At 70.3% G+C, this 56,818-nt stretch carries 50 protein-coding genes and 1 pseudogene (2 of these 51 only partly in view); 34 read left to right on the top strand and 17 right to left on the bottom strand.

All coding sequences use genetic code 11. The features are described from left to right. The 4 genes from ABZV40_RS23060 to ABZV40_RS23045 all read left to right on the top strand — a co-directional run. Positions 1–760: the 3' portion of an alpha/beta hydrolase gene (locus ABZV40_RS23060; protein WP_355444952.1), read on the top strand. 89 nt of this gene lie to the left of the window's left edge; the window shows 760 of its 849 coding nt (coding positions 90–849); its start codon lies off the left edge, out of view; the stop codon is at positions 758–760. After that, on the top strand, positions 753–1,610 hold the full coding sequence (locus tag ABZV40_RS23055; protein ID WP_355444949.1) for an SDR family NAD(P)-dependent oxidoreductase: 858 nt from the start codon (positions 753–755) through the stop codon (positions 1,608–1,610). Before ABZV40_RS23060 ends, ABZV40_RS23055 begins: the two co-directional genes overlap by 8 nt. 418 nt (positions 1,611–2,028) lie before the next feature. Next, entirely contained in the window at positions 2,029–3,243 is a 1,215-nt protein-coding gene (locus ABZV40_RS23050; protein WP_355444947.1) for a DUF1800 domain-containing protein, read from the top strand. Further along, complete coding sequence (locus tag ABZV40_RS23045; protein WP_355444944.1) at positions 3,240–4,448, top strand: DUF1501 domain-containing protein; 1,209 nt, start codon at positions 3,240–3,242, stop codon at positions 4,446–4,448. Before ABZV40_RS23050 ends, ABZV40_RS23045 begins: the two co-directional genes overlap by 4 nt. A 242-nt stretch (positions 4,449–4,690) precedes the next feature. Here ABZV40_RS23045 and ABZV40_RS23040 read toward each other — a convergent pair whose 3' ends face one another. The 6 genes from ABZV40_RS23040 to ABZV40_RS23015 are packed head-to-tail and all read right to left on the bottom strand — an operon-like array spanning position 4,691 to position 10,102. Beyond that, positions 4,691–5,179: a YbaK/EbsC family protein gene (locus tag ABZV40_RS23040; protein ID WP_355444941.1), complete on the bottom strand. Its 489-nt coding sequence runs from the start codon at positions 5,177–5,179 to the stop codon at positions 4,691–4,693. Further along, positions 5,169–5,534 (bottom strand): SCP2 sterol-binding domain-containing protein, encoded by a 366-nt coding sequence (locus tag ABZV40_RS23035; protein ID WP_355444938.1) that lies wholly within the window; start codon positions 5,532–5,534, stop codon positions 5,169–5,171. The genes ABZV40_RS23040 and ABZV40_RS23035 overlap by 11 nt, the downstream gene beginning before the upstream one ends. Before the next feature lie 7 nt (positions 5,535–5,541). After that, positions 5,542–6,912 (bottom strand): glycosyltransferase family 4 protein, encoded by a 1,371-nt coding sequence (locus tag ABZV40_RS23030; RefSeq protein ID WP_355444935.1) that lies wholly within the window; start codon positions 6,910–6,912, stop codon positions 5,542–5,544. Then, positions 6,909–7,946 (bottom strand): 2-oxo acid dehydrogenase subunit E2, encoded by a 1,038-nt coding sequence (locus tag ABZV40_RS23025; protein WP_355444932.1) that lies wholly within the window; start codon positions 7,944–7,946, stop codon positions 6,909–6,911. Before ABZV40_RS23025 ends, ABZV40_RS23030 begins: the two co-directional genes overlap by 4 nt. After that, positions 7,943–9,916: a thiamine pyrophosphate-dependent enzyme gene (locus tag ABZV40_RS23020; protein WP_355444929.1), complete on the bottom strand. Its 1,974-nt coding sequence runs from the start codon at positions 9,914–9,916 to the stop codon at positions 7,943–7,945. Before ABZV40_RS23020 ends, ABZV40_RS23025 begins: the two co-directional genes overlap by 4 nt. A 6-nt stretch (positions 9,917–9,922) precedes the next feature. Next, complete coding sequence (locus ABZV40_RS23015; RefSeq protein WP_355444926.1) at positions 9,923–10,102, bottom strand: MbtH family NRPS accessory protein; 180 nt, start codon at positions 10,100–10,102, stop codon at positions 9,923–9,925. Positions 10,103–10,200: 98 nt separating this feature from the next. On the opposite strand from ABZV40_RS23015, the gene ABZV40_RS23010 reads away from it, so the two are divergent. From ABZV40_RS23010 to ABZV40_RS23000, 3 genes are all read left to right on the top strand, one after another. After that, positions 10,201–10,362, top strand: a complete 162-nt coding sequence (locus ABZV40_RS23010; protein ID WP_355444923.1) for a hypothetical protein — start codon at positions 10,201–10,203, stop codon at positions 10,360–10,362. 520 nt (positions 10,363–10,882) lie between these two features. Next, positions 10,883–12,178, top strand: a complete 1,296-nt coding sequence (locus ABZV40_RS23005; protein ID WP_355444920.1) for a hypothetical protein — start codon at positions 10,883–10,885, stop codon at positions 12,176–12,178. Between the two features lie 16 nt (positions 12,179–12,194). Next, positions 12,195–13,547: a hypothetical protein gene (locus ABZV40_RS23000; RefSeq protein ID WP_355444917.1), complete on the top strand. Its 1,353-nt coding sequence runs from the start codon at positions 12,195–12,197 to the stop codon at positions 13,545–13,547. A gap of 74 nt (positions 13,548–13,621) precedes the next feature. On the opposite strand, the gene ABZV40_RS22995 is transcribed toward ABZV40_RS23000, so the two are convergent. Next, positions 13,622–14,125, bottom strand: a complete 504-nt coding sequence (locus tag ABZV40_RS22995) for a hypothetical protein (protein ID WP_355444915.1) — start codon at positions 14,123–14,125, stop codon at positions 13,622–13,624. Between the two features lie 503 nt (positions 14,126–14,628). Between ABZV40_RS22995 and ABZV40_RS22990 the strand changes: the two genes are divergently transcribed. The 4 genes from ABZV40_RS22990 to ABZV40_RS22975 all read left to right on the top strand — a co-directional run bounded on the left by ABZV40_RS22990 (position 14,629) and on the right by ABZV40_RS22975 (position 19,040). Continuing rightward, positions 14,629–15,834, top strand: coding sequence for a hypothetical protein (locus ABZV40_RS22990; RefSeq protein ID WP_355444912.1), 1,206 nt, complete (start codon positions 14,629–14,631; stop codon positions 15,832–15,834). A 104-nt stretch (positions 15,835–15,938) separates the two neighbouring features. Further along, positions 15,939–17,057 (top strand): fructose-specific PTS transporter subunit EIIC, encoded by a 1,119-nt coding sequence (locus tag ABZV40_RS22985; protein ID WP_355444909.1) that lies wholly within the window; start codon positions 15,939–15,941, stop codon positions 17,055–17,057. 605 nt (positions 17,058–17,662) lie between these two features. Continuing rightward, complete coding sequence (locus ABZV40_RS22980; RefSeq protein WP_355444906.1) at positions 17,663–17,806, top strand: hypothetical protein; 144 nt, start codon at positions 17,663–17,665, stop codon at positions 17,804–17,806. A 289-nt stretch (positions 17,807–18,095) separates the two neighbouring features. After that, entirely contained in the window at positions 18,096–19,040 is a 945-nt protein-coding gene (locus tag ABZV40_RS22975) for an MBL fold metallo-hydrolase (protein ID WP_355444903.1), read from the top strand. 49 nt (positions 19,041–19,089) lie between these two features. Here the strand turns inward: ABZV40_RS22975 and ABZV40_RS22970 are convergent, their stop codons facing one another. Further along, positions 19,090–20,397 carry an MFS transporter gene (locus ABZV40_RS22970; protein ID WP_355444900.1) on the bottom strand — a complete coding sequence of 436 codons (1,308 nt, stop codon included), beginning with the start codon at positions 20,395–20,397 and terminating at the stop codon, positions 19,090–19,092. A gap of 77 nt (positions 20,398–20,474) precedes the next feature. Continuing rightward, positions 20,475–23,288 (bottom strand): FAD-binding and (Fe-S)-binding domain-containing protein, encoded by a 2,814-nt coding sequence (locus ABZV40_RS22965; protein WP_355445039.1) that lies wholly within the window; start codon positions 23,286–23,288, stop codon positions 20,475–20,477. Positions 23,289–23,417: 129 nt separating this feature from the next. On the opposite strand from ABZV40_RS22965, the gene ABZV40_RS22960 reads away from it, so the two are divergent. Next, entirely contained in the window at positions 23,418–24,965 is a 1,548-nt protein-coding gene (locus ABZV40_RS22960) for a helix-turn-helix domain-containing protein (protein WP_355444897.1), read from the top strand. 63 nt (positions 24,966–25,028) lie between these two features. Here the strand turns inward: ABZV40_RS22960 and ABZV40_RS22955 are convergent, their stop codons facing one another. After that, positions 25,029–25,727: a GntR family transcriptional regulator gene (locus tag ABZV40_RS22955; protein WP_355444894.1), complete on the bottom strand. Its 699-nt coding sequence runs from the start codon at positions 25,725–25,727 to the stop codon at positions 25,029–25,031. A gap of 164 nt (positions 25,728–25,891) precedes the next feature. Between ABZV40_RS22955 and ABZV40_RS22950 the strand changes: the two genes are divergently transcribed. Genes ABZV40_RS22950 through ABZV40_RS22935 form a run of 4 tightly spaced genes read left to right on the top strand, consistent with a single transcriptional unit; the run spans position 25,892 to position 31,254 of the window. Next, entirely contained in the window at positions 25,892–27,280 is a 1,389-nt protein-coding gene (locus ABZV40_RS22950) for an MmgE/PrpD family protein (RefSeq protein ID WP_355444891.1), read from the top strand. Further along, a complete protein-coding gene (locus ABZV40_RS22945; RefSeq protein WP_355444888.1) occupies positions 27,280–28,386 on the top strand; it encodes an ABC transporter ATP-binding protein in 1,107 nt (368 codons plus the stop codon). The genes ABZV40_RS22950 and ABZV40_RS22945 overlap by 1 nt, the downstream gene beginning before the upstream one ends. Further along, positions 28,383–30,164 carry an iron ABC transporter permease gene (locus ABZV40_RS22940; RefSeq protein ID WP_355444886.1) on the top strand — a complete coding sequence of 594 codons (1,782 nt, stop codon included), beginning with the start codon at positions 28,383–28,385 and terminating at the stop codon, positions 30,162–30,164. The genes ABZV40_RS22945 and ABZV40_RS22940 overlap by 4 nt, the downstream gene beginning before the upstream one ends. Continuing rightward, positions 30,157–31,254, top strand: coding sequence for an extracellular solute-binding protein (locus ABZV40_RS22935; RefSeq protein WP_355444883.1), 1,098 nt, complete (start codon positions 30,157–30,159; stop codon positions 31,252–31,254). Before ABZV40_RS22940 ends, ABZV40_RS22935 begins: the two co-directional genes overlap by 8 nt. Positions 31,255–31,307: 53 nt before the next feature. Here the strand turns inward: ABZV40_RS22935 and ABZV40_RS22930 are convergent, their stop codons facing one another. After that, positions 31,308–32,501, bottom strand: coding sequence for a transposase (locus tag ABZV40_RS22930; RefSeq protein WP_355444880.1), 1,194 nt, complete (start codon positions 32,499–32,501; stop codon positions 31,308–31,310). Positions 32,502–32,653: 152 nt separating this feature from the next. Here ABZV40_RS22930 and ABZV40_RS22925 point away from each other — a divergent pair, with 152 nt between their 5' ends. Together ABZV40_RS22925 and ABZV40_RS22920 are read left to right on the top strand one after the other, a co-directional pair. After that, a complete protein-coding gene (locus tag ABZV40_RS22925) occupies positions 32,654–33,820 on the top strand; it encodes an acyl-CoA dehydrogenase (RefSeq protein WP_355444877.1) in 1,167 nt (388 codons plus the stop codon). Further along, positions 33,817–35,754, top strand: coding sequence for a 3-hydroxyacyl-CoA dehydrogenase NAD-binding domain-containing protein (locus tag ABZV40_RS22920; RefSeq protein WP_355444874.1), 1,938 nt, complete (start codon positions 33,817–33,819; stop codon positions 35,752–35,754). Before ABZV40_RS22925 ends, ABZV40_RS22920 begins: the two co-directional genes overlap by 4 nt. On the opposite strand, the gene ABZV40_RS22915 is transcribed toward ABZV40_RS22920, so the two are convergent. Further along, positions 35,755–36,591 (bottom strand): acyl-CoA thioesterase domain-containing protein, encoded by an 837-nt coding sequence (locus ABZV40_RS22915; RefSeq protein ID WP_355444871.1) that lies wholly within the window; start codon positions 36,589–36,591, stop codon positions 35,755–35,757. Between the two features lie 66 nt (positions 36,592–36,657). On the opposite strand from ABZV40_RS22915, the gene ABZV40_RS22910 reads away from it, so the two are divergent. The 6 genes and pseudogenes from ABZV40_RS22910 (at position 36,658) to ABZV40_RS22885 (ending at position 42,229) form a co-directional block, all read left to right on the top strand. After that, positions 36,658–38,733 (top strand): acetate--CoA ligase family protein, encoded by a 2,076-nt coding sequence (locus ABZV40_RS22910; RefSeq protein ID WP_355444868.1) that lies wholly within the window; start codon positions 36,658–36,660, stop codon positions 38,731–38,733. Positions 38,734–38,792: 59 nt separating this feature from the next. Continuing rightward, positions 38,793–38,939: pseudogene (locus ABZV40_RS22905) on the top strand (acetyl-CoA C-acyltransferase); the annotation flags it as partial. Between the two features lie 257 nt (positions 38,940–39,196). Further along, positions 39,197–39,481 (top strand): MSMEG_0570 family nitrogen starvation response protein, encoded by a 285-nt coding sequence (locus tag ABZV40_RS22900; protein ID WP_355444865.1) that lies wholly within the window; start codon positions 39,197–39,199, stop codon positions 39,479–39,481. Beyond that, complete coding sequence (locus ABZV40_RS22895; RefSeq protein WP_355444863.1) at positions 39,478–40,809, top strand: MSMEG_0569 family flavin-dependent oxidoreductase; 1,332 nt, start codon at positions 39,478–39,480, stop codon at positions 40,807–40,809. The genes ABZV40_RS22900 and ABZV40_RS22895 overlap by 4 nt, the downstream gene beginning before the upstream one ends. Before the next feature lie 25 nt (positions 40,810–40,834). After that, entirely contained in the window at positions 40,835–41,662 is an 828-nt protein-coding gene (locus ABZV40_RS22890; protein WP_355444861.1) for an amidohydrolase family protein, read from the top strand. A gap of 54 nt (positions 41,663–41,716) precedes the next feature. Next, the gene (locus ABZV40_RS22885) at positions 41,717–42,229 is read left to right on the top strand and encodes an MSMEG_0572/Sll0783 family nitrogen starvation response protein (protein WP_355444859.1); all 513 of its coding nucleotides are present in this window, start codon (positions 41,717–41,719) and stop codon (positions 42,227–42,229) included. Between the two features lie 155 nt (positions 42,230–42,384). Here the strand turns inward: ABZV40_RS22885 and ABZV40_RS22880 are convergent, their stop codons facing one another. Beyond that, positions 42,385–43,596 carry an RNA-guided endonuclease TnpB family protein gene (locus ABZV40_RS22880; protein WP_355444856.1) on the bottom strand — a complete coding sequence of 404 codons (1,212 nt, stop codon included), beginning with the start codon at positions 43,594–43,596 and terminating at the stop codon, positions 42,385–42,387. A 155-nt stretch (positions 43,597–43,751) separates the two neighbouring features. On the opposite strand from ABZV40_RS22880, the gene ABZV40_RS22875 reads away from it, so the two are divergent. The 8 genes from ABZV40_RS22875 to ABZV40_RS22840 all read left to right on the top strand — a co-directional run bounded on the left by ABZV40_RS22875 (position 43,752) and on the right by ABZV40_RS22840 (position 51,160). Then, on the top strand, positions 43,752–44,840 hold the full coding sequence (locus tag ABZV40_RS22875) for an MSMEG_0568 family radical SAM protein (protein ID WP_355444854.1): 1,089 nt from the start codon (positions 43,752–43,754) through the stop codon (positions 44,838–44,840). Between the two features lie 2 nt (positions 44,841–44,842). Further along, positions 44,843–46,222 carry an MSMEG_0567/sll0787 family protein gene (locus tag ABZV40_RS22870; RefSeq protein WP_355444851.1) on the top strand — a complete coding sequence of 460 codons (1,380 nt, stop codon included), beginning with the start codon at positions 44,843–44,845 and terminating at the stop codon, positions 46,220–46,222. Further along, positions 46,219–47,058 carry a carbon-nitrogen hydrolase family protein gene (locus ABZV40_RS22865; RefSeq protein WP_355444848.1) on the top strand — a complete coding sequence of 280 codons (840 nt, stop codon included), beginning with the start codon at positions 46,219–46,221 and terminating at the stop codon, positions 47,056–47,058. The genes ABZV40_RS22870 and ABZV40_RS22865 overlap by 4 nt, the downstream gene beginning before the upstream one ends. A 4-nt stretch (positions 47,059–47,062) precedes the next feature. Continuing rightward, positions 47,063–47,896, top strand: a complete 834-nt coding sequence (locus ABZV40_RS22860; protein WP_355444845.1) for a carbon-nitrogen hydrolase family protein — start codon at positions 47,063–47,065, stop codon at positions 47,894–47,896. Continuing rightward, a complete protein-coding gene (locus tag ABZV40_RS22855) occupies positions 47,893–48,972 on the top strand; it encodes an MSMEG_0565 family glycosyltransferase (RefSeq protein WP_355444842.1) in 1,080 nt (359 codons plus the stop codon). The genes ABZV40_RS22860 and ABZV40_RS22855 overlap by 4 nt, the downstream gene beginning before the upstream one ends. 51 nt (positions 48,973–49,023) lie before the next feature. Continuing rightward, positions 49,024–49,155 (top strand): hypothetical protein, encoded by a 132-nt coding sequence (locus ABZV40_RS22850; RefSeq protein ID WP_355444839.1) that lies wholly within the window; start codon positions 49,024–49,026, stop codon positions 49,153–49,155. A gap of 333 nt (positions 49,156–49,488) precedes the next feature. Then, positions 49,489–50,193: a TetR/AcrR family transcriptional regulator gene (locus ABZV40_RS22845; RefSeq protein ID WP_355444836.1), complete on the top strand. Its 705-nt coding sequence runs from the start codon at positions 49,489–49,491 to the stop codon at positions 50,191–50,193. A gap of 97 nt (positions 50,194–50,290) precedes the next feature. Further along, complete coding sequence (locus ABZV40_RS22840) at positions 50,291–51,160, top strand: alpha/beta hydrolase (protein WP_355444833.1); 870 nt, start codon at positions 50,291–50,293, stop codon at positions 51,158–51,160. Between the two features lie 42 nt (positions 51,161–51,202). On the opposite strand, the gene ABZV40_RS22835 is transcribed toward ABZV40_RS22840, so the two are convergent. From ABZV40_RS22835 to ABZV40_RS22820, 4 genes are read right to left on the bottom strand one after another with little or no spacing between them, the layout of a single operon-like run. Then, on the bottom strand, positions 51,203–52,360 hold the full coding sequence (locus ABZV40_RS22835; protein ID WP_355444830.1) for an ABC transporter permease: 1,158 nt from the start codon (positions 52,358–52,360) through the stop codon (positions 51,203–51,205). Continuing rightward, the gene (locus ABZV40_RS22830) at positions 52,353–53,036 is read right to left on the bottom strand and encodes an ABC transporter ATP-binding protein (protein WP_355444827.1); all 684 of its coding nucleotides are present in this window, start codon (positions 53,034–53,036) and stop codon (positions 52,353–52,355) included. Before ABZV40_RS22830 ends, ABZV40_RS22835 begins: the two co-directional genes overlap by 8 nt. Continuing rightward, entirely contained in the window at positions 53,033–54,091 is a 1,059-nt protein-coding gene (locus ABZV40_RS22825; RefSeq protein ID WP_355444824.1) for an efflux RND transporter periplasmic adaptor subunit, read from the bottom strand. Before ABZV40_RS22825 ends, ABZV40_RS22830 begins: the two co-directional genes overlap by 4 nt. Further along, positions 54,084–54,662, bottom strand: coding sequence for a hypothetical protein (locus tag ABZV40_RS22820; RefSeq protein WP_355444821.1), 579 nt, complete (start codon positions 54,660–54,662; stop codon positions 54,084–54,086). Before ABZV40_RS22820 ends, ABZV40_RS22825 begins: the two co-directional genes overlap by 8 nt. Positions 54,663–54,753: 91 nt before the next feature. On the opposite strand from ABZV40_RS22820, the gene ABZV40_RS22815 reads away from it, so the two are divergent. Together ABZV40_RS22815 and ABZV40_RS22810 are read left to right on the top strand one after the other, a co-directional pair. Next, on the top strand, positions 54,754–55,446 hold the full coding sequence (locus ABZV40_RS22815) for a response regulator transcription factor (RefSeq protein WP_355444818.1): 693 nt from the start codon (positions 54,754–54,756) through the stop codon (positions 55,444–55,446). Next, positions 55,436–56,818: the 5' portion of a HAMP domain-containing sensor histidine kinase gene (locus ABZV40_RS22810; protein WP_355444815.1), read on the top strand. Its footprint extends 360 nt past the window's final position; the window shows 1,383 of its 1,743 coding nt (coding positions 1–1,383); it begins with the start codon at positions 55,436–55,438; its stop codon lies off the right edge, out of view. Before ABZV40_RS22815 ends, ABZV40_RS22810 begins: the two co-directional genes overlap by 11 nt.

The following is a 56,818-nucleotide window of genomic DNA, read 5'->3' as shown; positions in this document are numbered from 1 at the left end:
ACCGGACGACGGCGTGCCCGTGGTGTTCCTGCACCACCTCATGGCCGTCCTCGACGACTGGGACCCGAGGGTCGTCGACGGCATCGCCGCCCACCACCGCGTGATCGCGTTCGACAACCGAGGAGTCGGCGCATCCGGCGGATCCGTGCCGCACACGGTCGAGGAGATGGGTCGGGACGCCGTCGCCTTCATCAGGGCGATGGGGCTCGAGAAGGTCGACCTGCTGGGGTTCTCGCTGGGTGGCGGAGTCGCGCAGATGGTCACCCTGCAAGCACCGGAACTGGTGCGCCGGGTGATTCTCGCGGGAACGGGTCCACGGGGAGCCGGGGATCTCGACGCGATGACGAAGATCGTGGCCAGCGCGTACGCGAAAGCCGCGCTCACCCTCAACGACGCCAGGGCCCACCTGTTCTTCCCCCGCGATTCGGCGGGCAAGCAGGCGGCGAAAGACTACTTCGCGCGCCTCAAGGAGCGCACCCGGGATCGTGACAGGAAGATCTCACTGCAGGCCCGGCGTGCGCAGGTGAAGGCCATCCGAGCGGCCGGCGTGCACGAACCCGACGACCTCTCGGTCATCACCCAGCCGGTCTTCATCGCCAACGGTGACCACGACCTGATGGTCGCGAGCAGCCACTCGGCCGACATGGCCCGCCGGATCCCGAACTCGCGACTGACCATCTACCCGAACTCGGGGCACGGTGCCGTCTTCCAGCACCACCGCGAGTTCGTCGCCGAGGCTCTCGGGTTCCTCGGTGAGTGAACGCGAGGACACCTCGATCGCGGGGAAGGTCGCCCTGGTCACAGGCGGCGCCCGGGGTCTGGGAGCCGCAACGGCGCGGGCGCTGAGCGCTGCGGGCGCTCGCGTGTTCGTGCTGGACCGGCAGCACCCGGATCCCGCCGAGAGCTTCGACGAGCGAGTCAGCTCCCTGGTCGGCGACGTCACGGACCTGGACGGCATGACCCAGGCCGTCGAGACCATCCGCCGAGACGCCGGTCGCCTGGACATCGTGATCGCCAACGCCGGCGTGGTCGCCCGCGGCGCCACCGTGCGGGTGTCGGCACCCGCGACGGTCGAGCGGCTCTTCGACGTGAACGTCGGGGGCGCGCTCAACACCGTCCGCGCCGCCCTGCCCGCCCTCATCGAGAGCCGGGGCCGGCTCGTGCTGATCTCCTCGGTGTTCGCCTTCGTCAACGGAGCCGGCACCCTCCCCTACGCGATGAGCAAGGCCGCGGTCGAGCAGCTCGGGCGCGGGCTGCGGGTCGAGCTGGCGCGTCACGGCATCAGCGTCACCACGGCGTACTTCGCGATGATCAACACCGACATGATTCGGCAGAGCGTCGACGAGGACCCAGCGGCCCAGGCTCTCCTCGACACCCAGCCGAGGTTCCTGCGCAAGCGGATCAGCCCCGAGAAAGCGGCCGGAGCGATCGTCGACGGCCTGCGCCGGAGGAATCCCCGGGTGTTCCGCCCCCGCAGGTGGGCTGGGGTCTCCAGGCTCCGGGGTCTCCTCGCGCCCTCCCTGGACTCCCAGCTGGCCCGGGACACCACCGTGCAGGACATCCTCGGACGCCTCGACGCCCGCGAGGGCGAGGACCTCCTGACGTCCTGAACCTGCGTCGCGAGATGCCCCGCCGGCAGGCGCGCGGGCCAGGCGTCGGCGCCGCACATCGCGCTCGGCAAGCAACTCGCGTCGCAGCGCACGAGGGTCTGCTGCACCGTTAGGTGACATCTGAGTTGGCTTGCCGTGACGGTGAGCTGGCCCGATGCCTGGATGCGGGTGGTCAGGCCCGCCAAGGACGGCGAGGTCCGGAGCCCAGCGCGTCCCGCGGCGGCTGTGCCGCCGCGGGATCGGCCGTGTGCGGGAGGGCGGCGACCCGCACGAGTGCGCACGGGGCCAGTACGCCCATGTCCCGCAGGAACAGGAGTCGCAGGAACCGCCGCTGGAGCGGGCCTTGAGCCTGAGCGAATCCTGAAAGAAAGCTGTGAACGGTCGCCGCGCTGTGCCGAGGGGAACCATGCTGCGGGCCATGGACGAACGCACGGCCGTGCGCAGGCTGCACGACCGCCTCGGCTTCGGCCCCCGGCCAGGCGACCTCGACATCGGCTTCGACGCGACTCTCGACCGCCTGCTCGGCCCGGCCGCGCCGGACGGGCCCGCTCCGCCGCAGCTCACGCCGCTCGACAAGAGCGCGACCCAGCAGCGTGCCGACGACGAGAAGAAGCTCGTGCTGTGGTGGCTCGACCGGATGGTCGCCACGACCACACCGGTGGTCGAGCGCCTGACGTGGTTCTGGCACGGGCACTTCGCGACCAGCGAACAGAAGGTGCGCAGCCCGTTCCTGATGCTGGCGCAGAACCAGACGTTCCGGCAGCTCGCGCTCGGCCCGTTCGCTCCGCTCGCGAAGGCGATGATCACCGACCCGGCGATGCTCGTGTGGCTCGACGGCAACGCCAACCGCAAGGGCACGCCGAACGAGAACCTCGCGCGTGAGTTCATGGAGCTCTTCACCCTCGGAATCGGGCACTACGGCGAGAACGACGTGCGCGAGGCCGCCCGTGCGCTGACCGGGTGGACGGTGAAGCGCGACGGCGGCACGCAGGCGCAGTTCGCCGCGAACCGGCACGACAGCGGCGAGAAGCAGATCCTCGGCCAGAAGGGGAAGTTCGACGCTGCTTCGTTCGCCGACCTCGTGCTCGCCCGGCCGGAGTCGCCGAAGTTCGTCGCGTCCCGGCTGTGGGCGCGACTCGTGTCGTCGACGCCGCCGGGTGACGACGTGCTCGGCAGGCTCGTTGCCGCGCAGGACGTCCGTTCGTCTCTGCGGGCGATCGCGACGGAACCGGCGTTCCGTGATCCCGCGACGACGCTGGTGAAACAGCCCGTCGAGTGGCTCGCCGGGCTGATGCGCGCTCTTGGCGTTCGTCCGTCCACTTTGGATGAGCAGGCGCAGGCGAAGCTGCTGGGCGGCCTTCGTGGCATGGGCCAGGTGCCGTTTCAGCCGCCGAGCGTCGGGGGATGGGCGGCCGGTGGCGCCTGGCTCACCACGGCGTCGGGTGTGTCGCGCCTGCAACTCGCCCAGCTCGTGACGTCGCACGCGCAGCTGGCCGGCTCGGACCCCGGTGCGGTGCTCGGCGTCGACAGGTGGTCCGACCGCTCCCGTGCCGCGTGGCAGAGCGTGGCGTCGAACCCCGCGCAGGCGGTGGCCATCGCCGCGTGCGCACCGGAATACGTGGTGAGCACATGAACAGGATGACCCGGCGCCGGTTCCTCGCGTTCTCCGGCGTGACCGCCGCGGGCGCGCTCGCGTTCGGCGCGACCAGGGTGAACTGGGACGACCTGATGAGCGCCGCGGCGCACGACCCGCTCGACCCGAAGGCGGGCGTGCTCGTCGTCGTGACCCTCTACGGTGGCAACGACGGCCTCAACACCGTGGTCCCGGCGTCCGACCACGCCTACCAGGACGCCCGGCCCGACCTCGCGTACAAGCCCGAGGAGGTGCTCGACCTCGGCGACGGCCTCGGTCTCAACCCCGGCATGAAGGGCCTGAAGGGGTTGTGGGACGGACAGGGTCTCGCGATCGTGCGCGGCGTCGGCTACCCGACGCCCGACCACAGCCACTTCCGTTCCATGGCGATCTGGCAGACGGCGTCGCCGAAGTCGTCCGTACCGACCGGCTGGCTGGGCCGGTGGCTCGACGCGACCGGCGCGAACCCGTTGCACGCGCTGTCCGTGGAACCCGTCCTGCCACCGATGCTGGCGGGCGCGCAAACCGCCGCCGCGTCGTTCCCGCTCGGCGGCCTCGCGCTGCCGAAGGGCCAGCTCGGCGAGGCGTTCGCGATGCTCGGCAAGCCGGTCACCGGCGAGGAACCGTGGCAGGCGCGGGCGGCGAAGTCGATCGCCGACCTGCACGAGGCCGTGAAGGTGTTCGGCGCGCACAGCAGCAAGACGGACAAGACGAGCAAGACCGGCGCCCTCGCCGGGCAGCTCGACCTCGTCGCGTCGCTGATCGAGGCGGGCGTGCCGACGCGGGCGTACTCGGTGTCGCTCGGCGGCTTCGACACGCACGCCGACGAACGCGGCACGCAGCAACGGCTGCTGACCGAGCTGGACGGCGCGTTGACGAAGTTCGTCGAACGCATGAAGAAGACCGACCGCGGTAAGCAGGCTGTCGTGCTCGTGTACTCGGAGTTCGGCCGTCGCGTGAAGGCCAACGCCAGCGACGGCACCGACCACGGCACGGCCGGACCGGTGTTCGTCCTGGGGGACAAGGTGAAGCACGGCTTCTTCGGCGCGCAGCCGAGCCTGTCCGACCTCGACAACGGCGATCTCAAGCAGACGACCGACTTCCGCGACGTCTACGCGACCGTGCTCGCCGACGTTCTCGGTACCGACCCCGGCAGAGTCCTGCCCGACCACTCCGGCCGCGTCGACGGGCTGTTCACGGCTTAGTGGTCAGTTCAGGATGAGCTGGCGTGTCGGCTTTGCCTGCGGGACAGGACATTCCAAGATCGTGGTGTGTGCGAGGGGTCCTGAGCGACGAGCTGTGGGCTCGGCTGGAACCGCCGCTGATCCCGCTCATCGACGCCATCCCACACCCATGCCGTGATCTTGAAACGTCGTGCCCTGCGGGCAAAGCCGTGCGCCAGCTCATCTTGAACTGCTCACTTGGCACCGTGGTGTCCGCGGTGTGCTCACGAGCCCGAGGCGATGCGCGCGATGCGCGGCCCCGCGATGAACACGTAGTCGCGCACGTTGAGCACCACGGAGCGGTCGAGCCTGGCGGCGTTGAAGTAGATGACCTCGTGGTCGAGCAGGCCCACGTCCACCACGACGTCAAGCCTGTCGTGCAGCGGGAACGGCGGGATGGAGCCGACCGCGGCCCCGCCGTACTCCTCGGCGAGCTCCGGGGGAGCGAGGCTCGCGTCCTTGCGCCGGTAGAGCCGCTTCAACGCCTTGAGATCGACCTTGCGGTGGCCCTCGACCACGACCAGCACGAACCGGGACGTGCCCGCCTTGGTGCGGACCTCGGTGACCAGGCACTTGGCCGCCGCGTGCAGGTCGTGGCCACGGGTCCGGCTCGCCCGTTCCGTGTTGCCCTCCGGCGCGTGGTGCAGGACGGTGTACGGCACGCCGTGCGCGTCCAGCAGGCGCAGGATCGTGGCGAAACCGTCAGTACTCACACTCCACCTTGTTCATCGCGCACACCACGTCGTCGAAGACCTCTTCCAGCCCCATCAGGACGTCCACGTCGCCGGTCGCCGTGATCAGGCCCGCGCGAAACGCCTCGCCCGGCATCAGCTCGCGCTGTGCCATCCGGACGGCGGTCTCGTAGGTGTAGCTGAGCGAGGCGTCCGGGGAGGTCGCCTCGCCCGGTGACAGCACGACCTTCTCGACGCCCACGTTCAGGGTGAGCGGTGGAGCGGAGGTGATGTTCAGCTGCAGCAAGCAGGAACGGTCCGGCAGCTCGTCCACCAGGTCGTCCTCGACGATCCGCGACGTGACCGCCTGTGTCCACTCCGGACTGAGAAATCGCATGGGAACCTCACAGGTATTGCGATACCACGGACAGGATTGATTCGGCCTGCCTGCGAACGGAGTGGTGCTCGCGGACGTAGGCGCTCGCGGCCTCGCCCTTGCCCTCACCCGAACGCCAGGCGTTGTGGGCGGCGCGCAGTTGCGCGGCCGCGTGGTCCTCGTCGACCAGCCAGTAGTCGCCCGCCGGGCCGTAGCTGCCCACGAAGTCGGCCACGAACTCCTCGCCGGGCGCGTCGGCGGGCACCTTGACCGGGCAGCGGATGGGCCACGCCCACGCGTCGTCCAGATAGTCGATCATGCCGGAGTTGTGGGCGCACACGAGCTCCATGCCGCACGCCATGGCCTCCAGTGGTGGCAGGCCGACGCCCTCGCCCTTGGACGGCCACAGGAAGCAGTCGTGCGACTGGTACGACTCCAGCACCCGGCTGGGGTCGCCGTCCGACCTGACGACGTTCACCCGCGGGTCGGAACGAGCCGCGGTCTTGATGTCGTGGCCCAGTTTGCCGCGGTTCAGGATGGTGAGCTCCCAGTCCGGTGAACCGCCGCTCGCCGCCTGGAAGATGCGGATCGCGGCGACCACGTTCTTGCGCGGGGTGAGCGCGCCGATGATCAGCACCCGGAACCGGGGGCCGGGCGGATGCGCGACGGGTGTGAACACGTCAGTGTCGATCCCGGAGGTCAGCACGGACATCGGGATCGTCACGCCTGCTTTCTTCCAGGTCTCGTACTGGAAGCTCGATGTGACGATCAGATGCGTGCACTCGTTGACCCACGACGCGAAGCACGGCGGGACGGAGTCGGTGTCGTGCTGGGTGATCGCGATCTTGATCGGGGACGGGTTCTCCCGCAGCACCGGGTCGAACGGCGTGGTCATCGCGACCGCGATGCGCGCGGGCGATGCGGTGGAGGCGGCCGCACGCACGACGGAGTCGTCGACGTAGAGGCATTCGGCTTGGTAGCCAGCCGCGTGCTGGTACTGGCTCGGGTGCAGTCGCGCCTCCACGCCCAGCCGGCACAGGCCGCGCCACATGTCCAGCGCCTGGCGGCCGTAGCCGCGAACCCCGTCGATCGGACCCCACCAGTCGATCAACGGGCGCTGGTCGGCTGTTCTGGTCGGCAGCTCCTCGGCGATGTCCGACAGGTCGATGTGCAGGTTGTGGTCGTCGGACCGGTGCGCCAACGCCTCGGTCGTCACCTTGGTCCAGGTTCCGGGTGGCAGCCGTTGACCGTCCAGGGTGGTCTCGTCCGCGTTGCGGTTGAGTACGGCGATGGTGCGTCCCGGTGGCAGGCCGGTGAACTCCAGGCCGTCGCCGAACTTCGACTCGTGCTGCCGCCAACCCAGGCGCGGGCGGTCCCAGTAGTACCAGAGCGTCGTCATGTCTGCTCCTGTCCGTAGCCGGTGACGAGGTGGCGACAGCGGTTGAGGAACTGGCTCACCTCGCGTCCGGTGGTCACGCGGTGGTCGAACGTGGCGGTCACGCAGATCGGCGCGCCGGGAAGGGTCCGGTCGCCGCCGAGACCGATGGCCAGCGCCTGACCGTGGTTGAGCAGCGGCTGGAACGACAGGACGTCCTCCATCGACAGATCGCTGATCGTCACGCCGCCGCCGGTCACGTCGGACACGGTCAGCTCGTCGTTGAGGTAGCGGGAGACCAGTTCTCCCAGCCGCCGCTCGGTCGCGTCCAGGTCGAGCCGGTCGGCCTCGTGCACCACGCCGACCTTGAGCGAGTCGTCCAGGTCGATGGCGATGCCGACGTCGATCGACTCGTGTGTTCGGATCCCGTTGTCGAACCAGGAGTTCAGGTTCGGGAACTCGGCCAGCGCCGACGCCACGGAATGCACCACGGTCGCCAGCAGCCGCACCGACGGCACGGTGGCCTTCGCCGCGAACTCGCGCACACCGGCGCCTTCGAACTGGACCGAGATGGCCGCGTTCAGGACGTTGGCCTCGGCGAGCCGCCGCACCTCCAGTTCCTTGGCCCGGCTCAACGGTTCTGCCGAGCCGGCCGACTGAACGTCCTGCAGCGTCACCACCGGCTGGCCGGCGAACTGCGAGAGCTCCACACCGTGTTCCTGCGCGTAGCGCAAGGCTGCAGGGGACACCCGTTGCCCGTCGGCTTCCGGGGCAGGTTCGGCTTCCTGAACCCGCCGCGCCCGCGCGTCGGCCAGTTCGCCCTCGTCGGCGCACACGTAGGCGACGACCTCGCCCACGCGCGCCTCGTGCCGCAGTGCGACGGCGGGCACGACGTACCCCGCCGACGGGGCCTGGATCTCCACGGTGACCTTGGAGGTCTCCACCTCGAGCAGCACGTCGCCCTCGTCGACCCGCTGGCCGTCCTCGACGAACCAGCCGAGCACGACCGCGGACTCGTCGTTCGCGCCTTCCTGCTTCAGCTTGATCTCCGTGATCACGGCTCACCCACCACCTCGAGCGCCGCCATCACGATGTCGCCGGGTTCGGGGAACACGTCGCGCTCCAGCTCCTTCGCCGCCGGTATCGGCGTCTCCTTCGGCAGCACCCTGCGCGCGGGAAGGGCGCAGGCCTCCTCGACGAGCTGAGCCAGCAGCTCCGAGCCGAAGCCCGCGAAGCCCGGCCCCTCCTCGGCCACGACGACACCGCGCCCGGCGGTCAGCACGTCGAGCAATCTGCGCCAGCGCAACGGGTAGATCTGAGTCGGGCACAGCACCTGCGCCAGCACGTCGTGCTCGGTGAACAGCAGGTCGGCCGCCGCGAGCAGGTAGTCGGCCATGCCGCCGTAGCCGACGAGCGTGACGTCGGCGCGACCGCCCGCCGACACGCGTGCGACCGGGAAATCCTCTTCGGACAGTTCGAGCGTGAACCCGTGCGGCACAGTCTCTCCCAGCCGGCGGCCGTACAGGAGCTTGTTCTCCAGGAACACGGTCGGCCCGTGGCCGCCGCGGCACAGCGCGGCGATCAGCGAACCCGGGTCCACCAGGCTGTTGGACGCCACGACCCGCAGTCCCGGCGTGCCGACGAACAGCCGGTCCAACGTCTGGCTGTGGGTCGGGCCGTAGCCGCGCCGCCCTCCCATCGGGGTGCGGACCACCACGTCCACCGGGTCGGCGCCGGGGCCGCGCAGGAACGCGATCTTGCTGGCCTGATTGACCAGCTGGTCGGTCGCCAGCGTCATGAAGTCGCCGAACATGATCTCGACGAACGACCTCATGCCGCACATGGCGAGACCCGTGCCGATGCCGGTGATCGCGGCCTCCGAGATCGGCGTGTTCAGGACCTTGTCCGGATGGTCCTCCGACAGGCCCCTGGTGACCTTGAACGCGCCACCGTACGGCGCCTTGATGTCCTCTCCCAGCAGGATCGTGTCCGGGTTCGCCCGCATGCCCGCCGCGAGGGCTTCGTGCAGGGAGTCGACGAACCGCGGGCCGTCGAGCCGCACGGCTCGCAGCCGCAGCGGGGGATCGTCGTCGATTTCGGTGTGCGGGAGGGGTTTGGGCGACCTGCGTGCGTCGGCGGTCACGGAGTCCACGACCCGCCGCACGTCCGCGACCATGTCGGCGACACCGGGTTCGCCCGAGGCGACGATGCGGTTGAGCGGGTCGTGCTCCTCGAACCGCGCGACCTCCTCCTCGCTGCGGTCGTCATCGCCCTTGGAGTGCGCCCGCAGCCGGTACGTCGACACCTTCAGGAAGAACGGTGCGCCCGCGCGGACGCGCTCGACCGCCTGGCCCGCCGTGTGCCACAGGTGCTCCCACTGCCAGGTGTTCGCCGACGCGGTCTCCACGCCGAACGCCGAGGCGCGCGCGACGATGTCACCGGCGAGCACCTCGGGCTGCTGGGTCGACTGCGCGTATCCGTTGTCCTCCAGCACGAACAGGATCGGCAGACGCCACAACGCGGCGATGTTGAGCACCTCGTACAGGACACCTTCGCCGAGCGTCCCGTCGCCGATGAACGCCACCGCGATCCGGTCGTCGCCGCGGAGCTTGCCCGCGAGCGCGGTGCCCGCCGCGATCGGCAGGCAGCCACCGAGGATCCCGGTCGACAGAAACCCTTCCCGGCACAGGTGCTGGCTGCCGCCACGGCCTCCGCAGGTGCCCGCCGAGCGGCCCATCACCTCGGCGATCAGCCCGAGCACGTCACCGGTCGCCGCCAGGTAGTGGCCGTGACAACGGTGGTTGGAGAACACCGCGTCACCGTCGCGCAGGCGGTCACCGATCACCGCCGCGCTGAACTCCTGGCCGATGCACGTGTGCACCGTGCCGGACAGGGTGCCCTCGGCGAACAGCTCCAGCAGGCGTTCCTCGACGGCCCTGATCAGCAGGGCGGTGTGGATGATCCGGGCCCGCTCCGGCGTGGGCGGGCCGAGTGCGCCCGGATCGGTGCGGATGGTCACACTGGACATCCGCGATCACGCCGTTCCCTTGGTGCGTGCCATCCGCTCCCGCAGCCCGCGTGGCCGCATGTCGGTCCACACCTCGTCGATGTGTGCGAGACACTCCTCACGCGACCCGCTCGGGCCGTTCACCCGCCAGCCGCTCGGCAGCTCCCTGCCCTGCGGCCAGATCGAGTACTGCTCCTCGTCGTTCATCACGACACCAGGCACGATCCTGCGATGGCAAGTGGGCCTACCCGAACCGGACCGGACGCCCGCCACTCGATGACACAGTGGTGGCGTTGGTCGAGCGGATGGCACGAGAGAACACCGGCTGGGGCTACCGCCGGATCCAGGGCGAACTGCTCAAGCTCGGCTACCGGGTCGCCGCCTGGACCGTCCGCCGTGTTCGGTCAGCAACTGCGCGCCCGTGCGCGGCGGCGCACGGCGGCTTCTCGGTCGCACAAGTGACGTAGATGCAACGGCAGCGCCAAGGAGAAGGAGTGTCGGCAAGGTGTCGATGCCGCGCGGGGCCGGCGTGGACACGCACGGGGTTCCGCGGTCAACCGGAGCGCGCACCGTGACGGCCTGTTCGCCGTCGGCTGAGGGTGATTGTCTACTGTGGCCGGTCATGGACGTCGCGGTCATGACAGTGGCCGGTACGCCGGTGCCGGCGGTGCAGGCTCGCGTGGGCAGGCCGTGCATGAGGAACATCGTGGACACCGCCACGACACCTACTCCGCGGGGGTGTTGATCGCGGCATTCGACGAAGGTGGTCGCGGCCAGTTGGCTTACGCTGACAACTACTGTGCATCGTACTAGTTGCCTGCTTTGGAGCCTTTTGTCCGCTCTCACAGGCCGATCGTCTGATGACACAAGCGTGTCTGGCCAGCAGAATTCCCAAGGGCTTGTTCGCGTCGTGAACGGAATCGTTGCCGTGGGATGCGGTGGCGTCGGTACCGGGGGTGCGAGTTGAGGCGGTCGAGGTCGGCGGTTGTGGGAAGTCTGTTCAGCCTGGTGCTGCTGGGCTCCGCGGTTCCGGCCAGCGGAACACAACCGGATATGCGGCCGCCGGCGGGAACCGTTCTGGACAATTTCGCCTACGTCGGGCATGCCGGGCTCGACGGGTTCGGTGATTACGGTGACCTTTACGCTCACGGGAACTTCGCCTACGTCGGCAGCCGTTGCGCCGCCGCGCATCAGGGCGGTGACGGTGTCCAGGTCGTCGACATCGCCAATCCGCGCCGGCCACGGCTGGTGAGCAAGCTGCCGAACCCGTCCTTCACCCGCGCCGAGGACGTGACCGTGCTCGACGTGCACACGCCGTCGTTCACCGGCACCCTCGCGGTGGTCGGCATCCAGGCGTGCTTCGGCAGCGGCCACGAGCAGGAGGTCGTGCCCGGTGTCCGGCTGTTCGACGTGACCGACGCGGCGCACCCGGCCCTGCTCGGGCACTGGGACTTACCGCAAGGGACTGTGGGCTGCCATGAGATCGACGCCGTGCAGCGCGCCGATGGCAAGGTGCTCATCGCCTGCGCCCGCAACCTCGTCGACCACCGCAGGAGCAACGGCGCGACCGCGCTCCACCTGATCGACGCCACGAGCCCGGCCAGCCCGCAGAAGCTGACCGACTGGTCGCTCAACCTCAACCCTGATCAGGGCGTCGGCTGCTCGGCCGTCCAGTTCGCGCACAGCGCGCGCTTCGAGGACGGCGGCAACTCGGTGTACGTCTCGTACTGGGACGCCGGGACCGTTCATCTTGACATCGCGCAGCCCGCCACACCCGTGGTGGTCAGCGACACCAAGATCACGCCGCCGGACGAAGACGGCGACAACCACTCGATGACCCTTGCGAACAACGGCAAGTGGCTGATCATCAACACCGAGGACACCTCCCCGGAGGACTGCCAGGGTGAGTCCGCCTACGGCGGCTGGGGCGAGGTCCACGTCTACGACAACACCAATCCGCAGCGGCCGTCCTTCCTGGGCACCTTCTCCACCGCCGACAGCCGGTCGACACGCACCGACGGGGAGTTCACCGACCACAACACCGAAGTCGCTCGCAACGGCCAGTTCTTCTCCTCCTGGTACTCCGGCGGGATCGTGTGGTGGACGATGACCGAGCACGGCGTCAGCGCCCAGCGCGGCCAGTTCGTGCCGCCACCGCCGGGCAACGGTTCCCCGCCTTCGGTCTGGGGTGTCTTCGTCGACAGGACCCACAACGTGATCCTGGCCAGCGACATGCAGAGCGGCCTGTGGATCGTCAAACCCGACAAGCTCGGCACGCTCTGACTTCGGGAGGCATTCGATGCGCCGCTCGCGCCTGTTCGTTTCGCTGATCGCCGTGTGCGGCCTGGCTGCCGGCAACACCGCCTACGCCGCCGAGTCGCCGGCCGGACCCGTCTCGGCGCAGAACGTCACCTGGCTGGCCCATGCGGACACGCCCTCCTCGGCGGCCGGGCTGGCGTTCATCGGCTATCCGGGACGGCACGACTCGGACGTGATGTTCGCGGACGGGGTGTTCGGCCTGCGCGCGTGGTCGCTGGACGATCCCCGGCACCCGAAGCAGATCGGCGACCTTCCCGCGTCGGTGCTGGCGCTGCCGGGGGACGACGTGAGCAAGGGCTTCTGGGAAGGCGAGCACCTCCAGGTCGACCCGGTGCGCAAGCTCGTCTTCCTCACGCGCGATCCGCGGGCCTTCGGCGGCAACAAGCAGACCGGAACGTCCGGCATCTACCTCGTCGACGCCCACGACCCGCACCACCCGCGGCTGATCGGCTTCCACGAGGAGCCCGGCGGGCACACCTCGCAGTGCATCAACCGCTGCCACTACCTGTGGAGCGGCGGCCCGTCGCACACCGGCACCGGCAACCAGCCGCCGGACTGGCAGGGCCAGCCCGCCTGGGTCACCGACGTGAGTCACCCCGAGCACCCCTACACCTTCCCGACGCCGGTGGACCTGCACCGCGACGACGGCGTCACCGGCTACGTGCACAACACCGACGTCGACGCGGCCGGCATCGCCTGGACCTCGGGTGCCGGAGGCGTGCGCGGCTACTGGACCACCGGAATTCACTTCGACCCCGTCCAGGGACGGATCCGGCCGGCCACCGCGGCGGACCCGGTTCCCCACGCCGGCGGGAAGATCATCAGCCCGAACAACCCCACCTACACCTTCGACCACAACTCCTGGCACCCGCTGCGTTCCATCGGCGGCTTCGCACCGGGCGAGCTGCTGTTCGTCACGGACGAGGACTTCGGCGACACCTGTGCGGACGCCGGGCGCCTGCTGATCGTCTCGCTCAAGGGCAGCTACGGAGGCCAGGCCTGGCGCTCCACACCCGAAAACCCCTTCCGGCTCACCGTGATCGGCGACTGGGGGCCGGTCGGCAGCCCCGGCGAGCAGCCCAACGCCGACTGCTCCGCGCACTACTTCGAACCTCTGCCCGGCGTCGGTGACGGCAACATCCTCGTGCAGGCCTTCTACGGTCAGGGCACCAAGTTCATCGACTTCTCGGACCCCCGGCACCCGGTGCAGGTCGGCTACTTCTTCCCTGAGGGCAGCGAGGCCGCCGCTCCCGCCTATCACGACGGGCTGGTCTACGCCGCCCAGTACTCGGGAGGGATCGACGTTCTGCGCTTCACGCCTCCCAGGAGCTAGTTGTCCACAATGGATCGGGCGTCGCCGTCAGGGCCGCGTGGCGGCGGCGAGGAACAGGCCGACGTCCAGTGCCATCAGGTTCGCCCAGTGCAGGTCGCCGTGCACGGTTTCCCAGTGGCGTACCACGGGATTCGCCGAGTTCCCGAACTGCTGCTGGATGCGGCCGGTGACCAGGGCCTGATCGGCGTTGACCCGGTCGGTCGGCGTCGCCGCGACAGCTCAGCGCGTTGCTGCCGCCACTCCTCCCACTCGTAGACGTCGAGAACCCGCGGCTTGGACAGCGTGGTGAACACGGTGGCGTCGAGGTTCCCGGTCCAGAATTCGCCGCCGGTCCACTGCTTGCCCTCCGACACCACCCGAAGCCAGAGCCGTCGGCCGGTTGCTGCCAGTACCGGTGCGCTGATCGACCGGTCCAGCCGGCCGAGCCGGGGTGCGTCGGTGACGGTGAGACCGAAGTGGTCCGCAGCGTGGCTGAGGTTCTCGTGCATCCACTGCCGGAACCGCACGTCGGCTTCACTCAGGTCGACGCTCACCGCTGGGCGGTCGAGCACGGGTGGGGGTTCAAGCTGTTCGGGCACGGCATCCTCTCGCGTTGGCGTTCGCCGAGCGCGTGGTGAGATTTCCTTGGTACCGCTTGGAAAACGTCCAAGCGAGAAGCCGAAGGGGTCATGTCCACGATCGGGGGAGTGCTGGGCGAGTTGTTGCGCTTGCCTGAGCGTTCACCGTCTGACGAGTTTGTGCGTGCCGAAAAGTACGTCCGTGCAGGTCGCGGATCTCGGCGCGTGTCTGGCGGTCGTCGGGCATGATCGCGTGCCGCGCTGGTCCGCTTCGCTTACCTTGCCGTCGCCCGACTCTGCGCCGGCTCCGCGGATCAGCTGGGACTTGCCCATGCTCGCGTCGCCCTCGACCAGGACGACGGAGGGTGCGTGTCGGACGGTGCCATACCCATTTATCGGAGCCGCGGTACCCACTCAAATCCGATCCCCATTGTTTCCGCCGGACGTGCAGCGCACTGTTCCGTCGGGTCTGCGGACGCTTCCGCCGGTCCACTTCGGACGAGAGGGAGAAAGTGAAACCAGTCATGAACAACAGGCGCCTCACCGGGGCGGTGCTCGCTGTCTCCGTCGCGGTCGCCACGCTCCTCGCGCTGCCCGTGGCGTCGGCGTCGGCCGACACCTCCGACCCCTCCAGCCCGCCCGCCCGGGAACTGACCCAGGAGCAGTCGGACCAGCTCAACCAGGTGGCCACCAACCACTCTGCGCTGGGTGTCTTCAGTGATGCGTCGGTTCCGGTGGTGGTGCTGCCTGCGGGCACCTCGGCCGAGCAGAAGGCGAGCACCGTGGCGGACCTCCCCGCCGGTACGAACGCCGAGGTCAGGATCAGTCAGTTCACCAAGGACGCGCTGGACGCGCTCCAGGTGACCGCGACCGACCGGAAATGGGATGCCGACGCGGGCAAGTACGGTGTCGGCACCTTCTACGACGCCGGTCAGGACAAGGTGGTGGTGCAGACCGAGGCCCCCGCGTCGGTCACGGACTCGCTGGTCACCGCGCACCCCGGTCAGATCGACGTCGAGCAGGCACGCCTGGAGTCCCAGGCCACTAGGTACGACGCCCCGAGCCCGTTCTGGGGCGGGGCCGCGCTGACCAACGGCGGAGCCAAGTGCACGTCGGGGGTCACCGTCGAGAGCGTCTTCACCGGGGACCGTTCGCTGACCACGGCGGCGCACTGCTACCAGCTGGGCGAGATCATCTACAACCGGCACACCGACGGCGGCATCGGCATCTGGATGGGGAACATCAACGCGCGGGACACCAACCTCGACACGGAGTTCATCCACGGTGCCCAGTACGACGCCTTCCTGCACGCCGGAGGCTGGGAGCGGAGCACCAGCTCCGTGTTCGTGCACGACGCGGCCGCCTCGCGGCTGAACCTGAAGGTGTGCGTCAGCGGTTCGGTGTCGTTCGCCCACTGCGGCCACCCCATCATCCACAACTCGTACAGCTGGCGCTTCACCGGCGGCGACTCCGGTGTCACGGGCGGCAACGGCTTCCTCTACGACCGGGGCGGGATCAACAACGGGGGCCCGATCACGCAGGGCGGTGACTCCGGGGCTCCCATCTACGTGATGGACAACACCGGCTCCGCCGCGTTCATCGTCGGGCTGCACAGCGGTATCACGTACTACTGGGACGGCAACATCTGCCACTGCAAGAAGTGGGTGATGGCAGGGGTGAAGCTCGGCCCGGTTCTGCAGAACCACTCCCTCGGCCTCGTCAAGCGCTGAGCGAGCAGGAGAACGAGCACGGTGCCGGCCGCTGCCGGAGCAGCCGCCGGCACCACCTCCCTTCCCCACCCCTCTGCCATGCCGAACACACCCGGAGCCGCACCATGTCCCGCACCCGCAAACCCAGCACCCGCCCGGCCGCGTCCGAGGATCGAGGTGACGCGCGCCGCCTCGGCGGATGGCTGGCCGCCGGCCTCCCGCACCTCGGTGCCGTCACCGCCCTCGCCCTGGCGTTGATCGTGATCGCGTTCGTCCTCAGCGGCCCGCACATCGGGGAGACGGCCAACCAGACGCTCGGGGCCGGGGTCTGGACCGACCCGGCAACCTGGGCCGCGCTGCTCTACCGGACCGGTGTCACCACACTGACCTTCCTCCCGGCGGTCGTCGCCGCCTACGTCGCCCACGGCGTGGCGGGCCGCCCGGCGCTGTTGCCGGGCCTGCTCGGCGGTGTGGCCTCGCTGGGTACCGAGGGCGGCCTCCTCGTCGGCCTGCTCGCCGGTCTGCTCGTCGGAGCGGTCACGCTGCTGCTGAACCGGCTCACCGTGCCACGGGTGCTGCGGCGCGCCACGTCCATGCTGTTCCCCCTGATCACGACCGTGGTCACCGCTGGTGCGATCTTCGGGATCGGCGTGGTGGTGCTGAGGTCGGTGAGCGACTGGCTGCACGGGGAACTGGTCGACCTGCAGTTCCAGCACCCCGTCGGGCTCGGCGCGGTGCTCGGCCTGGCCGTGTGCGCCGACCTCGGCGGCGTGATCGCCAAGGCGGCGATCTCGTTCGGCGCGGAGCAGCTCAGCGGTCCGGACCCCGCACAGTTCAGCCCGGTCTACATGACGATCATGGCCGCCATCGTCGCGGCCGGAATGGTTCCTCCGCTGGCCCTGTCCCTGGCCACCGCGGTGCGCAGCCGGCTGTTCACGGAGTCCGAGCGGAACTACGGCAAGGTCTCCTGGTTGCTCGGCGCGGCCTTCCTCCCCGAGGGCGCGGCACCCTTCGTGCTGGCCGATCCGGTGCGGGTGATCCCGGCCGTCATGGCGGGCGGCGCCGTCAGCGGCGCTCTGGTCATGGAGTTCGGTGCCCGTGTCAGCTACCCCTTCGGCGGTGCCTTCGCCTTCCGGGAGATGAGCTCGCCACTGCTGTTCCTCGCCGCCGTCGCGGCCGGTGTTCTCACCGCAGCCGCGCTGACCGTCGGCCTCAAGAGCCTGCGCCGGAATCCGGCGGCGTGATCTTCTCGGCGATTCCTCGTTTCGGCACTGGTGTCGGTGGCCACGCTGTCCGCGCTCACCGGCACGGCCGCGGCTGGCCCCGTTCACGGCGAGTGGAGCCCAATTCGGACCGAGCGGAACGGACGCCGGCCGATCACCACCCCGACGGCCTTCGCTGTCAGGCATGTCGATCCGCTACCTGGTCAACACCCATCTGCACGGCGCCGCACCCGCGGCAACAGCTTGCTATCTCGCACGGCGGTGGTCATACCGCGGCGTAGACGTCCGACAGGGATTGGACGCCGAGCCCGACGGCGAGCAGCAGGTGCCAGAAGCGTCTTGCCCGGCTGCGCGGGATCGGACTCATCCCTGTGTGGAACTGGACACTGGCGGACGGTTTTCAGTGTCGTTGTCGACATTGTGACGTGCCCGGTTGCTGGCGCATTCTGTGAGCACCGGAGGCGAGGCAGGTGTCGATGAGCGAGGCGGAGTGGCAGGTGCGGCTGGAACTGGCGCCTGCCACCGGATCTTCAGCTACCTCGGCTGGATCGAAATGATCTTCAACCGCATCGCGGTGCGGGTGCCGGGGGAGGGGGGACCACCTGCTGATCAACCCGTTCGGGCCGATGTACCACGAGGTGACCGCGCGCAACCTGGTGAAGATCGATCTGGACGGCACCGTCCTGTCCGATTCGGACTGGCCGAATGGTGGCACACCACGACTTGGAGGGCGGCACCGTCGACCCGGCGAAGAAGCCGCTTGGTGGTGAACCTCGGGACCTGATGATGCTGCGCAACCACGGTCTGCCGGCACTGGGCCCGACGGTGTCGGCGACCGTCGCGGCGCTGTGGACACTGCAGCGGCCTGCGAGATCCAGCTGGCCGCCCAGTCGAGCGGACAGCCACCGACCGAGGGCCGCGGTCCACGCGGCACGCGAGTCCCTCCAGATGGGCGACCACACCGAGTCCGGCCGCAGCCTGCCCGAGGCCCCGCGTCGCGGGATCGACCCGGAAAGCGCAAGCCAGTCACCGGGAACTACCCCACAGATAGGAGTCCGTTTGTCCAGGCACTTCGATTCCCCGCTGTCACGCCGGAAACTGGGCCGCTACGCGGCCGGTGTCGGCGCCGCCGCCCTCTTGGGTGGTGGTGTCGCGAACGCGGCGACCGAGACGGCCGAGCACTACTACGCCAAAGCGCGAAGGCTGGCGGGGCGCGATCCCGTGCTGCTGGATCTCGTCGACGCCCTGAGCCGCGACTTCGTACTCCCCGACCTCCCGGCACCGGCTCCGGTGAAGGTCTTCGACAACGTCGCGGTGCTCAGCGTCGGCTGGGTTTCGGCGCTTGCCCTGTTCACCAGCGACGGCATCGTGCTGATCGACGCGCTCAACAGTCCCGCGGAAGCCGAGAACGTCATCGTGTCCGGGCTGCGCACCCTCGGCGCCGACCCCGCGACGATCCGGTACGTGATCGTCACCCACGGCCACTTCGACCACTTCGGCGGGGCGCAGTACCTCGCCGACACGTACGGCGCCAGGGTCATGATGTCGGCTGCCGACTGGACGTACCTGGCGGGCACCACGCAGCCCAACCAACCCCGACGCGACCTCGACATCAGCGACGGCCAGCAGCTCACCGTCGGGGACACCACCGTCACGCTCAACCTCACCCCCGGTCACACGCCCGGCAGTGTGTCACCGATCTTCCCCGTGCGAGACAAGGGAATGCCGCACACCGCGATGCTGTGGGGCGGCACGAGGCCACCCGACAGCGCGGCGGACCTGCGCACCTATCTGTCCTCAGTGGAGTTGTTGCGGAGCCGGATGAGCCGGGCACGCGTCGACGTGGAGCTGTCGAACCACCCGTTCTGCGACAACGGACTGGAACGTATCGCACAGCTGGGGAACGGGCGGAACCCCTTCGTCGTCGGGATGGCCGGGACACAGCGGTTCATGAACGTGATGGCCAACATGGTGCGCGGGCACATCATCGCCTCGGGCGGTTGAGAAAGGTGTGGCGCACTGGCCCGGTGCGCCACACCTCCGCGTTGACCGGTCAGGCTTGCAGGTCCACCCCTCGCGGTTCTCGGACCAGGGACACCGCGACCGTCGAGATCACCGCCAGCACCATGATGTAGACCCCGACCGAGATGACGCTGCCGGTCGACTTCACCAGTGCCTGTGCGATCGTCGGGGCGAACGCACCGCCCAGGATGGCGCCCAGGGCGTAGCCGATGGACACGCCGGAGTAGCGGACCTGGGGCGGGAACATCTCGGCGTAGAGCGCCGACATCGGGCCGTAGGACAGGCCGAGGCCGAACGACAGCACGACGATCGCCAGCGTGAACAGCAGTACGTCGGCGGTCTGCATGAGCAGGAACAACGGGATCATCCACACGAACAGCGCCGCGTAGCCGATCTGGAAGGTCCGCACCCGCCCGATCCGGTCGGACAGCCCGCCGCTCCACAGGGTGAAGACCAGCCAGCCGACGGCGCCTGCGATGGTGGCGGCGAGGAGGCTGGAGCGGGCCATGCCCAGGGACGTGCCGTAGCCGATGAAGTAGGCGATGAGCAGGTAGCCCGCGGCGTTCTGCGCCACGAAGATCAGCGCGGTCAGCACGACGTTGCGGGTGTGGGAGCGGAACAGGTCGCGCAGCGGCGCCGACGAGTGCGCCTTGCGGTTCAGCATCTCCTGGAAGACGGGGCTCTCCTCGACGATCCGCCGGATGACGTAACCGCCGACGATCAACACCACGGAGAAGAGGAACGGGATGCGCCAGCCCCAGGAGAGGAACTGGTCCTCGGTGGTGAGCGAGCTGGTCAGCCACAGCGTCCCGGTGGCCAGGATCAGGCCGACCGGGACGCCGATCTGCGGGTAGGCGCCGAACAGGCCGCGCCTGTCCCGCGGGGCGTGCTCGACAGCCATCAGCGCCGCGCCACCCCACTCGCCGCCTGCCGAGAAGCCCTGCACGATGCGCAGCACCACCAGCAGGACCGGAGCCCCCACCCCGATGCCGGCGTAGGTCGGCAGCAGGCCGATGAGCGTGGTCGCCCCGCCCATCAACAGCAGCGTGAGAACGAGCATCTTCTTGCGGCCTAGCCGGTCACCGAACCGTCCGGCGATGATCGCGCCGAGCGGGCGGAACAGGAAGCTGATGCCGATGGTGGCGAGCGAGACGATCTCGGCGAACCCGCCGGACGGCGCGAAGAACAGCGGGCCGAAGACCAGGCTCGCGGCCTGGGCGTAGATGAAGAAGTCGTACCACTCGACGGTCGTGCCGACGAGGGTGCTCGCGAGGACCCGGCGTTCCTCACGGGTGCGGGTGGGGGTGTCCACGCGAACGGATTCGGCGGATTCGGACATCGGAACCTCTCTGTTCTGATGGTCGCGGTGGTGGGGGACTGTTGGACGAAACCGGGCACCGCCGGGGGCTGGTGGGATCAGCGGGTGGCGCGGTCGAGCGCGACGATCGCCGACTCGTAGGGGCGGCCGGTGGCGTGCTCCAGACCGAGTTCGCACGTTCGGTTGCCGGACAGGTGCAGGTCGGCGTCGGCGGCGTGGACCTCCTCGACCTCGCGCCGGGTGGCACTCTCGGTGATCTCGCGGTGCAGGAACCCCCGGTCGCCGGCGAACCCGCAGCAGGTCGCTTCCAGCGGCTCGACGACGTCGTCGGCGACGGCCGCGGCCAGCGCCCGCAGGTCCGCGCCCAGACCGAGCCGGCTCATCGCGCAGGTCGGGTGCAGCACGGCACGGGCGACCCGGCGCCGCACGCTCGCCCGCGGCAGCAGCTCGGTGGTGACCCAGGCGAGCGCGTCGACGACGGTGATCGCGGCGTGGCGGCGCCGGTTCTCCTCGGTGAGCACCGGGGCGAGATCTTCCAGGATGCCCAGCGTGCACGAGGCCGCGTCGACGACGACGGGCAGCCGGCCGCCGTCGGACCAGGTCCACATGCGTTCGACGAGGTCGTTGGCCGCGTGCGCGCGGGCCTCGGGGAACCCCTTGCTGTGCCAGACCGTCGAGCAGCAGGACCCGGCTGTGTCGGCGGGCAGCCACAGGCGCGTGCCGGTGCGTTCGGCGAGTGCCGGCATGGCGCGGGTGATGGTCGCGTCCGCGCGGTCCCGGGGAGCGCCGAAGATCCGGTTGACGCAGGCGGGGTAGTAGACGGCGACGGCGTCGTCGGGGCGGACCGCGGCACCGCGCACCGGTTGGGCGGGTCCTGGCGTGGCGGGCAGCCATTCGGGCACCAGGCCGGTGCCGCCGAACCGCCGCACCAGCCGGGTCAGCGCGGTCAGCGACCGGTCGCCGGTCACGCGGGTGAGCAGCCGGGCGACGTCGAGCGCGACCCGGACCCCCACCTCGACGGCAGTCCACCGACGGGCCAGGACCAGCGCGACGCGGCGGGCCGTCCGGGACTGCCGGGCCTGGCGGTGCTGCTTCATCGCCGCGCCGGTGTCGATGCCCACCGGACAGGCCACCGCGCACGAGCTGTCCGCGGCGCAGGTGTCGACCGCGGCGTAGGTGTGTTCGGCGCGCAGCTGTCGGCTGTCGGCACCCAGGGCGTCCCGGCGGGCGATCTCGCGTCCGAGCGCGATGCGCTGCCGGGGTGTCGTCGTCACGTCACGGCTGGGGCACACCGGTTCGCAGAACCCGCACTCGATGCAACCGTCGGTGATGGGGTCGGCCGACGGGATCGTCTTGAGGTCGCGGATGTGGAGCAGGGGGTCGTCGGTGAAGAGCACGCCGTCGCCGAGGATGCCGGCCGGGTCGATCGCCTTCTTGACCCGGCGCATGTGACCCAGGAGCTGCTCGCCCCATTCGCGGCGCACGTAGGGCGCCATGTTGCGGCCGGTGCCGTGTTCTCCTTTCAGCGAGCCGTCGAACCGGTCGAGGACGAGGTCGACGATCTCGTCGACGCAGACCCGGTAGCGCTCGACGTCTGCGGGCCGGCTCGGGTCGAACACCATCGAGTAGTGCAGGTTGCCGGCCGCGGCGTGGCCGGCGACGGCGCTGTCGAAACCGTGGCGCTCCAACGTTTCGCGGAGCGCGACTGCGGCCTCGGCGACCCGGTGCGGGGGGAAGCAGGCGTCCTCTCCGAGCAGGATCGTGCCGGCCGGACGGCCGGCACCCAGCGCGGCGAGCAGTCCTTTGCGGACCGCCCAGTACCCTCGGGCGACGGCAGGGTCGCGGGTGAACGCCTTGGCACAGCCGGGAAGCACGTCGTCCGCGCCTTTCTCGAACACCTCCAGCTCCGTCGGGTCGGAGGCGCGGAACTCGATGAGCAGCGCGGCGTCGGCCTCGCCGATGCCGGCCATCCAGTCCGGGGCGCCGGCGATGTCGCGGGTGCTGCGGATCGACAGGTTGTCCATGAGCTCGACGGCGCGGGCGCCGAGCCGGACCAGCGACGGCACCGCACCGGCGGCGTCGGCCAGGTCGGGGAAGCGCAGGAACGCCGTGGTCGCGAGCTTGCCCAGCGGCACGGTCCGCATGGTGATCTCGTCGATGAAGCCGAGGGTGCCCTGGGACCCCACGAGGAGGCGCCGCAGGATCTGTGCCGGGGCGGTCTCGTCGAGGAACGCGTCGAGCCGGTAGCCGTTGGTGTTCTTGATGGCGAACTTGGCGCGGATCCGTTGGGCGAGCGCGGTGTCGGCACGGAGCTCGTCACGGATCGCTTCGAGTTCGGCGACCATCGCGGGTTCGGCCGCGGCGAGGTGGGCGTCGGCGTCCGGGTCGGCGGTGTCGACCACTGTGCCGGTCGGCAGCACGATCCGCAGCGCGGCGACGGTCCGGTAGGAGTTGTCGGTGACCCCGCACACCATGCCGCTGGCGTTGTTGGCGACCACCCCGCCGAGGCAGGCGGCGCTGGAGCTGGCCGGGTCCGGGCCGAGAACGCGGCCGTGCTTCGTCAGCCGCACGTTGGCTCGGGCCAGGACGACCCCGGGACCCGCACGCAGGATCTGGCCGTTCTCCTCGACCGCGACCCGGTCGAAGTGCCGGCGGACGTCGAGCAGGATGTCGTCCCCCTGGGCCTGGCCGTTGAGACTGGTCCCGGCGGCGCGCAGCACGACGCGGCGACCGTGGGCGGTGGCGAACCGGAACACCGCTGCGACGTCGTCGGCGTCCCTCGGCAGCGCCACCGCTCGGGGGACCAGCAGGTAGGGACTCGCGTCGGAGGCGTAGCGCACCCGGTCGGTCTCCGAGAGCAGGACCCGGTCGGCACCGAGGACCTCGATCAGGGGTTCCGGCTTCGTCAGCATGGGTTTCACGGCCTCCAGGTCGTCGTGGGAGCCAGCATGACGGCCTGTCACACGCTGCGACAATGTCCACTCGTAACATCCGAGAGTCGGATTGAATGTCCTGCCGAACATCGCCGAAAGAGGGCAGCCATGTCGTCGATCCCCCTGAGTGAGCTGGTCATGGCGCTGGGGCCGGGCATCGCCGAGCACGTGGCCGGACCGGCAGACGCCGCGGTGGCCGCGGTCGACCTGTTCGACCCCGACGAGGAGGGGGAGACACCGGTCCGCAGTCTGCAGCTGGCGATCGGACTGGATCCGCGGTCCCCGGAGGCGCTCGACCGGGCGCTGGCCGTGGTCGCCGAGCGCGACGGCGTGCTGGCCGTGCGGTCCCACCGCGACGGAGCGGAGTTCCTGCGCACCGCTGCCGACGCCGCCGGGGCCGCTGTCGTGGCGATCGACCCCGCGATGCCGTGGACTCGACTGTTCGGCCTGGTCTCCGCGCTGCTCGCGACCGCGGTCGACGGGGAACGCGGCGGTGGAGCCGACGCCGGCGCCCCTGGAGGAGGCGGCGACCTGTTCGCCCTGGCCAACTCGGTCGCGATCACGACCGGCGGCGCGATCGCGATCATCGACACCGACCGCACGATCGTGGCCTACTCCAGTGTGCCGGGCCAGCCGATCGACGAGCCGCGCCGCGCCGGGATCCTCGCCCGCCGGGTGCCCGACGACAACCTGCCCGACCACCTGATCGCCGGGCTGTGGCGCAGCAACACCGTGTACGCGGTCCGCCGGCCAGGACACCTGCCGCGGTCGGCGATCGTCATCCGCGCGGGGGACCGGGTGCTCGGCTCGCTGTGGGCCCTCTTCCCGGACGAGGCGGCGACGGTCGGCGTCGAGCCGCTGCTGATCGCCGCGGCCCGCACCGCGGCACTGCACATGCTCGTGGCACGCCGGCAGTTCGACGCCGACCAGGACGCGCGCGACCAGGCGCTGCGCAAAGCCCTGGACCGGCCGGGCGCCGCGACCGCGGTCCCGTGCCCGGCCACGCTGGTCTGCCTGGCCGAGACGGCCGGCGACAGCACGCGCACGAACCTGATGAGCGTGCTGGACGCGCTCGGTCCGGCCGCCCGCGCGCTCGGGTACGAGCCGGCGCTCGCCCTGGTCGGCGACATCGTGTTCGTGCACGTCCCGCACGTGGCGTCGGCGGTCCGGATGCCGGCGCTGCTCGACCAGCTGGCCCGGCGGGCGGCGGGGGTGTCGGCCGTTCCGGTCCATCTCGTCGACGGCGGTGTCGTCACCTCGCCGCGGCTGTTGCCCGAGCGGCGCGAGGACCTGGAGGGCACCGTGCGGCACCTGCGGGCGACCGGTGCGGCCCCAGGCCGGTACGCGCTGGCGGACCTGCGGATCGACCTCGTCGCACAGCGGCTCGTCGACGCGGTCCGCGCTGATCATCGACTGCGTTCCGGTCTCGGCGCCCGCATCACCGCCGACGATCGCGAACGCGGCACCGAGCTGGGCCGCACCCTGCTGGCCGTGCTGCGCCACGCCGGGGACGTGCGTGCGGTGGCCGAGGAGCTGTCGTTGCACCCGAACACCGTCCGGCAACGCCTGCGCCGGGCCACCGAGACCTACGGCATCGACCTGGCGAAGCCGGCCCAGCGCCTGGTGCTGGAGCTGGAACTGCGGGCGGGGTGGTGAGCGCACGTCCGAGTCGGAGAAGGACAGCGGAACGGGAAGCGGGTCGCACTCGTGCTCGGCGGATCAGGTGGCGCCGAGGTCCTCCCGGTCCTGGCTGCCGGAAGCGCGCAGTTCGGGGTGCCGGTCGCGGATCGCGGCCGCGTGCCGGACGTGCTCCGCGGTGAGCCGACCGGCCGCTTCCGCGTCGCCATCGCGCAACGCCTGGAGGATGCCGTCGTGATCACGCTGCAACGCGTCCGCGTGCTCGGTCGACCAGATCGTCGCGGGCGGCGTGAAGCGCACCCACAGCGCCTCGACGTACTGCAGCATCAGCGGTGACGACATCTCGTAGATCGCGAAGTGGAACCGCTTGTTGAGCCGGGACAGCTCGGCGGGTGCCGTGCCGTCGCGCATGGCCCGTTCGATGTCGGCGTGCCGTGCCTCGACGGTGCGCAGGCCTTCCGGGGTCATCCGCTCGACGGCCGTGCTCGCCGCGACGGCCTCCACGGCGGCGCGCAGGCGATAGAGGTCGGCGGCGGTGTCCGGTGTCATCTCCCGGACCGTGGCGCCTCTGTGCGTGGCGTAGTCGATCACGCCGTCGGCCTCGAGCATGCGCAGTGCCTCGCGTACCGGGGTGGGGCTGACGCCGTAGCGCTTGGCCAGCACCGTCTGCTTGATCAGCTCGCCGGGGCGGATGGTGCCGGACGCGACGTCCTCGCGGATCCGGTCGGCAACCCAGGCGGTGCGGCTCTGCGGGGGAGACGCGGAGCTTCCGTTGGTCATTCGACGTCCTTCGGTCCGGAGGCCTGATCTCTACAGTCTATGGGATATGGGAAATCGGCCCTGGATCCTCAGGTGTAACCTGTAGACAACACTCTATAGACTATGTAGCTTCTCTCGCACGCCGCCGACGCCGGTGGCCCCCACCAGCCGAGCGGGAGGGTGCAATGGCTGCACATACCGGTTTGACCTGGCATGTCGCGGAGTGGATCGTCGAGCAGGGGCACCGGCCTCTGCCCGCCGAGCTTGATCGGCACCTGCGGCGGATGACCCTCGACGCCGTTGCCGGGATGGTGGCCAGCTCGGCCGGGCCCGTCTCGCACGCGGTCGCGCGACATGCGGCGGCCCTGTACCCCGGCGACGAGGTGACCGCGATCGGTCACGGGCGTGCCTCGGTTCTCGGTGCGGCCCTGGTCAACGGCACGAACGGGCACGGCATCGAGTCCGACGAGGGGTACACCCCCGGGAGCATGCATCCCACGTCCGTGGTGCTGCCGGTGGTGTTCGCGCTCGGCCAGAGCACCGGCGCCGACGCGGCACGGGTGCGGGTGGCGGCTGCGATCGGGATGGAGCTGGCGTGCCGGATCGCGGCGGCCGGTCACCCCGCGACGCGCGACCGCCACTTCCACAACACGCCGCTCGGCGGTGTGTTCGGCGCGGCGGCCGCGGCGGCCGTGCTGCGCGGCCTCACGGTCGGGGAGACGGCGAACGCGCTGGGCATCGCCGGGTCGCACGCGAGCGGGCTGTTCGAGTTCCTCGGCGACTCGGCCGAGGTCAAGCGGTTCCACCCCGGCAAGGCCGCGCGGGACGGCATCGCCGCCGCGGACCTGGCGACGTGCGGACTGACCGGGCCGACCACGGTGCTGGAGGGTGCCGACGGGTACTTCGCCGCCTACGCGGGGCCGGTGGGGGAGGCGTGGTCGCCGGAACGGGTTCGCGACGGCCTCGGCGAGCGGTGGGTGTTGCTCGGCACGTACGTGAAGCCCTACCCGTGTTGTCGGCACGTGCACGGTGCGATTGACGGCGCGTTGGCTCTGCGTCAGGAGCACGGCATCGATCCGTCCGAGATCGAGGCGGTGCGGGTGGAGACCTTCCCGATAGCGGCCCGGCACAACGGCACCGGCCTGGACACCGTGCTGCAGGCCCAGCTCAGCCTTCCGTACACGGTCGCCGTCGCGCTCACCCGCGGCGCGGTGACGTTGAGCGACTTCGCCGCGGACGCCCGCTCCGACGCCGCCGTCCGCGCGCTGATGAACCGCGTCACCGTCACCGTCGACCCGGACGCCGACGCCGCCTACCCCCGGTCGGGCCGCCCGGCCCGCACCACGGTCGAACTGAGCGACGGGCGCACCGTCGGCACGTGGGTCCAGCAGCCCTACGGCGAGCCCGCGAACCCGTTGTCCGACGCCGCGCTGGAGGAGAAGGTCCGCGGTCTCTGCGAACCGGTGATCGGAGAACCCGCGACCAAGGACCTGATCGACGCCGTGCACCGGTTCGACGGCCTGGACTTCCTGGACGACGTCGACCGCGCGGCCCGCACCCGAGGAGCCAACTGATGAAGGTCGGTGTCGAGGCGCTCGAGCTCGTCTACGGCGAGCACCGTGCCGTGAAGAACCTGGATCTCACCATTTCCGACGGGAAGTCGGTGGTGCTGCTCGGCGAGTCCGGCTGCGGCAAGACCAGCACCATGCGCTGCATCGCCGGCCTGGAGGCGCCCAGTGGCGGGCGCATCACGATCGGCGACCGGATCGTGTACGACGGAGCGCGGGGTGTGTCAGTACCACCGTTTCGGCGCAACGTCGGCATGGTGTTCCAGTCCTACGCGGTCTGGCCGCACATGACGGTCACCGACAACGTCGCGTTCCCGTTGCGCATGAAGGGGATCAGCCGCACCGAGAGCCGGCGCCGCGCACTCGCCGTGCTGGAGGTCGTGGGACTGGCGCACCTCGGCTCACGCGGTGCCAGCCTGCTCTCGGGCGGCCAGATGCAACGGGTGGCGCTGGCCCGTTCGATGGCGATGGAACCGGCCGTGCTGCTGCTCGACGAACCACTGTCCAATTTGGATGCACGACTGCGGGACGAGCTGCGGGTCGAGCTGCGCCGCATCCAGCTGGAAAGCGGGCTGACGAGCCTCTACGTCACCCACGACCAGCAGGAGGCGCTGGCGCTCGCGGACTCGATCGCGATCATGCAGAACGGCCGGATCACCCAGTTCGGCACGCCGGAGGAGATCTACGCCCGGCCCGCCAGCGCGTCCATCGCGCGTTTCCTCGGCGTCACCAACGTTTTCGAGGTCTCCGCCGTCGACGGTCACCGGGTGCGGCTCACCGGTCAGGAACTCGCGGTCGACGAGCTGGGTGACGGTGAGGGTCCGTGGCACGCCTGCATCCGGCCGGAGCACGTCCGGGTCGACCTGACGACCGGTGCGGAAAGCCGCGCGGTGAACCGGTTGTCCGGCACCGTCGAGGTCGCGGTGTTCCAGGGCGCGTCGATCCGGTGCACCGTGCGGACGGGATCCGGGATGGTGCTGGAGGCGATCTGTCCGCCGCCGCCGGGCGGGACGTTGACCGCGGGGACCGAGGTGAGCGTGGCGATCGAGGCACGCGACATCCACCTGCTGCCCGAGCACACAGCGGAGCACGGGGAGGTCGTGGCGGCATGACGACGACCCCCGTCCCCACCCGTCCTCCTGCCGCCCCGGCACCCGGCGTCGCGAGCCCGAGCCCTCGCCGCCGCGCCACCGTCCCGCTGCGCACCCGTCTGCTCGGGCTTCCGCTGCTGGCCCTGGTCGCGTTCCTGGTGCTGGTTCCGGCCGGTTTCATCCTGCTCGCGGCGTTCAGTTCGGACGTGCCGCGTCCTGGCAGCACGGGCCTGTCCTTCACGTTCGACAACCTGCGGGTCGTCGCGGCAGAAGGCGTCACCGCTGCCGCGCTGAACTCGCTGGTGATCGCGATCGGCGCGACCGTGCTGGCGTCGCTGATCGGCGGCGCGCTGGCGTTCGCGGCGGCCCGCACGAACGTCCGTGCGCGCGGGTTCCTGTACCTGATCGGGCTGATGCCGCTGTTCCTGCCGTCCTACGTGGGCGCGCTGGCGTGGTCGATCCTCGCGAGCCCCGGCGCCGGGCTGATCAACGTCGGCTTCCGCGACCTCGGGATCACCGGGCCGGTGGTGGACGTGTACTCCTACGGCGGCGTGATCGTGGTGATGGCGATGTACTACGCGCCGTACGCGTTCCTGATGATCCACAGCTCGATGGCGTTGATGAACCCGGACCTGGAGGACGCGGCCGGCGTGCACGGCAGCCCGACGTGGCGGGCGCTGCGGACGGTCACGCTGCCGCTGTCACTGCCCGCGGTGCTCGGGTCCGGCCTGCTGATCTTCGTGCTGGTCTTCGAGAACTTCCCGGTGTCCCAGGTGCTCGCGACACCGGGCGGCATCGACACGCTGCCCACGTTCATCTACAAGCTGATGAACACCACGCCTTCACGCGGCAACGAGGCGGCGGTGGTGGCGATCGCACTCGTCGCGGTGGTCGTGCTGGTGACGTGGCTGCAGCGGCGGTTCCTCGCCTCGCGGTCGTTCACGACGGTTTCCGGCAAGGGCGTCAAGCCGCGCACGATCGCGCTGGGCAGGTGGCGCACGCCGGTGTTGCTGGCGGCGCTGGCCTACTTCCTGCTGTCGATCGTGTTGCCGTTGCTCGCGTTGCTGCTCTCCGCGGTGCGCAGTTCGCCGTACATGCGGTCGTTCGCCTCGCTGGCGGATCCGGGCGCCATCGACGTCACGTCGTTCGCGGCGGCGGTCACCTCGGACGGATTCCTCGGCGCGACGACGAACAGCGTCGTGGTCTCGGTGGCCGCCGCTGCCCTCGGCACCGCGCTGGCCTTCGCCGTCGCCTACGTGGTGTACCGGACGCGGTCGTGGGGCAAGGGCGCGCTGGAGGGCGTTTCCATGGTGCCGCTGGCCATTCCGCACGTCGTGCTCGGCATCGGTCTGTTGTGGACGTGGCTGGTGATGCCCCTGCCGGTGTACGGCACGCTCGGCGTGCTGATCATCGGATTCCTCGTGGTGCAGATGCCGCAGGGGTTCCGCGGCATCGCGTCCTCGATCCGGTCCCTCGACCGGGACCTGGAGGACAGCGCGGTCATGCTCGGCGCGCGGCGGGTCCGCGCGGTCACGTGGATCACGCTGCCGCTGCTGCGGGTGGCGGTGCTGTCGACGTTCCTGTTGCTGCTGATGCTCAGCATGCGCGAGCTGACCGTGCCGTTGTTCCTCTACACCACCGACACCGAGATCCTCTCGATCGCCATCTACGACCAGTTCGAGAACGGCGGCGCGCTGCGTGAAGCGTCGGCCACCGCGCTCGTCTACTGCGCGATCATGTTCCTGCTCAGCTACCTGCCACGCCGCTTCGGGGCGGGCTCAGGGGGACGTCATGGCTAAGACCAACGTGCTCGTGGTGGCGGCACTCCTGCTGATCACCGCGTGCGGATCACCGGCCAACTCCAAGACCGCGCAGGCCGAACGGCTGCTGCCACCTCCGGCGGTCGACACCTCCGACGGGCTGCGCGTCGACGGGGAGCTGGTCGCCGACCGCGCGCTCTACGCGGAGGCCCGCGGGCAACGTGTGATCCTGTACTCCGCGGCGGGCAAGGAGGCGGAGGACCTCACCATCGCCCGGTTCACCGCGGAGACCGGCATCCCGGTCGAATTGACCCGGCTGCCCAACAACAAGCTGGCCGAGCGCGCGCTGTCCGAGCACGGCGCGGGCAAGCTCGGCGCCGACGTCATCCGGCTCACCGACCCGCGCACCGCGCGGAAGTTCACCGACGCGGGCGTGTACGTGCCGTACGAGACGCCGTTCCGCGCGCAGCTCAAGCAGTCGAGCCCGAACTGGTTCGCCGCCTACTACTTCGTCAACGCGATGGCCTACAACTCGGCCATCCACACCGAGAACCCGCCGGACGGCTGGGAGGACCTGGTCGACCCGCGCTTCCGCGGGGAGCTCGGCATCGTCGCGATCACCACCGGCGGCACGCTGAACGCGCTGACCCGCTTCCAGCTCGACACGTTCGGCCCGCAGTTCCTCGACAGGATGGCCCAGCAGAAGCCGCGAGTGTTCAACTCGACCTCCACCGAGGTGGACGCCCTGGCGCGCGGAGAGATCTCGATCGCGACCGTCAGCGTGAACAACGCCTTCGGCGCGGAGACCGGCGGTGCTCCGATCCGCCTGGTCATCCCGGAGGAAGGTGTCTCGGCCTCGGAAGGGCCGCTCGGGCTCACTCCTCGCGGTGCGCGGAGCGCGGCCGCACGGGTGTTCGTGAACTGGTCGGCGTCCAAGGCGGGCCAGCGGTTCGTCGGATCGCAGGGTTTTGTCCCGGTGCGCACCGACATCGGCACGGTCCGCACCGGCGACTACGAGCTGCCCACCGCCGACTCACCGCGGTTCCACCTGCTCACCGAGGACGGTTTCGCCCGGCACGCCAAGGCGGACGAGGCCCTGTGGAAGCAGAAGTTCGGCTTCATCGGCTGACTTCCGACGAAAGGCACGACTTGACTTCTTCCCCTCGTGAACGAGGGGGAGTCCTACGGCTCGCGCCGCGGGGTTTTCTGCTTCGTCGCCGACTGCCCGCCCGGAGGGTTCCGTTGAGGTCTTACACCGGCCCCACAGACTGTCACCGCCAGCCCGGCGGCCAGGATGTTGCGTGCCGCGTTCACGTCCCGGTCATGGGTCGCGCCACAGCCACAGGTCCACATTCGCACGTGGAGCGGCATGCTGACGGCGAGCGCACCGCAGACCGAGCACAGCTTGGACGACGGGAACCAGCGATCAACGGTGATCACGTCCCGTCCACGCCAGTCTGCTTTGTACTGCAGCTGTTGCCGGAACTGCCGCCAGCCCGCGTCATTGATGGCGCGAGCCAGGCGGTGGTTGCCGACCATGTTGGACACAGCCAGATCCTCGATCACGAGCGTTTGGTTCTCACGCACGAGCCGAGTAGTGATCTTGTGCAGGTGGTCCGTGCGCCGATCGGCGATCCGGGCATGAATACGGGCGACCTTGACGCGGGCCTCGGCCCGGTTGTTACTGTCCTTCTGCTTGCGGCACAACGCCCGCTGGGCCTTGGCCAGTGCCGTCCGGTCGCGGCGTTCATGCCGGGGATTGCCGATCTTCTCCCCGGTCGAGAGCACCAGCAGGTGATCGAGACCGACATCGATGCCCACCACCGAATCCGTGGCGGACAACGGTGTGACACCGGGGTCCTCGCACAGCAGGGACACGAACCAGCGGCCGGCCGCGTCCCGCGACACGGTCACCGTCGACGGCAGCACACCCTCGGGCAGAGGCCGCGACCAGCGGATGTCCAGCGGCTCGGCCATCTTCGCCAGCGTCAACGCCCCGTCACACCAACGGAACGCCGAACGCGTGTACTCCGCCGAAGCGCGCGACTTCTTCCGCGACTTGAACCGCGGAAACCGCGCACGCTTCGCCCGGAAGTTCGTGAACGCGGTCTGCAGATGCCGCAACGCCTGCTGCAACGGCACCGACGACACCTCAGCCAGAAACGCCAGTTCCTCGGCGCGCTTCCACGCGGTCAGCAATGCCGACGTGGCCTCGTAGCCGACCCGCTCCCCGCGCAGCGTCCACGCTTCAGCACGGGCCTGCAGCGCCAAGTTGTAGACCTTGCGGACACACCCGAACGTGCGCGACAGCTCCGCCGCCTGCGCCTCGCTCGGATGGAAGCGGTACCGAAACGCCCGCTTCACCAGCCCATTCACCGTTCACAGATTACCCGGCCGCTGTTTTCCCCTGTACGGGTGGGTCGTGGACGCCGTATCGCCCCGGCGGCGACACGGCTGTTCCTGCTCTGCTCCGCAGGGGGCCGATTCCTCCTCGTCCTGAAGGACGAGGTCTCCTCGGAGGACTTCAGATGACCACGACCGTCGCGCACTCCGCCGACGTCACCGCCACGCAGGACCTGCTCGACTCGGTGAACGCTTTCGCTCGCAAGCACCTCGCGCCGGGCGCCCTGGAACGCGCCCACGATCCGCGCTACGCCTGGGACGTCGCCCGGATGCTCGGCGAGCAGGGCCTGCTCGGGCTCACGATCGCCGAAGCGGACGGCGGCCAGGGCGCCGGGCTCGCCACCGCCGTCGCCGTGATCAGGGCCGTCGCCCAGCACTGCCCGAAGAGCGCGGACATCCTCCAGGCGGGCAACTTCGGCGCCATCCGCACGTTCGTCCAGTTCGGCACACCCGAGCAGAAGGCCGCGTACCTGCCGGACCTGTTGTCCGGCAACGGGTTGATCGCCCTCGGCATGAGCGAACCGGAGGCCGGGTCCGCCGCCACCGAGCTGACCACCAGCGTCGTCGAGGACGGTGACGACATCGTCATCGACGGCACCAAGATCTGGTCCACGCACAGCGTCGACGCCACCCTGTTCCTGGTCTACGTCCGGTTCGGGCCGGGCACCGGCAACATCGGCTCGGTGCTCGTCGAGCGCGGCGACCCCGGCTTCACGCTGGGCCCGCCGTCGTCCTACATGAGCGGGGAGACCTGGGCCCAGCTGTACTTCGACGGCTGCCGGATCCCGCGCTCGCGGATCCTGCTCGGTCCCGGCGGGTTCAAGAAGCAGATGAGCGGATTCAACGTCGAACGCATCGGCAACGCCGCGCGCTCGCTCGCACTGGGCAGGCTCGCGTTCAACCTCGCGCGTGACCACGTGTCGCAGCGCACCCAGTTCGGGCGGACGTTGAACGAGTTCCAGGGTGTGCAGTGGACGTTCGCCGAGGCCGCGGTCGAGCTCGACGCGGCTGAGGCGTTGCTGGACCGCGCGGTGCGCAACGCGGAAGACGGGTTGCCGTCGGCCTACGAGACGACCGTCGCCAAGCTCGCCGCCAACAAGGCCGGGTTCAAAGCGGCCGACGCGGCGATGCAGATGATGGGCGCGCTCGGCTACAGCACCGAGTCGCTGGTCGAGTACTGCATGCGCCGGACCCGCGGCTGGATGATCGCGGGCGGGTCGATGGAGATGATGAAGAACCGGATCGCCGAGGAGATCTTCGGCCGCCGCTTCAGCCAGCGGGCACCGCGATGAGCGGGCCCGTCCGGATCGAGCGGGACGGCGACGTCGCCGTCGTCGTGATCGACAACCCGCCGGTCAACGCGAGCACCGCGGCCGTGCGCCGAGGCTTGCTGGAAGCGTTGCACGCCACTGCGGACGACCCGGTGGTGCTGATCGGCGCCGGCAGGCACCTGGTGTCCGGGTCGGACCTGCGCGAGTTCGAGGGCGAGATCCCCGAGCCGCACCTGCCGGAGGTGCTCGCCGCGATCGAACGGCACCGGCGTCCGGTGGTGGCGGCGATCTCGGGCTCCACCCTGGGCGGCGGGTTTGAGCTGGCGCTGGCCTGCGACCTCCGAGTCGCGGTGGAGGGCGCGCGGATCGGGCTGCCGGAGGCAGGGCTGGGCATGATTCCCGGCGCCGGCGGCATCGTGCGGACGGTGCGCCTGATCGATCCGGACCGGGTGCTGGAGCTCGTGGTGTCCGCGGCACCGGTGGACGTGGCGCACTCCGAAGGCGTGGTCGACCTGGTGGTGCCGGAACGGCTGCGGGAGCGCGCCGTCGCCGCGGCCAGGACCGCGACCAAACGCGTGCTCACCGAGCAACCCGCGCGCACGGGACCGCCAGGGCGGTTCGAGGAGACGGCCCGGCGGCTGCTGGCCCGGCACGGTGCGACGGGACCGGTGGTCTCGGCGATCGGGGCCGTGCTGACGGCTACGGCGGTACCGGCGCGGGCGGCGTTGCGGCACGAGCGGGCCGAGTTCCTGAGGTTGCGGGCCAGTCCCGAAGCGGCGGCGTCGCGGCACCTGTTCTTCGCCAGAACCGCGGCGACCCGCGCGGGAAAGCCCTTGGTACGAAAGGAACTCCGCCGAGTCGGAGTCATCGGCGCGGGCACGATGGGCGCGGGGATTGCGCGGGCGTTCGCCGCGTCCGGCGTGGAGGTCGTGCTGGTCGACGTGAACGCCGAGATGCTGGAACGCGCCCGCACGTCAGCGGTGCGCACCAGCACGCGGATGGCCGACCTCGCCGGGGTGGACCTCGTGGTGGAAGCGGTTTTCGAGGACCACGACGTGAAGGCCGAGGTCCTCGCGGCCGCCGCCGCGGTCGTGCCGGACGTCCCGCTGGCCACCAACACGTCCTATTTGGACGTTGACGCCCTCGCCGCGGCCGTGCCGGATCCGAGTCGCGTGCTGGGCATGCACTTCCTCGCCCCGGCCCACCGCACCGCCGTGCTGGAGGTGGTGCGGGGCGAGAAGACCGGCTCCGACGCGATGGATCACGCGTTCTCCGCGGCACGCCTGCTCGGCAAGACGCCGATCGTGGTCGGGGTGTGCGACGGGTTCGCCGGCAACCGGGTGTTCAGCGCCTACCGGTACCAGTGCGAGCTGCTGGTCGAGGAGGGCGCGGAACCGCGCCAGGTCGACGAGGCGCTGCGGGACCTCGGTTTCGCGATGGGCCCGTTCGCGGTGGCGGACATGTCCGGTCTCGACGTCGCGTGGCGGGCCCGCCGCCGCCGCGACGCCGCCAGGGACCCGCGGGAGCGCTACCCGGACGTGGCCGACCGGCTCGTGGAGAAGGGCCGGCTCGGCCAGAAGACCGGCGTCGGGTGGTACCGCTATCCGGACGGCACGAGGACACCGCAGGACGATCCCGAGGTGGCGCGGATCATCGCGGAATCCCGCGCGGACAAGGGGATCACCGCCAGGTCGATCGGGCCGGGGGAGATCACCGAACGGGTGCTCACCGCGATGGCCAACGAGGCCGCGTTGCTGCTCGCCGAGGGGATCGCGGCCCGGCCCGGCGACGTCGACGTGCTGCTGACGCGCGGCTACGGCTTCCCGGAACGGCTGGGCGGCCCCTGTCACTGGGCCACCACCCAACCGCCCGCGAAGCTCGCGGCAGCCCTGCGGCGGCTCGAAGAAGCCGTCGGCTGCGGGTTCCGCGCGGGTGATCCGGCGTTGTTGCGCTGATCAGAGCACGAGACCGTGCTGGGCGACGGAGGCGACGGCCAGGCCCGCGGCGTCGAACACGGTGCCGCGGGCGAGCCCACCCCCGGCGTGCGCGGCGGGGCAGTCCTGGACGTACAGGTACCACTGCCCGCACACCGGGGAGGCGTGGAACCACATCGCGTGGTCCACGCTCGCCATCGGACGGTCGCGGGCGATCACCGGCAGCAGCGAGCGGTCGGAGGCGAACGCCAGCACCGCCCGGTGCAGGTGCTCGCCGGCGTCCGGCGCGGGCTCGGCGCGGAACCAGAAGCACCGCGGCGAGCCGCCGACGTACCGGACGTCCAACGGCCGGGAAGAGGTGCGCCAGTCCCCGAGCGGCGGCAGCCGCACACCATCCGGCGCAAGACCGAGGGAACGGCGCTCGGCGAGCGTGGGCAGTTCCTCCGGCGCGGGCACGGCCGGCGCCGTCAGTGAGACGGGGTCGTGCGGCGGCTCGTCCGGCCCCAGCGCCACGACACCGGTGAGCAGCTCACGGCCGGCTTGCTCCGCGCTGACCGCGAGAACGGTGCGGGTTCGGCCCTCGCGGACCGTGCGGATCGAGTAGCCGATCGGCACGCCGGGGCGTCCGGGGCGCAGGAAGTAGACGTGCAGCGACTCCACGGCCCGCCCGGCGGGGGAGTGCTCACCCGCCGCCAGCACGACCTGCCCGAGGAGGTGGCCGCCGAACACGCGCTGGTCGAACCCGTGCACCGGGGATCCGGTGAGCAGGCCGCCCGCGCGGTGCAGCCCCAGCCGTTCGGCCAGCGGCGTGGTGTTCACGACTCCTGGAACGGACGTCTCGTCCCCGCTGTGGTCCATGCCGCAGACAATACAACCCAATAGTCTATAGAGTATTGAGAACTGTCTCTGCGTGAGGGAGAACCGATGAGCCAGACCCCGTTGGCCGCCGCCCTGCTCGAGCCCGCGACCGTGGCGATCGTGGGCGCCTCCGACGACCCGAGGAAGACCACCGGCCGTCCGCAGCGGTTCCTCGCCCAGGCGGGGTACCGCGGCACCGCGTGGTTCGTGAACCCGCGCCGGGACACCGTGCAGGGGGAGAAGGCGTACCCGAGCCTGTCCGCGTTGCCGGGCGTGCCCGACCACGTCTACGTGATGACCGGGGCGGACGCGGCCGTCGAGGCGGTCGCCGAGGCCGCACGGCTCGGTGTGCCGGTGGTGACGGTGCTGTCGTCCGGGTTCGCGGAGGAAGGCGAGGAAGGGCTCGCCAGGGAGGACCGGCTGCGCGCCGCGGCCGCGCTGGGGCCGACGCGCGTGGTGGGCCCGAGCAGCCTGGGCGTCGTGAACCCGCGCAACGGTGTGATGCTCACCGGCAATGCCGCGTTCGGCGAGCCGGACACCCCGCGCGGCGGGATCTTCGTGGCGTCGCAGTCCGGCAGCGTGATCGGCGCGCTGGTCAGCCGGGCACGGGGGCGCGGGATCGGGTTCGCGGGCCTGGTGTCCACCGGTGGTGAGGCCGACCTGTCGCTGGGGGAGATCTGCACAGCGACGCTCGACGACCCGGAGATCACCTCCTACGCGCTGTTCCTGGAGTCACTTCGGCACTCCCGCCATCTGGCCGAGTTCGCCGCCGCCGCGCACCGGGCGGGCAAGCCGGTCGCGGTCTACAAGCTCGGCCGCTCCGAGGAGGCCGCCGCGCTCACCGTGTCGCACACCGGCGCGCTGGCCGGCGAGGACACCGAGGCGGACGCGTTCTTCCGCGCGTGCGGGTTCGCCAGGGTGAGCACCTTCGAAGGACTGGCCGAGGCACCCGCGCTGCTCGAACGGATCCCGGCGGGCAGCGGTCCGCGCACGCCGCGCGTCGGCGTCGTGACCACCACCGGCGGCGGTGCGGCGATCATGGTCGACCAGCTCGCGCTTCGCGGGGTGTCCGTCCGTGCGCCCGGCCGCGAGCTCGTCGAACGGATGGCGGCGGCGGGCGCACCCGTGCCGCACAGCCTGATCTCCGACCTCGGGCTGGCCGGTGCCCGGCACGACATCGTCACGGCCGCCCTGCGCGAGCTGCAGGACAGCGGCGAGTACGACCTCGTCGTGTTCGTGATCGGCTCCTCCGCGCGGCTCAACCCCGAACTCGCCGTGCAGGCGCTGGCCGACCGCGGCGGGCATGCCGTGCCCGTCGTCGGGTTCGCGCTCCCGGACGCCCCGGACGCCGCCGCGCTGCTGGCCGCGTCGGGCGTTCCCGCCTTCCGCACCCCGGAGACGTGCGCCGACGCCGTCGCCGCCGCGTTCGCCCGCCGCACCGCGACGATCGACCCGGAACGGATCGGGGCGTGCCCTTCCGGCGAGCCGGTGCTGATCGACGAGCAGGCGTCGGCCGAGGTGCTCACCGCGGTCGGCGTGCCCGTGCTCCCGTCTGTGGTCGTCAAGATCGCTTCACTCGACGACGTCGAGCTGCCGTTCGGATTTCCGGTGGTGGTCAAGGCGTTGTCCGACCAGCTCGCGCACAAGACCGACGTGGGTGGCGTGGTGCTGAACGTCGCCGATGCCGACGGCGTGCGCGAGGCGGCCCGCCGGATGGTCGCGGACGTCGCGCATCGCGCCGGTGTCACCGTCGACCGCGTCCTGGTGCAGCCGATGGCCGAGCCGGGCGTCGGCGAGGTGCTCGTCGGCTTCCGGCGCAGCCACGACGTGGGGCCGGTGGTCGTGCTCTCCACCGGTGGCGTGCAGGCCGAGCTGTACGACGACGTGTCGGTACGCCTCGCCCCGGTTGACCGCGAGACCGCTCTCGAGATGATCGACGAGGTGAGGGGGCTCGTGGTGCTCAAGGGTCATCGCGGCGCCCCGGCCGGTGACGTGACGGCGTTGGCCGATGCCGTCGTCGCGATGTCGGCACTCGCCCACGAGCTGGAGGTCGTGGAAGCCGAGGCCAATCCGGTGCTCGTGCGCCGCAGCGGTGCGGTGGCGCTGGACGCGCTCGTGCGGCGGGTGACCGGTCGTACGTGACACCGTGATCTACAAGCCGCTGCGCGATTTTCCTGCTCACGCCCCGGCCAGCACGGTGCTCTCTGGGACACCCGGTCGGCGCCACCGGTGCGCGCGTGCTGGCGACGCTCGCCAGGGAGATGGTGCGCCGGAACGTCCGCTACGGGCTGGAGACCACGTGCATCGGTGGCGGACAGGGCCTGGCCGCCGTTTTCGAAAAGCTCTGACCGTCGAGGTGAACAGATTTCAGTCAACCATCTTCTGTGTCGTCGTCGTCATGTTCCTGTATCGGTTGTGTCAACGACGTGTCTCTTTGTTGAGTCAAGGCAAAATCGCGGAACCTCGGATCGAGCTGCGTCCGGCGAACGGGGAAGTCTGTAACAAAGCCCATGACACGTAACCCGGCGATGTTCCGGATGAAACGAAACGGAAATGATTCACGGTTGAACTTGTTCGTGTCATCAACGGACTGCGGGAGGCAACCGTGCCTGAAGTGTTGTTCCGCGTGCGCTGGCCGGACGACTCGGTTAATAGGTGCTATTCGCCCTCTACCGTCGTCGAGGAGTACTTCCGTGCGGGTGGCTCGTATTCCTTGACGGAATTCGTCACGCTGAGCAGGAAGGCGCTCACGGAGGCATCGGAACGGGTGCGCGAGATCCACGGGTTCGCGTGTGCCCAGGCGGAGGCGCAGCTCGCCGACATCGAGCTGAAGGCGGCGGAGTTCGCCGACCAGCAGGCCAAGATCCTGGTCGAGGGGTTCGAACGATGAGCACCGACCTGGCCGGGGTTCACCGCACGGTGGTCGTCGTGGGCGGCGGTCAGGCCGGGCTGTCCACCAGCTACTGCCTGGACCGCGCGGGCATCGACCACGTCGTGCTGGAGCGCGATCGGCCCGGCGGCGAGTGGCGGAACCGGCGGTGGGACTCCTTCTGCCTGGTGACCCCCAACTGGCAGTGCCAGTTGCCCGGTTTTCCTTACCGGGGAAGCGATCCCGACGGATTCATGGTCCGCGACGAGATCGTGCGCTACCTCGAGGACTACGCGAAGTCCTTCGACTGTCCGCTCGTCGAAGGCGTGACGGCGGTCCGGCTCCGGCGCCGTGAAGGTGGCGGTTTCCGGGTGTCCACGACGCACGGCGAGCTGACCGCCGATCACGTCGTGCTGGCCACCGGGCCGTACCAGGTGCCGCTCAGGCCGAGGATCGCCGAGCGCGTGCCCGCGGACGTGGTGCAGCTGCACTCCTCGGAGTACCGCAACCCCGGCGCGTTGCCGGCGGGTGAGGTGCTCGTCGTCGGCACGGGGCAGTCCGGCTGCCAGATCGCCGAGGACCTGCACCTGGCCGGCCGGCAGGTGCATCTGGCGGTGGGCAGCGCACCGCGGGTCGCGCGGTCCTACCGGGGACGCGACGTGGTGGCCTGGCTGGAGGACATGGGGTACTACCGGCGCGGCATCGACGAGTTCGAGGACGCCGACGCGGTGCGGCTGCGGGCGAACCACTACGTCACCGGTCGCGACGGTGGTCGTGACATCGATCTGCGGGCGTTCGCCCGTGACGGGATGCGGCTCTACGGCAGGCTCACCGACATCCGCGACGGCCTCGCGCGGTTCGCGCCGGACCTGGCGAAGAACCTCGACCACGCCGACGCGGTGTCGGAGGGGATCAAGGACTCGATCGACGCCCACATCCTCGCCCGCGGTGTCGACGCACCCGCCGAGTCCAGGTACGTGCCGGTGTGGACGCCGGACGCCGAACCGTCCGAACTGGACCTGTCCGGGATCACCTCGGTGGTGTGGAGCACGGGTTTCGGCCGCGACCACCGCTGGATCGACGTCCCCGTCTTCGACGGGCGCGGGTATCCCACACACGAGCGCGGTGTCACCAGCTGCCCCGGGCTCTACTTCATCGGGCTGCCCTGGCAGCACACCTGGGGCTCCGGCCGGTTCTGCGGCGTCGCGGACGACGCCCGGCACCTGGTGTCCCACATCGCGTCGGAGCGCCGCACCGGGATCGCGAGCGGAGTGCCGTGGATCGCGGGGACACCCGAGGACACCTTCCCCAGCGACGAGTACTGGACGGCCACCCGCACCGTGGCCTAGGCCCGCAACCGACGAAGTGGGTGCCATGCCTGACCGAACTGTCCACGACGCGCACCGGCACATCGGTGTGATGCCCGCGTATCCGTTCTACGGCGGCCCGGCGGTGCGGCCCGACGTCACCGCCAGGGCCACGATCGACGAGCTGATCGCCGACCTCGACGCCGAAGGCACCGAACGAGCGCTCGTGCTGCCCAACTACGGCGTGCCCGACCCGGACATCGCCTTCTCCTTCAACGAGTTGTGCGTCGAGGCGGCGACGCGCGACGACCGGATCCGGGCCTGCCTGTGGGTGTCCCCGCTGGAACGCGACGCACAGCGGACCGAGGCCGCGCTGGCGCTGGCGGGAGAACGCGGTGTGCGGGCCCTGAAACTCAGCTTCCTGCTCGGTGGCAGGCCGGACGACCCGGCGTGCCGCCCCGGCCTCGACCGGATCTTCGCGGTCGCCCGCGAGCACGGACTCGTCGTCCACGTGCACACCTCGCCCGGCGCGGCGTCGGACGTCGACCAGGTCGGCAACCTCGTCGACTGGTACGGCGACGACGTGGCCGTGCACCTCGTGCACTTCGGCGGTGGCATGAGCGGTCACATCAAGCTGGTCTCGCACCGGTTCTTCGACTGGATCGAGGCGGGCAAACAGGTCTACACCGACCTGTCGTGGGCGATCGGCTTCGCGCCGCGCTGGCTCGCCCGCGAGATCGACCGGCGCGGGATCGGGCACGACCGGATCCTCTTCGCGAGCGATCAACCCTGGGGAGACCACGAGGGCGAGTACGCCCGCCTGCGCGCCGCCACGGGCGACGGCGAGCTCGCCGGTCTGGTCTTCCGCGGCACCTTCGAAAAGCTCTACGGGTAGCGCCCGTGGTGAACGACCCACCGAACAACCCCACAGAACAACCGAGGAGAACGCGTGTCCGAGCTGACCGAGACCGAGAAGCAGAGCCTCGAGGAGATCCCGCACCCGTCGCTGCCGGAGGGCTCCAACCTCTACGGCGGGACGAAGGTCTTCCCCGACTACCAGGCCGAGCCCGGTCAGTCCTACTTCACCCTGGTGCACGGCATCGCGCACGAGTCGTCGGTGAGCTTCGTGGCGATCCTGCAGGCGACTCGCGCGCTGCGGAAGGGTTTCGAGTCCGCGATCTACTTCTACGGACCGGGCTCGATGAACTGCATGGCCACCCGCGGGTTCCCGACCACCGGCAACTCCGCGTTCCCCGGTGAGCACAACATCAACGACCAGCTGAAGACCTTCATCAAGGAGGGCGGCAAGGTCTACTGCTGCCGCTTCGGCCTGTCGCTGCACGGCCTTCGGGAGGAGGACCTGATCGCGGGCGTCATCCCGACGCACCCGCTCGACGTGCAGGACGCGCTGATCCACTACGCCCGCAAGGGCGCGATCATCAACTCCACGTACATGTGGTAGCCACACCGGCCCATTCGCGTTCCTCCCGAACGGCGGCTGCCGGCCGTGAGGTCCCGGCCGGCAGCCCGACGTCCGATGTCCTTGCAGAGTCAGGGGTTTGACTTCTCCCTGTCCTGAAGGGCAGGGATTCCCACCCGCCGTGTGGCGGGAAGCGCTTACGCGCTGGGCCTCGCGGCGCGGGTTTCCTGTTTCACTGCCGATCGCGGAAGGGAGGTCCCTTGCCGTCTGACATCAGCTCCGCAGGCATCACCCGAGACTGTGTTTCGGGCTACGGCTCGACCAGCCGCAAGGATGTTCTTGGCCGCGTTGAGGTCCCGGTCGTGCCGGGTGCGGCAGCCCGGACAGGTCCAGTGCCGGGCGGACAAAGCAAGCTCGGCGAGCACGTGCCCGCAGGCCGAACACGTCTTGCTGGAGGGGAACCAGCGGTCGATCACGACCAGTGTGCGACCGGCGCGATCGCACTTGTACTCCAGCTGGCGCCGGAACTCGCCCCAGCCTGCGTCGGAGATGACGCGGGCGAGGTGGCGGTTGCGCACCATGCCCTTGACCGACAGGTCCTCGATCGCGATCACGTCAGCCGAGCGCACCAGGCCCGTGGTGGTGCGGTGCAGGAAGTCCTGCCGGGCGGTGCGGACCTTGCGGTGCGCGCGGGCGACCTTGGCCTTGGCTTTGCGGCGGTTGCGGCTGCCGCGCCGGCAACGGGCCATCCGACGTTGGTAACGGGCCAAGTTCCGGGCCTTGCGGACCAGGTGCCGCGGGTTCGCGACCCGCTCACCGTCACTGGTCACCAGCAAGTCCGTGAGACCGAGGTCGAGGCCGATGGCGTGCCCGGTGGGCTCTGCTGGGGCGGGTGCGGTGGTGTCGACGGCGAACGTGACGTACCAGCGGCCGTCCGGCTCACGCGACATCACCACCGTCGTCGGATCCAGCGCGGCCAGGTCCACCTCGCCGAAGGACCAGACGAACCGCAGCGGTGTGCTGGTCTTGGCCAGCATCAGCACACCCTCGCGCATCCGGAACGCCGAGCGGGCGTAGTGCGCGCTCTGCCGTCCGGTACGGGACTTGAACCTCGGCACGCGGGAACGCCCGGCGAAGAAGTGGCCGAACGCGATGTGCTGATGGCGCAGCGTCTGCTGCAACGGCACACAGGACACCTCCGACAGGAACGCGAGTTCCTCGGTGCGTTTCCACTCGGTCAGCGCGGCATCGGTCTCCCGATACGAGGTACGCGCACCCTCGGCGCGGTAGCGGCGGTTCCGCTCGCTCAACGTCTTGTTCCACACCAGACGCACACACCCGAACGTGCGGTCCAGCACCGCAGCCTGCTCGGGGGTCGGGTAAGCCCGGCACCTGTACGCCGTCCGCACGAACCACAACCTACCGGGAGCACCATGACGACCACGACGCCGACCCGCCTGCCCGCGCACCGCGTGCTTGAACCGCCCCGGCTCCGCCGGGACGCTCCTGGCGGAGTCCGGATTCCTCCCCGGCCTGAAGGCCAGTGCTTCCACCGGAGGCCCTGGTGACCGTGCGCGTTGACACAGATGAGCAGGCGGCGCAGAAGCTCGCCACGAGGATCGACCTGGCCGTGCGGGGCGTGCGGGTGGACGCGCCGGTGCGGCGCAGCAAGGGCGCGGGCCCGAGCGACGACGGCCACCTGGTCGTCGACGGTGCCAACGCGGCACTGCCGCTGAACCCCGAAAGTCCTTACACCGTCCGGGACGGGCGGGTGTTCGAGGGGACGATCGACCTCGGCCTGTCCGTGGAACCCGTGGCACGGCCCAAGTTCTACGACCTGACCACGGCGGAAGGCGTGCCGTACCGCAAGATCGCGCTGTTGCACGGACGCGACGTGCTCGCCACGACCGTCGTGCAGACCTGCATCCGTTACGCCGAGGAACAACGCTGCCGGTTCTGCGCCATCGAGGAGTCCCTGCGTTCCGGCGCGACGGTCGCGGCGAAGACACCGGCGCAGCTGGCCGAGGTGGCGAAGGCCGCGGTCCGGCTGGACGGCGTGCGGCAGATGGTGATGACCACCGGCACCACGACCGGGCCCGATCGCGGTGCCCGGCACCTCGCACGATGCGTGCGCGAGGTGCTCGAAGCGGTGCCCGGCCTGCCGATCCAGGTGCAGATCGAACCGCCGGCCGATCTCGCGGTGCTGACCGAGCTGCGCGAGGCGGGTGCGACCTCGATCGGCATCCACGTCGAGTCGCTCGACGACGACGTGCGGCGGCGGTGGATGCCGGGCAAGGCGACCGTGCCGCTCGCCGAGTACGAGGCCGCGTGGGACGAGGCGGTCCGGGTGTTCGGCCGCAACCGCGTCTCGACGTATCTGCTCATCGGCCTCGGTGAGGACCCGGACGACCTGGTGGCGGGCGCGGCACGGCTCATCGAGCGCGGTGTGTACCCGTTCGTGGTGCCGATGCGGCCCATGCTGGGCACGCTCGCCCGTCGCGACGGCGCCGAGCCACCCGCGCCCGCCGTGGTCCGCGACGTCACCGAGCGGGTGGCCGCGTTGCTGCGTGCCGCCGGGATGAAGGGCGCCGACCAGGGCGCCGGATGCGCGGCCTGCGGGGCGTGCGGTGCACTGAGCGCGGCGGGAGGCTGACGATGATCGACGTCCTCGCGGTCCTGGGCGACCGGGCCACCATCGCGCGTCAGCCCGCGTTCCGCATCGAGCAGGCCGACGACGCGGTGACCACGGCGGCATACCACGCGTTGCGGACCGAAGTGTTCGTGCGCGAGCAAGGCCTGTTCACCGGACACGACCGCGACGATCGTGACGACGACCCGCGGACCGTCGTGCTGGTCGCCCGTGACGGTGCGGGAGAGGTCCTGGGCGGGGTGCGGCTGGGCCCGGCGACCGAGGGACCCGACCTCGGCTGGTGGCTCGGCGGAAGGCTCGTGGTCGCTCCGGCGAGCCGCGGGGTGATCGGAGCGGCGCTGATCAGGGCGGCGTGCGCGTACGCCGAGAACGCCGGGGTGCTCCGGTTCGAAGCCACCGTCCAGACCCGCAACGAGCCCCTGTTCACCCGCCTGGGCTGGACGGCGGTGCGGCCGGTGTCCGTGGCCGACACCCCGCACGTGCTGATGCGGTGGCCGATCGGCCGGATCGCCGCGCTGGTCCAGGCCACCAAGAGCGATCTCGGGCCGCTGCTCGCCGGACTCACCGGTGTGCCCGGCTTCGTCGGCGACGACGGGGTGCCGGTGCCGGGCAGCGACCTGGTCGCGGCGTGCGACGCGATCCTGCCGTCGATGGTCGAACGCGACCCGGACTGGGCGGGCTGGTGCTCGGTGCTGGTCAACGTCAACGACCTCGCCGCGATGGGCGCCGAACCGGTGGGCCTGCTGGACGCACTGGGAGCGCGCGACCGCTCCTTCGCGGCACGTGTGCTCGCCGGACTGCGGCGGGCGAGCCAGGCCTACGACGTGCCGGTGCTCGGCGGGCACACCCAGCTCGGCGTGCCCGCCGCCCTGTCGGTGACCGCGCTGGGCCGCACGGCGCGGCCGGTGCCCGGCGGTGGCGGACGGCCGGGCCACCGGGTGCGGCTCACGGCCGACCTCGCCGGGAGCTGGCGGCCGGGATACGCGGGCAGGCAATGGGACTCCACGACCTCGCGGCGCACGCCCGAGCTGCGGGCGATGCTGGGATCGGTCGCGACGGCCCGCCCCGCGGCCGCCAAGGACGTGTCCATGGCGGGCGTCGTGGGAACGCTCGGCATGCTCGCCGAGTCCAGCGGGTGCGGGGCGGTGCTCACCGTCGCCGACGTGCCCCGGCCGTCCGGCGCGACGGTGGGCGACTGGCTCACCTGCTTCCCGGGCTTCGCGATGCTCACGGCGGACGAGCCCGGTGGCGCCCCGCTCGTGAGCCCCGCGGTGAGTGTCGAATGCGGGGAGCTGGTGGCGGGCAGCGGCGTGACGCTGCGCTGGCCCGACGGTGAACAGACCTCGGCCATCACGGCCGGGGTCACGGGATTGGGGACGTCATGAGCAAGTTGCGCATGGCCGCGGTGGCCGCGCCGTTCGACCGCGACCTGGAGGCCGCCTTCGCGCGGATCTCGCGGCTGATCGACCGGGCCCGTGCCGACGGGGTCGGCCTGCTCGCGCTGCCCGAGGCGTGCCTCGGCGGCTACCTGGCCAACCTCGACGGGGACGCGGACGGACCACCGGCGCTCGCGCTCGACGGGCCCGAGATCCGCAGGCTCGCCGCGCTCGCCGGCGACATCGTGGTCACCGCCGGGTACTGCGAGGAAGCGGACGGGTTCCGTTACAACAGCGCGGTGTGCGTCCACGGTGACGGCGTGCTCGGCAACCACCGCAAGGTGCACCAGCCGTTGTCCGAGGACGCCACCTACCGGGCGGGCGACGCCTTCGCCGCGTTCGACACGCCGGTCGGCAGGCTGGGCATGCTGATCTGCTACGACAAGGCCTTCCCCGAGTCGGCGCGGTCGCTCGCGCTGGACGGTGCCGAGATCGTCGTGTGCATGTCGGCCTGGCCGGGCAGCAGGACGAGCCCCGCCGCGGATCTCGCGCAGGACCGGTGGAAACGCCGGTTCGACCTGTTCGACCGGGCGCGGGCGCTGGAGAACCAGATCGTGTGGCTGTCGGCCAACCAGTCCGGCACGTTCGGCGACCTGCGGTTCGTGGCCAGTGCCAAGGTCGTCGACCCCGGTGGCGAGATCGTCGCCGACACCGGCGTGGCCGAGGGCGTCGCGGTCGCCGAGCTCGACGTGCGGCAGGCCCTGGACGCGGCCCGGCGGTCCATGGGACACCTGAGAGACCGGCGACCCGAGGCGTACGAGGATCTCGTGGCAGCGAGATACTGACCCGATGGGAGCGATCCGCATTGGTGCCGTTGCCGCGCATTTCGGGCGGGACCTCGACTTCGCCCTGCAGCGCATCACCACACTCATCGACCACGCGCGCGCTTCGGGAGTCTCCCTGCTGGTGCTGCCGGACGCGGCACTCGGCGGCTATCTCGCGGACCTGCGCCACCCGGACCCGCACGCGCTGCCGCCCGCTCTCGAACGCGACAGCCCGCTGGTGAAGCAGATCGCGACGCTGGCCGCCGAGATGGTCGTCTGCGTCGGATACTGCGAGGCGGCCGACGGCGAGAGGTACAACGCCGCGGTGTGCGTGACCGGGGACGGGATGCTCGGGCACCACCGCAAGGTGCACCAGCCGCCGGGGGAGACCATCGCCTACTCGCCGGGCGACACGTTCGCCGCCTTCGACACGCCGGTCGGCCGGCTGGGCATGTTGATCGACTACGACAAGACGTTCCCGGAGTCGGCGCGGTCGCTGGCGCTGGACGGCGCCGAAATCGTGGCGTGCCTGTCCGCGTGGCCGACGAGCATCACCAACCGCGCGCCCCGCATGGCCCAGGACCGCCAGTCCCGCCTGTTCGACCTCTACGACCAGGCACGTGCCGCCGAGAACCAGGTCGTGCTCGTCTCGTCGAACCAGACCGGCGTCATGGGCGGGATGCGCTTCCTGGGGCAGGCCAAGGTCGTCGGACCCGGCGGGGACATCCTCGCCCGCACCTGGAGCAAAGCCGGCATCGCCGTCGCGGAGCTCGACGTGGCTGCGGAGATCGCCGGCGCCCGCCGGGTGCTGCACCACCTCGGCGAGCTCAACCCGGCCGCCTACCGGAGAACCCCGTGAAGATCGCGCTGCTGAGCTACTCGACCAAACCGCGCGGCGGCGTCGTGCACACCCTCGCACTCGCCGAAGCGCTGGCGGCGGCAGGCGAGGACGTGACGGTGTGGACGCTCGGCCGTGGCGGCGACAGCCGCTTCTTCCGCCCGGTCGACCCCGCGGTCCGGCAGGAGATCGTGCCGTTCCCGGACCGCGACGGAGAAGGTGTCGGCGCCCGCATCCTGCGTTCCATCGACACCCTGCGCGCCGCCTTCGACCCCGGCGGCTACGACATCGTCCACGCCCAGGACTGCATCAGTGCCAACGCCGTGTCGAGGTGCGTCCGCACGGTCCACCACATCGACCACTTCACCACTCCCGAGCTCATCGCCTGCCACGAACGCGCGATCAGGGAGCCGTTCGCCCACGTCTGCGTCTCCGCGGCGGTGGCGGAGGAACTCGGACAGGGCTGGGGAATCCAGGCCGACGTCATCCCCAACGGTGTGGACTCGCGACGGTTCGAGCTCGCGGCCGAAGACGTCCTCGGGCTGCGTCGATGGCGCTCGCGGCTGGGCCGCTACGTGCTGGCCGTCGGTGGCATCGAGCCGCGCAAGGGCACGCTGGACCTCCTGGAGGCGTACGCGCTGCTGCGGGAGTCCGACCCGGACCTCGAGCTCGTGCTGGCAGGCGGCGAGACCCTGTTCGACTACCGCGACTACCGGGCCCGCTTCGACGCACGCGCCGCCGAACTCGGGGTCGAACCCGTGGTGCTCGGCCCGATCCAGCACGACGAACTGCCGTCTCTCGTCGCCGCCGCGAGCGTGTTCGCCTTCCCGTCCACCAAGGAGGGCTTCGGCCTGGCCGCGATGGAAGCCCTCGCCGCCGGGGTGCCCGTGGTCACGCGCGACCTGCCCGTGCTGCGCGAGGTCTTCGGCAATGCCGCCCGGTTCGCCGCGGACCCCGCCGGGTTCGCCGCCCAGCTGCGCGCCGCATGTGCCGAACCCGGTTCTCTTCAGGCGGCAGGACGGGCCCTCGCCGCCGGCTACAGCTGGGAAAGGGCAGCCGCCCGCCACGTGCGCCTCTACCGCGGCCTGCTCGGGTAGGGCCGTTCGCGTGACCCGGCGCGGCCAAGTGGTGAACCGCGTTCTGCGGGAATGTGCGGGAGCGAGTTCACCTGGGACATGTACCTGCCGCGCGACTACTTCGCCCACCTGCTCGAGGTTTCGCCAGGCCAGCGGTTGCAGGTGCTGGAGTGGGAAGCAGGTCTGCCCGAGGTGTCCAGGTAAAGCAATTACCCCACGAAAAACTACTTCCGTGCCCGAGACGGTCTTGCTCGCTGAACACACGCCTGATCTGTCTTCGCAGGCGGACGGGGACACCTGCGGAACGGGTGGCGCCACTCGCGGTGCGACCCGCGCATCAGTGTCCAGTGGCGCGACCCGGAGCGTCGGCGAGGAAAATCCGCACTCAGCAGGGCGCCTCGCGGCACGGCAGTCCGGGAGCCTGACCGTCCCACTCTCCGTGAACCATTGGTCTGCCATACCGACCAGTGGTTGCGCATACCGACCACTGGTCTATAGCCTCGGGGTGCGACCACGAGGACAGGGAGGGCTGCGCCGGTGCCCCGTGTGATCAAGCATCCGGACGTTCGTCGAGCCGAGCTGCTGGACCGGGCGTTCGTGTTGTTCCTGCGACGTGGCTTCGACAACGTCAGCCTCAATGATCTGATCGCCGACGCCGGAGTCTCCAAAGGAGCCTTCTACCACTGGTTTCCGTCGAAGGACGCGCTGATAGCCGCACTGGCGGACCGCAGTGCCCGTGACCAGTTCGCCGCTGTGGAAGCCGTCGTGGCCGAATGCCGCGGTGACGCGCTGGATCGGCTGAACGCACTGCTGCAGACCGGTTTCGACGTCAAGATGGCGGCGGGAACACCCGAGCAACTGGCAGCGATGGTGTCGCTGTTGAGACCCGAGAACGCCCATCTGTACACACGGATCGTCGCACTCGGAGAGGACCTGAGCCGGCCGCTGCTCACGCGGTTGATCTCCGAAGGCGTCACCGAGGGCACATTCGACACGTTCGACCCGGAAGGTGTCGCCGACGTGATCCACGGCCTGGCCGCCCGCATCAGCTCGAACCTGGTGCAGGTGGTCGATGCCGTCGACGAGCCGGCCCGGGAACACGCGATCGAGGTCCTCACGACGAGGTTCAGGCTCCACGGCCTGATCATCGACCGCGTTCTCGGGCTCCCCGACGGCAGCGTCACCACACTCAGCCGCGAACAGGTCGAAACGATGGTCGCGGCGCTACCGCGCAACTACTGACCTTCTCCTCCGAGGACGAAACCGGCTGCCGGGGAGACGAGCGAGGAAAGGGGTAAACGTGTTGGGCACGAAGAAACCGAGCTGGGCAAAGGGAACTGTGACGTCCGAGGACGGCACGACGATCGGCTTTCGCCGGCTCGGTCACGGTCCAGGCGTGGTGATCCTGCACGGCGGTGCGCTCGCGTCGCAGCACTACATGAAACTGGCCGCCGCGTTGGCCGACCGGTTCACCGTTCACCTGCCGGACCGGCGCGGCCGCGGAATGAGCGGCCCGTACGGACGGCACTACTGCATCGAACGCGAAGACGAAGACCTCAAGGCCATCGTCACAGCCACCGGCGCACAGTACGTCTTCGGGGTCGCCGACGGCGGTCTGTTCGCGCTGCACGGAGCCATCACGACACCGCAGATCAGCAAGGTCGCCGTCTTCGAGCCTGTCCTGTTCGTCGGCCAACCGGGCCTGGAGGAGTTCAAGGCGGTCATCAGCCGAGGACAACGTCTGGTCGCCAGCGGGGACATCGGTGCTGCCATGGCGAGCCTTGCCACGGACGCGTTCGACGCGGACCCCAGGGCGCAAGCCGTTTCCGCACCATATCGCGTGCTGGGGCGAATCATGAGGCGGCCGGCCGCGTGCCGGGCGTTGCTGTCGGCCGATGCCCTGCTGGCCAAGGGCGACCGAGTTGCCCTGCGCGACCTGGTCGTGGCGTGGGAGAAGGAACTGGACGTGGTCAAGGCCAGCGAGAACACCATCGCCGACTACCGGAGGGTGACCGCCGAGGTCCTGCTGCTGTGCGGTACCGGCGCTCCGCCACTGTTCACCGGCACCCTGGACGCCCTGGAGAACGTGCTGCCGCGGGCGACTCGCGTCGAACTCCCCGGGCTCGACCACGGCGGTCCTCAGGATCAGGGCGGCAATCCAGCGGTCATCGCCGACCAGCTGCGCCGGTTCTTCACCGCGGGTACCTAGCTCGCGGATCGCCGATCCGGTAGTCGTCGGTTGGTGACCTTCTCAGGTGGCGAGGGCTTCGGTCGGCATCACCCCGGCCGCCCGCATCGACGGGTAGAGCCCGGCAACCACTCCGATCAGCAACGCCCCGGCGCAGCCTGCGGCGAGGAGTCCCGGCTCCAGGACGACGGGCCAGTGCTGCCGGGTGGCGTAACCGGCTACTGCGACCGATCCGAGCAGGGTGCCGAACAGGCCGCCGAGCCCTGACAGCGCAACCGACTCAGTGAGGAACTGGCCGAGGATCTGGCCGCGGCGCGCGCCCAGGGCACGGCGCAGGCCGATCTCGCGGCGGCGTTCGAGCACCGAGATGACCATGGTGTTGGCGACCCCGATCCCGCCCACCAGCAACGCCACCCCTGCCAGGCCCAGGAACAGGCCGGACAGCGCGGTCTGGGTGACGCGTTTGGCCGCCAGCGCGTCCGATGGCTTGGTGACCTGCACGGCGTCCGGCCGGGCCGGGTTGACCGTGGCGGGCAGCACGGCGCGGACGTCCTCGACCGCCGACTCGGTGGCACGGAGGTAGATCATGCTCGGATGGCCGCCGAACCCGAGATAGCGCTGCGCGGCCGGCCAGCCGACCAGCACCGACCGTTCCAGCTCCGGGTACAGCGGCATGGGTGCGAGCACACCGATCACCGTGAACCAGGTGCCGCCGACGTAGATCTGCGGCGCTCCCTCCGGCCCCACGCCGAGCCGGGTGGCCGCCACCGCGCCGAGTACGGCGGTCGGGAACGACTGCGTTGCCTCGTCCAGGAAGCGGCCCGCCTGCATCCGGCCGTTGACGGCGGGGAGCAGGCCGAGTTCGGCGGCCTGCACGCTCACCCCCGACACCTCGGACGGGTCCGACCGGTCCGAGCGGGTGACCTGCGCGGTCGTCTTGCCTACCGAACTCGCCTCGGTCACCGGGGCGATCCGCCGCACCATCGCCGGCGACTCGACCGGCAGCGGCACGGGCGGTTCGATCTTGCCAGGAGACGACACCGCGAGAACGTCGGTGCCGAGGGCGGACAGTTCGTCCAGCAGAGCACGCTGGCTGGACGCGGGGATGCCGGTGACGAGCACGAGGGTGGCGATGCCGATCGAGATGCCGAGCGCGGACAGGGCGGCACGGGCCTTGCGCGCCCGCAGGCCGATCAGCCCGGCGGCGATGAGATCACGCATGCGCACGCTCCGAGTCGGCTACGAGTCTGCCGTCGCGGAGCTCGACCCGGCGCGGCAGTCGCGCGGCGATGTCCCGGTCGTGGGTGATCACCGCGATGGTGGTGCCCTCGGCGTTGAGCGTCGCCAGGAGGTCGATCAGGGCGGTCCCGGTCGCGGTGTCGAGCGCGCCGGTTGGTTCGTCGGCGAGCAGCAGAGCGGGTTCCTTGACCAACGCCCGCGCCACCGCGACGCGCTGACGTTCACCACCGGAGAGCTGACTCGGCAGGTGCCCGGCGCGGTGCGTGAGTCCGACGCGGTCCAGCGCCGCCAGCGCGAGCTCCCGGCGACGCCGCCTCGGCACACCGCTGTAGAGCAGGCCGATGATCACGTTGGCCGTCGCGGACAGGCCCTCGATCAGGTGGAAGTGCTGGAAGACGAATCCGATGAACCGCCCGCGCACCGCGGAGAGTTCGGCATCGGGCAGCGCCGCCACGTCACGGCCGTTGATCTCGACGCTGCCTGACGACGGCCGGTCGAGCGTGCCCATGACGGTGAGCAGGGTGGACTTGCCGGAACCGGACGGCCCGACGATCGCGAGCAACTCTCCCGCGTGGATGCTCAGGGTGACGTCGTCGAGCGCGACGACACCGCCGGGGTAGGTCTTGCCCACGCCCCGCACCGAGAGAACGGGGGTCATGACGCGACCACGACCTTCAGGCCTTCGGTCACGTCCGGGCCGCTGACCTCGACCATGCCCTTGGCGAACAGCCCGGTGGTCACCGGGAGGAGCCGGCCGTCGGGCAGCTGCAACGCGTAGCCGCCCTGTTTGACCGCGAGCAGCGCGCCGACGGGAACGGCCAGCACGTCGGCCCTGGTCTGCGCGGTGAACGTGACCTGGACCCGGCCGGAGTCGGCTTTCCCGTTGGCTGGAGGCTCGTCGAAACCGATGAGCACGCTCATCTTGGCCGGCGTCGAGCTGTCGGTGCCCGCGGCCTGCTCGGGCGCCGTGACCGAGCTGACCTTGCCCGGTGTGGTGGTGCCGTCGGCGAGCGTGATGGTCACCGCGTCACCGGTCTTGACGCGGGTGGCCGCGGCGGCGTCCAGCTCCGCGGTCACCGCCTTGGCCGTGCCGCTGACCGTCATCAGCGGGGCCGAGGCGCTGTCGCCGAGCTGGGCCTGCACGGCACCTACCCTGACCGGTCCGTCGAGGACGACCGCGTCACCGACGTCGAGCACTCCGCTGGGCTCGACGCCGATCGTCCTCTGATAGCGCTTGATCGCGTCCACCAGGGACTGGGTGAGCGCGGTCTCCTTCTTCACCCCGGACTTCGGCGCGTCGAGGCGGTACCCCAGCGCCTTCAGGTTGTCCGCGACCACGGTGACGTCGCCCCCGATCATGCCGATCGAGTCGAGCTTGCGGTACAACGGCGTGCCGCCGTACATGAGGGTGATCGGCTTGTCGTCGACCGAGAACAGCCGCTCGCCCTGGGACACCACCGCTCCCGGCTGGGGCAGCCAGGTGACCAGGCCGGGCTTGGCGGTCTTGAGGGTGCGCAGCCTGCCGTAGCCGAGCATGCCACCGACCGTGTCGGACGTGGTCAACGTCGTTTTGGTGACCGTGGTGGTGGATCGCGTTTCCGCGCCGGTCGTCCGAGGGGCCGGTGCGGCGGAACGGGCAGGCCAGAGGTACCACGTCGCCGACGCCACGGCGATCACCGCCAGCGCCGCGAACACCATCGTTCTACTACGCACCGTAGGCCTTCTTGCGGCAGTCGAACTCGACCTTGGTCTGCTGGTCCTGGGACATGGTCGGTGTGCCGTCGTAGTTGTAGCCGCCGCCGTTGGGCAACGGGGTGACCTTCAGGCCGTTGTCGTTCAGGCACTTGATCTCGACGCGGTACTGGTCCAGGTAGCGGGGGTTGGTGTCGGGGGACAGCAAGGGGTTCGGCAGAGGCCGCAGGACGTCGCACTGGGCGAACGCGTCCTTGTAGGTGGTGTCCCTGCCGCCGTTTCCCTCCTGGGTCGGGAAGGTGACCTCACCCTGGTCGTTGCGCTTCGAGTAGGTCGGCACCCCTTTGGCGGCCAGGCATTTGCCCCACGTGTTCCACCAGCCCCACCACTCGGTGTCCGTGGTGTCCAGCGTTTGCTGCGGATGCTTGTCCGGGCCCTTGGCCGGGGTCGCGCTCGAGGGTGCCGAGGAGGAAGCGGGTTTGTCGGGGAGTTCGGCGACGGACGGCGTTTCGGGCGCTTTCTGGGCACATCCGGTGAGCACGACCGTCAGCACCGCGGCGCCCAGCACCGCACGTCGGGAAAAGCTGGTCATGCCGGAAAGCCTGGCCAGCGGATGTGAGGATCTTGTCAGAGTGAGGTGCCGGTGGTGTCTGACCTGATGTGCCTGCCCATAGAGTGGCGGCATGTGCGCTCACGTGCTGGTCGCCGAGGACGACCCGAACCAGGCGCAGGTGATCGGGATCTACCTCACGGCGGAAGGCCATTCCGTCACGGTGGTGCACGACGGCGCGATCGCACTGACACGGGCCCGTGAACAGCAGCCGGACCTGCTCGTGCTCGACGTGATGCTGCCGGGGATGGACGGTCTCGACGTCTGTCGTGCGTTACGCGCGGAATCCGAGGTGCCGATCCTCGTCCTCACCGCCCGCTCGTCGGAGTACGACCTGGTGCGGGGACTCGACTTCGGTGCCGACGACTACCTGACCAAGCCCTACAGTCCCCGCGAGCTCACCGCCCGCGTGCGCACGCTGCTGCGCCGCGCGAGACCGAGGGAACTCGCGGACCGAGCGCAGGCACATCGGCTGGGTGACCTCGTCGTCGACCCGGTACGGCACCAGGTCACGATCGACGGCATCTCCGTCGAGTGCACGTACGGCGAGTTCCGGCTGCTGGAGATCATGGTGCGGCAGCCGGACCGGGTGTTCACCCGGCAGCAGCTGCTCGAGCTGACCAGGGGTACCGACGCGTACGTGACGCCGCGGATCATCGACGCGCACGTGCTCAACCTGCGCAAGAAGATCGAGCGCGATCCGAGCAGGCCGGCCCGGCTGGTGACCGTGTTCGGCGTCGGCTACAAGCTGACCGATGGCTCCTAGGATCCCGCTGCGCCGCACGCTGGTGGTGCGGCTGACGGCCATCTCGGTGCTCATCGCGGTCGGGTCGATCGCCGCCACCGCCTGGCTCGCGGTCACCACGACGACACGGGAGATCCAGCAGGAACGGGGAGCGGCGCTGTCGAGGGCGGCCACCGTCTACAACGACCTGCTCGGCTTCGCCGCCAGGAACCCGCGCTGGTCCGATGCCGCCGAACAGGTGAGGGTCGCGTCCGCCCGATCAGGACGCCGGGTCTTGGTGACCACAATGGACAGACAGTCGCTCGTGGACTCCGGTGGGAAGGTGCCGCTGTCACTGCCGGCCGAGGCCAGCGCGGTGATCGACCCCTTGAAGGTCGACTCGGAGCTGGTGCCCGACATCGGGCCGGACCGCGTCGATCCCCGTGCGACAGGACCGTTTCAGCTCACCGCTGAGGAACGGGTCCGGCAGCAGACGCTGGCCGCGAAGGTGACGTTCTGCCTGCATGGCGATGGCGTGCGCTACCAGGTGCGGGAGCTGCCGACCGGCCGCGTCAGGATCACCACCGCCACCGGCTTCGACAACCAGGTCAGGCTGTTCAAGTGTGGACTGGAGGAACTCCAGGCTCCGACCACCACCGAGAAGGCCGCCCTCGCCCAGCTGAACGACCTGCTCCACGCCTGCCTGCAACGCCAGGGCCTGCCCCCGGCCGCGGTCGGCCTCGACCTCACGCCCACGTCCGGAAACGACACCCTGGCCAGCCGGTCCTGTGTGGACTCGGCACGACGTCAGCAACTGGCGGCGTTCGTCGCGCCGCCCGCGCTGCTGTTCGTCCTGGATCCGGCTACCGCGCACGGCAACGAGCTCGCCCTGAACCGGGACGGCTGGGTGCGGATCGCGCTGGTCGTGCTGGCGGTGGTCGCGGTCGCGATGCTCGCGATGATCTTCGTGTCGTCCCGGCTGTCCCTGCCACTGCGCGGACTGACCGCGGCGGCCGTCCGGGACGAGCGCGCTCCGGTGAGCACGCGTGACGAGATCGGGTATCTGGCGCAGGCGTTCAACTCACTGCAGGATCGCCGCCAGGAGCTCGACGAGCAGCGCCGCCGGATGGTCGGCGACATCGCCCACGAGCTGCGCAACCCGCTCAACACCATCCGAGGCCGCCTGGAAGCGGTGGAGGACGGCCTGTTACCGCTGGACCGCGGGCTCGCCTCGGTCGTGCTGGACGAAACGCTGCTGCTCCAACGGATCGTCAGCGACCTGCAGGACCTCGCTGCCGCCGACGCCGGACAGCTACGCCTGAATCCCGAACCGCTGCGCCTCTCCGACATCGTCGACCAGGTCGTCACCACCCACCGTGGAGTGGGAACAGCCCGGCTGACCGGCTCGACGGCA

It is taken from the genome of Lentzea sp. NPDC004782 (assembly GCF_040609115.1).
Classification (GTDB): Bacteria; Actinomycetota; Actinomycetes; order Mycobacteriales; family Pseudonocardiaceae; genus Lentzea.
This window is presented reverse-complemented; position numbering and strand designations above follow the sequence as displayed.

Excerpts from the sequence above, each read along its gene's own strand:
- ABZV40_RS23050 (WP_355444947.1), top strand. The coding sequence starts at position 2,029 with ATGGACGAACGCACGGCCGTGCGCAGGCTGCACGACCGCCTCGGCTTC.
- ABZV40_RS23045 (WP_355444944.1), top strand. The coding sequence starts at position 3,240 with ATGAACAGGATGACCCGGCGCCGGTTCCTCGCGTTCTCCGGCGTGACC.
- ABZV40_RS23035 (WP_355444938.1), bottom strand. The coding sequence starts at position 5,534 with ATGCGATTTCTCAGTCCGGAGTGGACACAGGCGGTCACGTCGCGGATC.
- ABZV40_RS23030 (WP_355444935.1), bottom strand. The coding sequence starts at position 6,912 with ATGACGACGCTCTGGTACTACTGGGACCGCCCGCGCCTGGGTTGGCGG.
- ABZV40_RS23020 (WP_355444929.1), bottom strand. The coding sequence starts at position 9,916 with ATGTCCAGTGTGACCATCCGCACCGATCCGGGCGCACTCGGCCCGCCC.
- ABZV40_RS23015 (WP_355444926.1), bottom strand. The coding sequence starts at position 10,102 with ATGAACGACGAGGAGCAGTACTCGATCTGGCCGCAGGGCAGGGAGCTG.
- ABZV40_RS23010 (WP_355444923.1), top strand. The coding sequence starts at position 10,201 with ATGGCACGAGAGAACACCGGCTGGGGCTACCGCCGGATCCAGGGCGAA.
- ABZV40_RS23000 (WP_355444917.1), top strand. The coding sequence starts at position 12,195 with ATGCGCCGCTCGCGCCTGTTCGTTTCGCTGATCGCCGTGTGCGGCCTG.
- ABZV40_RS22990 (WP_355444912.1), top strand. The coding sequence starts at position 14,629 with ATGAACAACAGGCGCCTCACCGGGGCGGTGCTCGCTGTCTCCGTCGCG.
- ABZV40_RS22985 (WP_355444909.1), top strand. The coding sequence starts at position 15,939 with ATGTCCCGCACCCGCAAACCCAGCACCCGCCCGGCCGCGTCCGAGGAT.
- ABZV40_RS22980 (WP_355444906.1), top strand. The coding sequence starts at position 17,663 with ATGTACCACGAGGTGACCGCGCGCAACCTGGTGAAGATCGATCTGGAC.
- ABZV40_RS22970 (WP_355444900.1), bottom strand. The coding sequence starts at position 20,397 with ATGTCCGAATCCGCCGAATCCGTTCGCGTGGACACCCCCACCCGCACC.
- ABZV40_RS22965 (WP_355445039.1), bottom strand. The coding sequence starts at position 23,288 with ATGCTGACGAAGCCGGAACCCCTGATCGAGGTCCTCGGTGCCGACCGG.
- ABZV40_RS22960 (WP_355444897.1), top strand. The coding sequence starts at position 23,418 with ATGTCGTCGATCCCCCTGAGTGAGCTGGTCATGGCGCTGGGGCCGGGC.
- ABZV40_RS22955 (WP_355444894.1), bottom strand. The coding sequence starts at position 25,727 with ATGACCAACGGAAGCTCCGCGTCTCCCCCGCAGAGCCGCACCGCCTGG.
- ABZV40_RS22950 (WP_355444891.1), top strand. The coding sequence starts at position 25,892 with ATGGCTGCACATACCGGTTTGACCTGGCATGTCGCGGAGTGGATCGTC.
- ABZV40_RS22945 (WP_355444888.1), top strand. The coding sequence starts at position 27,280 with ATGAAGGTCGGTGTCGAGGCGCTCGAGCTCGTCTACGGCGAGCACCGT.
- ABZV40_RS22940 (WP_355444886.1), top strand. The coding sequence starts at position 28,383 with ATGACGACGACCCCCGTCCCCACCCGTCCTCCTGCCGCCCCGGCACCC.
- ABZV40_RS22935 (WP_355444883.1), top strand. The coding sequence starts at position 30,157 with ATGGCTAAGACCAACGTGCTCGTGGTGGCGGCACTCCTGCTGATCACC.
- ABZV40_RS22925 (WP_355444877.1), top strand. The coding sequence starts at position 32,654 with ATGACCACGACCGTCGCGCACTCCGCCGACGTCACCGCCACGCAGGAC.
- ABZV40_RS22920 (WP_355444874.1), top strand. The coding sequence starts at position 33,817 with ATGAGCGGGCCCGTCCGGATCGAGCGGGACGGCGACGTCGCCGTCGTC.
- ABZV40_RS22915 (WP_355444871.1), bottom strand. The coding sequence starts at position 36,591 with ATGGACCACAGCGGGGACGAGACGTCCGTTCCAGGAGTCGTGAACACC.
- ABZV40_RS22910 (WP_355444868.1), top strand. The coding sequence starts at position 36,658 with ATGAGCCAGACCCCGTTGGCCGCCGCCCTGCTCGAGCCCGCGACCGTG.
- ABZV40_RS22895 (WP_355444863.1), top strand. The coding sequence starts at position 39,478 with ATGAGCACCGACCTGGCCGGGGTTCACCGCACGGTGGTCGTCGTGGGC.
- ABZV40_RS22890 (WP_355444861.1), top strand. The coding sequence starts at position 40,835 with ATGCCTGACCGAACTGTCCACGACGCGCACCGGCACATCGGTGTGATG.
- ABZV40_RS22870 (WP_355444851.1), top strand. The coding sequence starts at position 44,843 with ATGATCGACGTCCTCGCGGTCCTGGGCGACCGGGCCACCATCGCGCGT.
- ABZV40_RS22865 (WP_355444848.1), top strand. The coding sequence starts at position 46,219 with ATGAGCAAGTTGCGCATGGCCGCGGTGGCCGCGCCGTTCGACCGCGAC.
- ABZV40_RS22860 (WP_355444845.1), top strand. The coding sequence starts at position 47,063 with ATGGGAGCGATCCGCATTGGTGCCGTTGCCGCGCATTTCGGGCGGGAC.
- ABZV40_RS22850 (WP_355444839.1), top strand. The coding sequence starts at position 49,024 with ATGTGCGGGAGCGAGTTCACCTGGGACATGTACCTGCCGCGCGACTAC.
- ABZV40_RS22835 (WP_355444830.1), bottom strand. The coding sequence starts at position 52,360 with ATGCGTGATCTCATCGCCGCCGGGCTGATCGGCCTGCGGGCGCGCAAG.
- ABZV40_RS22830 (WP_355444827.1), bottom strand. The coding sequence starts at position 53,036 with ATGACCCCCGTTCTCTCGGTGCGGGGCGTGGGCAAGACCTACCCCGGC.
- ABZV40_RS22820 (WP_355444821.1), bottom strand. The coding sequence starts at position 54,662 with ATGACCAGCTTTTCCCGACGTGCGGTGCTGGGCGCCGCGGTGCTGACG.
- ABZV40_RS22815 (WP_355444818.1), top strand. The coding sequence starts at position 54,754 with ATGTGCGCTCACGTGCTGGTCGCCGAGGACGACCCGAACCAGGCGCAG.